Raw genomic sequence first — 56573 nt, forward strand, 5'->3', positions numbered from 1 at the left:
GGGCCCTTCCGGCGGTTCCGACTCTATCAGATCCTTTCGGCGTCTGATTCCCGGTCAGCGGGAGTTGTCTTTCCGGCTGTTGGGCCGTTCCGACGAGTGAGACTTTAGCGGATTCCCCGCCTCCGACGCTAATCGGGGGCCTGCGTCCAAACCTTCGAACGCGGATTCCTCATTTCGCAAAAACGCGCGGAAAGCACGACGGCACGGCAAAGCGCTGTCGGCTTCTGAGGTTCTTGCGGAATGGCTGTCCGGGGCCGACCGGGGTCGGTGCTCACGTCGGACAACTCGGAGAACACTACGGATCCGGTCAGGGCGTGTCAACCCCGGTCCGGGGCCCGGTGGCGGAAGGCGTTCCGGTAGGCGCGGGGGCTGGTGGAGAGGTGGGAGGCGAAGTGCTGGCGCATGGTGACCTCGCTGCCGAAGCCGGCGCGGCGGGCCACCTCGGGGAGGGGGTGGTCGGTGAGCTCCAGGAGCTTCTGGGCCGCTGCGACGCGCTGGGTGATGAGCCAGTGCAGGGGGGTGGTGCCGGTGGTGGCCTGGAAGTGGCGGGCGAAGGAGCGGGGGGACATGCCGGCGACGGCGGCCAGGCTCGCGACCGTGTGGGGTTCGGAGAGTTGGGCCAGGGCGTGGGCGCGTACGGCGGCGAGGGCGTCGGCGTCGCGGTCGGCGCGGGGCGTCGGGTGCTCGATGAACTGGGCCTGGGTGCCCGTGCGGAAGGGGGCCGTGACCATGGAGCGGGCCACGGTCGCCGCCGCTTCGGCGCCGTGGGCCGTACGGACGAGGTGGAGGCAGAGGTCGATGCCCGCCGCGGTGCCGGCCGAGGTCCAGATGCCGGAGTCCTCGACGAAGAGGGCGTCGGGTTCGACCCGTACCGCCGGGTGGCGGGTGGCGAGGGTCCGGGCCAGGTGCCAGTGGGTGACGGCCCGGCGGCCGTCGAGGAGTCCGGCGCGGGCCAGGACGAAGGCGCCCGCGCAGAGGGAGGCGACCGGGACGCCGGCGGAGTGGGCGCGGCGGAGGGCGTCGAGGACCGGGGGCGGGACGTCGGCGTCCGGGTCCTCGACGCCGGGGACGATGACGAGGTCCGTGGGCGTGAGGTCGTCCAGCCAGGTCAGGGGGCGGTCGGGGGTGAGGGTGAGGCCGCCTCGGAGGGGGACGGGGGCGTGCGGGTCGGCGGCCGCCCGGTGGAGTGCGAACCGGGGGACGCCGCGGAGGGTGCGGTCGCTGTCCCAGACCTCGGTGATGACGGAGACGTCGAAGGCGCGGACGCCCGGGAAGGCGAGGAGCGCGATGCGCTGGGGGCGGGTTTCCGGGGGCGGCGCCATGGGTGGCAGTAAACCATCGGTCGGTGACATTCCGCCCTCTGGGACGCGGGGGTCGGTGGCGGAAGGATCGTCGGTATGGAGATCGCGGAGAACGCAGCGCTGGTGGTCGTCGACGTACAGAAGGGCTTCGAGGAGGAGTACTGGGGGAAGCGGAACAATCCGGAGGCCGAGCGGAACATCGCGGTGCTGCTCGATCTGTGGCAGGAGACCGGGCGGCCGGTCGTCTTCGTGCGGCACGACTCGGTGGAGGGGTCGCGTTCGCCGCTGCGGACGGGGCACGTGGGGAACGACTTCAAGGACTTCGTGGAGGAGCGGCGGGGGAAGGGCTCCGGGCCCGAGCTGCTCGTGGTGAAGTCCGTGAACTCCGCCTTCTACGGGGAGCCGTCCCTGGACGCGTGGCTGCGGGGGCGGGGCGTCGGGCAGATCGTGGTCGTCGGGATCCAGACGAACATGTGCAACGAGACGACGGCCCGGATGGGCGGGAACCTCGGGTACGACGTGGTGTTCCCGCTGGACGCGATGCACACCTTCGACCTGGAGGGGCCGTACGGCTGGACGGCGGGCGCGGACGAGCTGACGCGGGCGACGGCGGTCTCCCTGCACGGGGGGCGCTTCGCGGAGGTGGTGGCCACGGAGGACGTGGTGCGCGGGGCCTCCGCGAGGGCCGACGGGGCCGCCGGGGTCCGGTGACCCCGGCGGCGCGGGCCGTCAGCCGTTGCCGGAGGCCAGTTCGCGGCTGCGGTCGCGGGCCGCTTCGAGGGCGGCGATGAGGGCGGCCCGTACGCCGTGGTTCTCCAGCTCGCGGATGGCGCTGATGGTGGTGCCGGCCGGGGAGGTGACGGCCTCGCGGAGCTTGACCGGGTGCTCGCCGCTGTCGCGGAGCATCACGGCGGCGCCGATGGCGGCCTGGACGATGAGGTCGTGGGCCTGGGCGCGGGGCAGGCCGAGGAGGATGCCGGCGTCGGTCATGGCCTCGACGAGGAAGTAGAAGTACGCGGGGCCGGAGCCGGAGAGGGCGGTGGCGGCGTCCTGCTGGGACTCGGGGACGCGGAGGGTCTTGCCGACGCCACCGAAGATCTCCTCGGTGTGGGCGAGGTGGCCGGGGGTGGCGTGGCTGCCGGCCGAGATGACGGACATGCCCTCGTCGACGAGGACGGGGGTGTTCGGCATGACGCGGACGACGGGGGTGCCGGTGGTGAGGCGTTCCTCGATGAAGGAGGTGGGGATGCCAGCCGCCGCGCTGATGACGAGGCGGTCGGCGGCGACGTGCGGGGCGAGCTCGTCGAGGAGGCGGCCCATGTCCTGGGGCTTGACGGCCAGGATGAGGGTGTCGGCGCGCTTGGCGGCCTCGGCGTTGGTGACGGTCTCGACGCCGTAGCGGGTGCGGAGCTCCTCGGCGCGTTCGGCGCGGCGGGCGGTGACCAGGAGGTTCGCGGGGCGCCAGCCGGCGCGGATCATGCCGCTGAGGAGCGCTTCACCGATCTTGCCGGTGCCGAGGACTGCGACGGTCTGGGTCATGGCTCTGTTCACCTCGCCGGAGGGGGGTACGTCGTGCGGTCATCCTCGCACCGGGGCCGTGGTGGTGCGGCGGGTGTCCGAGGGGCGGTCAGGCCGTGCGGCGGCGGAGGGTGGCGGCGCCGAGGGCGAGGACGAGGAGGGCGCTGCCGGCGACGACGAGGACGTCGCGGACGAAGTCGCCGGTCACCTCGGGGTGGCGGAGGACCTCGTTCATGCCGTCGACGGCGTACGACATGGGCAGGACGTTCGAGACGGCTTCGAGGGCGGGGGCCATCCGGTCGCGCGGGGTGAACAGGCCGCAGAGGAGGAGCTGCGGGAAGATCACGGCCGGCATGAACTGGACGGCCTGGAACTCGGACGCGGCGAAGGCGGAGACGAAGAGGCCGAGGGCGGTGCCGAGGAGGGCGTCGAGGAGGGCCACCAGGAGCAGGAGCCAGGGGGAACCGACGACGTCGAGGCCGAGGAACCAGAGGGCGAGGCCGGTGGCCAGGGCGGACTGGACGACGGCGAGGAGTCCGAAGGCGAGGGCGTAGCCGGCGATGAGGTCGCCCTTGCCGAGGGGCAGGGCGAGCAGGCGCTCCAGGGTGCCGGAGGTGCGTTCGCGCAGGGTGGCGATGGAGGTCACCAGGAACATCGTGATGAGCGGGAAGATGCCGAGCAGCGAGGCGCCGATGGTGTCGAAGGTGCCGGGGCTTCCGTCGAAGACGTACCGGAGCAGGAAGAGCATCGCGCACGGCACGAGGAGCATGAGCGCGATCGAGCGCGGGTCGTGGCGCAGCTGGCGCAGGACGCGGGCGGCGGTGGCGAGGGTGCGGGCGCTGCTCATGGCCGGGGCTCCTGGTTCTGGCGGGTGGTGCCGGGCCGCTGCTCTTCCCGGGCCGCCGCGGCGTCCACGAGGCGGAGGAAGGCCTCTTCGACGGTGGGGGCGTCGTTGCGGCGGCGGAGGGCCTCGGGGGTGTCCTCGGCGAGGATCTCGCCCTCGCGCATCAGGAGGAGCCGGTGGCAGCGCTCGGCCTCGTCCATGACGTGGGAGGAGACGAGGAGCGTGGTGCCGCGGTCGGCGGCGATGCGGTGGAAGAGGTCCCACAGGTCGCGGCGGAGGACGGGGTCGAGGCCGACGGTGGGCTCGTCGAGGACGAGGAGTTCGGGGGTGCCGAGGAGGGCGACGGCGAGGGAGACCCGGCTGCGCTGGCCGCCGGAGAGCCGGCCGGCGAGGGCGTCGGCGCGGGAGGTGAGGTCGACGTCGGCGACGGCCCGGTCGACGGCGGCGCGGCGCTCGTGGCGGCGGGCGCGGCCGGGGAGGAGGACGGCGGCGAAGTGGTCGAGGTTCTGGCGGACGGTGAGGTCGTCGTAGACGGAGGGGGCCTGGGTGACGTAGCCGATGCGGGAGCGGAGGGCGGGGTCGCCGGCGGGGCGGCCGAGGACGGTGAGGGCGCCGCCGACCTTGGCCTGGGTGCCGACGATCGCGCGCATGAGGGTGGTCTTGCCGCAGCCGGAGGGGCCGAGGAGGCCGGTGATGCGGCCGGCCGGGAGGGCGAAGTCGAGGCCGCGCAGGACGGTGCGGTCGCCGCGGACGGCGGTGAGGGCGCGGGCGGTGATCGCCGCGGGGGCGGCGGTGCCGCCGGGGTCCCCGTTCCCGTCCGCCGAGTAATTCATCATGTGATGAATAGTGCGCCTGGGGGTGCCGACCGTCAAGCCTCCGGGAGGTGTGGGGGCGCTCGCCGTGTCCGGGCTGTTCAGGGTGCTCGGGTACTCGGGTGCTCGGGTACTCGGGGGGCTTGCCGCGCCTGAGCTGCTCGCCGCGCTCGGGGTGCTCGTTGTGCTCGGGGTGCTCGCCGCGCTCGGGTTACTTGCCGCGCTTGGACCTCTTGCGGGCGGCCGGGTTGCCCGTGCGGGAGCCGCGGCGCTTCTCGTGGCGGACGAGGGCCGTCTCGTACTCGGCGCGGCGCAGCTTCTCGCCGGGTGCCTCGGTCAGGCAGCGGGCGCCGTACGCGAGGAGCGAGCCGATGAAGCCGATCGCCTTGAGGCTGCGCAGGGAGTCCTCGCGGGCCGGGTCGTCCGGGCGGCGCTGGAAGCCCTCCCAGGTCTTGCGGCAGGCGATGGCGCTACAGACCGCGAACATGACGATCACCAGGCCGTTGACGAGGCCGCCGGTCTCCGCGATCTGCAGGCCCTGGAAGGCGAAGCGCAGCACGAAGCAGGCCGCGACGGCGGCGGCGAGCGAACCGACGGCCAGGCCGGCGCGGCGCAGCGCGTAGTGGCCGGTGTGGTCGACCCAGGTCGTGCCGAAGAAACGGATCTCCTCGGGGCGGGGGCCGCCGGTGGTGCCGTCGGCCTTGCCCGCGGCCCTGCCGTCCGCCGTGCCGCCTGCCGTACGCGGGGTCTGCTCGTCGTCGCTCACGAGGTCGATTATCCCCGGGCTACGACGGAGCGGGTCGGGCGCGGGTCAGGCGCAGCGCGGTGCCACGAAGCCGTCGCTGCCCGTGCGCACATAGGAGTCGGAGACGTACTCCCCCGGTCCGATGCTGTCCCAGACCCGGGTGGTGCCGTACGGGCCGGTGACCGACTCGCCGTACTTCTGGCAGGAGATCGCCACCGTGGCGCCCAGGGGCAGGGAGCGGACGATCGGGTACTGGGTGCTCGGGCCCGAGCGCACGTTGAGGCGGTGGCCCGGGGCGACCGGGTAGCGGGTGGTGTTCGCCACCGCCACCGCCGCCCGGCCCTCCGCCGCGATGCCGTTCGCGTCCGGCGTCTCCGTGGTTCGCGTCGTGTCCGTGGTGTCCATCGTGTTCTCCCCCCATGGCGCATAAGCGCTCCGCCGAGACTCACTCTCCGCGACGCGCAGGCTAGCAAGCCCCACCGACATCGGAGGTGCCATCGACTAGGCTCCGTCGGGTCGCGCACGCGGGCGCGAGGTGACGGGGAATCACACGGGGGTGGGCGATGCCACCGTTGCGCGGTACCGGTGCCGACCGGGAGGCGGAGGGGCCCGAGTACGCGGGCGACTACCGCCTCCAGGCATGTCTGGGCGCGGGCGGCATGGGCGTCGTACACCTCGCCTCCTCGGCCTCCGGGCTGCGGCTCGCGGTCAAGGTCGTGCACGCGCGGTACGCGGAGGACCCCGAGTTCAGGGCGCGTTTCCGCCAGGAGGTCGCGGCCGCCCGCCGGGTCAGCGGGGCCTTCACCGCCCCGGTCGTCGACGCCGACCCCGACGCCGTGCGCCCCTGGATGGCGACCCTCTACGTCCCCGGCCCCACCCTCGCCGACCAGGTGAAGCGGAACGGCCCGCTGTCCCCCGCCGAGCTGCGCCGGCTCACCGCCGGGCTCGCGGAGGCGCTGCGGGACATCCACCGCGCCGGGGTCGTGCACCGGGACCTCAAGCCCAGCAACGTCCTGCTGACCGACACCGGCCCCAAGGTCATCGACTTCGGCATCTCCCGGCCCGTCGACAGCGACCTGCACACCGAGACGGGCAAGCTCATCGGCTCGCCGCCGTTCATGGCTCCCGAGCAGTTCCAGCGGCCGCGCGAGGTCGGTCCCGCGGCGGACGTCTTCGCGCTCGGCTCGGTCCTGGTGCACGCGGCGACCGGGCACGGCCCGTTCGACTCCGACAGCCCGTACGTCGTGGCGTACCAGGTCGTCCACGACGAGCCCGACCTGACGGGCGTCCCCGGCGAGCTGGCGCCGCTCGTGGCGCGCTGCCTCGCCAAGGAGCCCGGGGAGCGGCCGACCCCGGCCCAGATCATGCGGGCGCTGCAGCCGCCCTCGTACGCGGCGGAGGCGTTCATACCGGCCCAGCGGCGGCGGCCCGCGCTGCCGGGCGGCGGGGACGACGGCACGGGCGGCGGCGGGTACGGCGGTGCGGGCGGCGGGTACGGCGGTGACGAGCCGGGCCACGCGCCCGCGTGGGACGCGGACACGCCGGTACGGGCTCCCGCGCCGGCCCCGGCCCGCCGGCGTCCCCGCCTCGGCGGACGAAACGGCGGAAGGACCGGTGGACGGGTCGGTGGACGGGTCGGTGGTCGGGTCGGTGGTCGGGTCGGCGGGCGGATCCGGCCGCGTCCGACGATCGCCGTCGTCGCCGCGCTCGCGCTCGCCGGGGCCGGTCTGTACGCGGCCCTCGGCACCGCGCCGGACGGACGGCCGGAGACCGCGCCGCCGCGCCCGGACAAGGTGGCCACCGCCTTCGCGGGCTGGCGCACCGAGCTCCAGAAGCGGGGTCCGGAGGCGGCCCCGGCCTGCACCGCCGGCGGGGACGCGCTGTACTGCGCGGCCCGGGGCGTCGGCCTGGCCCGGCTCGACCCCGTGACGGGGAAGGTCCTGTGGTCGCGGGCCGGGACCGTCGAGGAGGAGGCGCCACGCGCGCCCGTGCCCCTCGGGAACGGCGGGCGCGGTGAGGGAGGCGCGATCGGTGCCGCCGCGCCGACCGGTCCGCTGGGGGCGTACGCGGGCGGGGACGGCGCGCCGCTCTGGACCGCCCGCTCGGGCCTTCCCGAGGTCTACCGGCCGGCCGGTTCCGCCGTCGTCCTGACGGACGGGGTCGGCGGGGTCCGGGCGGTCGACGCGCTCAGCGGCAAGGAGCTGTGGCGGCGCGGCCTGTCCGGCTTCGGGGCGCCGCGCACGGGACCGTACGACGCCTCCTCCGGTCTGCTCGTGGTCTCCGAGATCTCGGCCGACGGGACGCACACGCGCGTGGGCGCGGTCGAGCCCCGGACCGGCCGGGTGGTCCGGCAGCGGAACCTGGCGGGCGACCTCGAACCGCTGGGGCACGCCGGGGACGGGTCGCTGGTCCTCGCCTCCCGGTACGAGGGCGCCCTGACGGACTCGCTCGTCCTGCTCGGCCCCGGCGGCGGGAAGGCCGGTCCCGTGCGCGAGCTGGCCCTGCCGCACCGGTTCGACCTCCGGGGCGCCGTCGTGCACGGCACCGTCGTGTACCTGCTCGACGTGGACGGGCACGTGACCGCCTTCGACACCGCCGCGGAGAAGGGGCGGACGCTGTGGGACCTGGAGACGGCCGCGAAGAACGTCTCCGAGCCGGTCCTCGGCTCCGGCGGCCGGCTCTACTTCTCCGTCCAGGACGGGCGGCTGCTCGCCGTGGACACCGCGCGCGGGGCGCTCGCCGGCCAGACCCGGCCGCGCCTGGCGGACGGGCGGCTCGGGTACGTGCCCCTGGTGCCCGCGCCGGTGGCCGCCGGGGACCGGGTGTTCGGGACGGCGCCGGACGGTTCGGTCTTCGCGGTGGACGCGCGCGACCCGGCGTCCTGGTGAGCCCGTCGCGAAACCCGTACGTACGAGGGGGCCGGGGCTTCGGAAAGCCCCGGCCCCCTCACGTACGTCTCCGGGCTCAGCCCAGCTTCGTCACGTCCCGGACCGCGCCCTTGTCGGCGCTCGTCGCCATCGCCGCGTACGCCCGCAGCGCCGCCGAGACCTTGCGCTCGCGGTTCTTCGGCGCGTACACCCCGCCGAGGGCCTCGCGGCGGGCGGCGAGGACGTCCTCGTCGACGAGGAGGTCGATCGAGCGGTTCGGGATGTCGATGCGGATGCGGTCGCCGTCCTCGACGAGGGCGATGGTGCCGCCCGAGGCCGCCTCCGGGGAGGCGTGGCCGATGGAGAGGCCCGAGGTGCCGCCGGAGAAGCGCCCGTCGGTGACGAGGGCGCAGGTCTTGCCCAGGCCCCGGCCCTTGAGGAAGGAGGTCGGGTAGAGCATCTCCTGCATGCCGGGGCCGCCCTTGGGGCCCTCGTAGCGGATGACGACCACGTCGCCGTCCGTGACCTGCTTGTTGAGGATCTTCTCGACGGCCTCGTCCTGCGACTCGCAGACGACCGCCGGGCCCTCGAAGGTCCAGATGGACTCGTCGACGCCGGCCGTCTTCACGACGCAGCCGTCGGCGGCGAGGTTGCCGTGCAGGACCGCGAGGCCGCCGTCCTTGGAGTACGCGTGCTCCGCGTCGCGGATGCAGCCGTTCGCCGCGTCCGTGTCGAGGGCCTCCCAGCGCTCGGACTGGGAGAAGGCGGTCGCGGAGCGGACGCAGCCGGGGGCCGCGTGCCACAGCTCGACGGACTCCTCGGACGGGGAGCCGCCGCGCACGTCCCAGGTGTCCAGCCACTCCTTGATGGAGCGGGAGTGGACGGAGTGGACGTCCTCGTTGAGCAGGCCGGCGCGGTAGAGCTCGCCGAGGATGGCGGGGATGCCGCCGGCCCGGTGCACGTCCTCCATGTAGTACGTGCGGTCCTTGGCGACGTTCGGGGCGACCTTGGCCAGGCAGGGGACGCGGCGGGAGACCTCGTCCATGTCGGTCAGGCCGTAGTCGAGCTCGGCCTCCTGGGCGGCGGCGAGCAGGTGCAGGATCGTGTTGGTGGAGCCGCCCATGGCGATGTCGAGGGCCATGGCGTTCTCGAAGGCGGCGCGGGTCGCGATCGAGCGGGGCAGGACGGAGGCGTCGTCCTCGTCGTAGTACCGGCGGGTGATGTCGACGACGGTGCGGGCGGCGTTCTCGTACAGCGCCTTGCGGGCGGTGTGGGTGGCGAGGACCGAGCCGTTGCCGGGGAGGGAGAGGCCGATGGCCTCGGTCAGGCAGTTCATCGAGTTGGCGGTGAACATGCCGGAACAGGACCCGCAGGTCGGGCAGGCGTTCTCCTCGATGCGGAGGATGTCCTCGTCGGAGATCTTGGGGTTCACGGCGTCGGAGATCGCGTCGACCAGGTCGAGCGTGCGGACCGTGCCGTCGACGAGGGTGGCGCGGCCGGACTCCATGGGCCCGCCGGAGACGAAGACCGTCGGGATGTTCAGGCGCAGGGCGGCCATCAGCATGCCGGGGGTGATCTTGTCGCAGTTGGAGATGCAGATCAGGGCGTCGGCGCAGTGCGCCTCGACCATGTACTCCACGCTGTCCGCGATCAGGTCGCGGGAGGGCAGGCTGTAGAGCATGCCGCCGTGGCCCATCGCGATGCCGTCGTCGACGGCGATGGTGTTGAACTCGCGGGGGATGGCCCCGGCGGCCGTGATGGCCTCGGAGACGATCCGGCCGACCGGCTGGAGGTGGGTGTGGCCGGGAACGAACTCCGTGAAGGAGTTGGCGACCGCGATGATCGGCTTCCGGCCGATGTCCGCGCCGGGTACACCGGAGGCGCGCATAAGGGCGCGTGCGCCCGCCATGTTGCGGCCGTGGGTGACAGTGCGGGACCTCAGCTCGGGCATCGTCGCTCGCTCCTCGTGACGGGTGTGCTTGCTTTCGAGCGTACGCCGCCGGACCAAGATCTGGACAGCGCGTCCGCATGCCGGACGGGCTGTTCAGCTTTCGGTCAGGTGTCCGGCGGGCTTTCGGCAGGCTTTCGGTCAGATGTCCGGCCGCTCCCCCGGGGTGCCGGGTCCGGTCGGCCCTCGTTCCGGTCAGCTCTCGGTCAGGTAGCGCTGGAGGGACGGGGCCACCTGGGCGACGATCTCCTCCGGGTCGGCGGAGGCCAGCGGCTCGACCCGGATCACGTACCGCAGGATCGCGATCCCGATCATGTGCGAGGCGGCCAGCTCGGCGCGGAACTTCGGGTCCGGCACGTCGAGCTCGGCGGCGATCCGCTCCAGGAGCCGCCGCAGCACGAAGGTGCGGAGGACCGCGGCCGCCGCCTCGTGGGTCAGGGCGGAGCGCACGATCGCGAGGAGCGGGGCGCGGCTGGCCGGGTTCTCCCAAACGCCGATGAAGAAGCGGGCGAGGCGCTCGCCGATGGCGTCGCGGGGGCCGGAGACGATCGCCGGGACGACGGTCGCGGGCTCGAAGGAGACCTCGACGGCGGCGGCGAAGACCTCGTCCTTCGACCCGAAGTAGTGGTGCACGAGGGCCGGGTCCACGCCGGCCGCGCGGGCGATGCCGCGCACCGAGGCCTTGTCGTAGCCGCGCTCGGCGAACTGGTCGCGGGCCGCCTCCAGGATGCGGGCGCGGGCGCCCGGCCCGCTCTCCTCGGCGGCGCGGGAGGGGCGGCCGCGGCGGCGGGGGGCGGGGGCCGGTTCGGCTGCGGGAGCCGGTTCGGCGGCCGGATCCGGCTCCGGTTCCGTCACGGGCGCGGGGTCCGGGAGGGGCGGCCGGCGGCGGAGGCGAGGTGGAGCCGGGTGAAGGCGAGGGCCTCCGCGAGGTCGGCCTCGCGTTCGGCGGCCGACATCGCGCGGCGGGTGTTGACCTCGATGACGACGTGCCCGTCGAAGCCGGTGACCGCCAGCCGCTCCAGGAGCTCGGCGCAGGGCTGGGTGCCGCGCCCCGGGACCAGGTGCTCGTCCTTGGCGGACCCCCGGCCGTCGGCGAGGTGCACGTGGCCGAGCCGGTCGCCCATGCGGTCGATCATGGCGAGGGCGTCGGTGCGGGCGGTCGCGGTGTGCGAGAGGTCGACGGTGAAGTGCCGGTAGTCGTCCTTGGTGACGTCCCACTCGGGGGCGTACGCGAGCATCTCGCGGTCCTTGTACCGCCAGGGGTACATGTTCTCGACGGCGAACCGCACGTCGGTCTCGTCGGCCATCCGCCAGATGCCGCTCACGAAGTCCCGGGCGTACTGGCGCTGCCAGCGGAACGGCGGGTGCACGACGACCGTGGACGCGCCGAGCTTCTCGGCCGCCGCCCGGGCGCGCCGGAGCTTGACCCACGGGTCGGTGGACCAGACGCGCTGGGTGATGAGGAGACAGGGGGCGTGGACGGCCAGGATCGGCACCTGGTGGTGGTCGGAGAGCCGGCGCAGGGCCTCGACGTCCTGGCTGACGGGGTCGGTCCACACCATGACCTCGACGCCGTCGTAGCCGAGGCGCGCGGCGATCTCGAAGGCCGTCGCCGTCGACTCCGGATAGACCGAGGCCGTCGACAGGGCGACCTTCGCATCCGGGACGCGCACCACTTCTGCCACGCAGAACAGGGTACGGGGCGGGCCGGGGGGCCGGAGGGTGGTTCCGGTCACGCCCGTTCCGGTGCCGGGGCGCGGGGGCCGCCCCGGAGCCGTGGAGAGGCCCCGGGCCTCCCCTTGTACGGGCCGCTCGGCTCCCCCCGGACCTCCTCCCCCTGCGCGGGCCCCTCGCCTCCTCCGGCCTACTCCTCCGGCAGGTGGTCCAGACGGCGCAGGATGACGCCCTCGCGCAGGGCCCAGGGGCAGATCTCCAGCTCCTCGACGCCGAGGAGGTCCATCGCGCCCTCGGCGACGAGCGCGCCCGCGAGGAGCTGGGCGGCGCGGCCCTCCGAGACGCCCGGCAGGGCCGCGCGCTCGACGACGGTCATCCCGGCGAGGCGCGGCACCCACTCCTCCAGGGACCTGCGGGTCAGGATCCGCTGGACGTGGAGGCCCTCGCTCGAACCGGGCGCCCCCGCGATCCTGGCCAGCTGCTTGAAGGTCTTGGAGGTGGCGACGACGTGGTCGGGGCGGCCGGAGCGGCTGAACTCGCCGACCATACGGGCGATCTGCGCGCGCACGTGGCGGCGCAGCGCCTTCACGTCGGCGCCGTCGGCCGGGTCGCCCGGCAGCCAGCCGGCGGTCAGTCGGCCCGCGCCGAGCGGCAGGGAGACGGCCGTGTCGGGGTCCTCGTCGATGCCGTACGCGACTTCGAGGGAGCCGCCGCCGATGTCGAGGAGGAGCAGCTTCCCGGCGGACCAGCCGAACCAGCGGCGGGCGGCGAGGAAGGTGAGGCGGGCCTCCTCCTCGCCGGTGAGGACCTGGAGGTCGACGCCGGTCTCGTCCTTGACCCGGGCCAGGACGGCGTCGGCGTTGACGGCCTCGCGCACGGCGGAGGTCGCGAACGGCAGCACCTCCTCGCAGCCCTTGTCCTCGGCGGCGTGGAGCGCGTCCCGGACGGTCGCGACGAGCCGCTCGACGCCGTCGGGGGCGATCGCGCCCCGCGCGTCGAGGAGTTCGGCGAGGCGCAGCTCCGCCTTGTGGGAGTGGGCGGGCTGGGGGCGGGCGCCGGGGTGCGCGTCCACCACCAGGAGGTGCACCGTGTTCGAACCGACGTCGAGGACTCCGAGTCTCATGGGCGGAACGCTACTGCGCGCGCCGCATACGCTTGACAGCGTGCCAAAGACGAAAAAGGCGAAGCAGGACAAAGACAGCGCCCCTGCCGCGGACGTGAGGGACGCCAAGGCGGTCAAGGGCGCCGGGAAGCGGGGCAAGGAGGTGGTGCCGGACGAGAAGGGTCTGGACTTCGCGCGCGCGTGGGTCGAGTTTCCCGATCCGGCCGACGAGGAGCAGGTCTTCCGCTGCGACCTGACCTGGCTGACCTCGCGCTGGACGTGCGTCTTCGGCAGCGGCTGCCAGGGCATCCAGGCGGGCCGGGCCGACGACGGCTGCTGCACGCTGGGCGCGCACTTCTCCGACGAGGACGACGAGAAGCGGGTCGCGGAGCACGTGGCCCGGCTCACACCGGAGCTGTGGCAGTTCCACGACGTCGGTACGGAGACGGGCTGGACGCAGCTCGACGAGGACGGCGACCGGCAGACCCGCCGCTGGGAGGGCTCCTGCATCTTCCAGAACCGTCCCGGGTTCGCGGGCGGCATGGGCTGCTCGCTGCACATCCTGGCCCTGAAGGAGGGCCGGGAGCCGCTGGAGACCAAGCCGGACGTGTGCTGGCAGCTTCCGGTGCGCCGGACGTACGACTGGATCGACCGGCCCGACGACACCCGGGTCCTCCAGGTGTCGATCGGGGAGTACGACCGCCGGGGCTGGGGCCCGGGCGGGCACGACCTGCACTGGTGGTGCACCTCGGCCACCTCGGCGCACGGCGCCGGGGAGCCGGTCTACGTCACGTACCGGCCCGAGCTCACCGAGATGATGGGCGAGGAGGCGTACGGGGTGCTGGCCGGGCTGTGCGAGGCGCGGCTCGCCTCGCAGCTGCCGCTGGTGGCCCCGCACCCGGCGGACCCGCCGGTCCGGTAGCTCAGGAGGACGGGGGCGGTTCCTCCGTCGCCGGCGGCGGGGTCGTGCCCGGGTCCGTGGTCGGCGGCGGGGGCTCCTCCGTCGTCGGCGGAGCGGTCGGCGGTTCCGTCGTGGGCGGGTCCGTGGTCGGCGGCGGGGTCGTGGGCGGCTCCTCCGTCGGCGGCGGAGTGGTCGGCGGCTCGGTCGTCGGCGGGGCCGTGGGCGGGGTGGTCGGGTCCGTCGTGGCCGGCGGGGGCGGCACCGGCTTCGGCGGCCGGGGGACGTCCGGGTCCGGATGGAAGACGCCCCCCGGCCCGGTCCGGTTGATCCCGGCGATGCGCACCACCGCCCCGGAGGGGTCGACCCCGACCCGGGCGCTCCACACGCCCGCGGGTTCGCGCCCGTGGTCGACGCGGACCGCGATCGTGACCTGCTCGCCGGGGCGGAGCGTGCCGGAGGCCCGGCTCACGTAGATCCAGGGCGCGTCCGTCCACAGCGACCACTCGACGGGCGAGTCCCCAGCGGCGGTGAGGGTCAGGAGGGTCAGCTCGCCCTGGCCGCGCGCGGTGACCGTGATCCAGCCGGGGGCGGGCTCGCCGGGTCTGGAGGGCGCTCCGGAGCCGACGGGGCCGCCGGGGCTGACCACCTCGACGGAGACGTCGGGCGCGCGGGCGCTCCGGGGGGAGCGGGGCTCGGGGGTGGCGCGGGCGCTGCCCGCGTTCTCGTACCGGTCGTAGGGGCGCCCGTCCGCGTCCGCCCCGTCGTCCGTCTCGCGCGCGCTGACCCGCCCCCCGTCGTGGGCGGTCGTGTCGGTGGTGCCCCGGTAGGAGGTCCACAGGGCGAGGACGGGGGCGGCGACGACGGCCGCGACGACGGTGGTGGTCACTGCGCGGGACCGCATCCGGTCGCGGCGGGCCGTGTGGTCCTTCGGGTCCACGGGGAAGCCGGTGGGCGCGAAGCGCGGGGCTCCGGCACGCGCGCGGGGCACGTGCAGCATCGCCATGTACGCGGCGGCCCGGGGCGCCTCGACGAGCGGCAGCCGGTCCGGGGGGAGGGTTCCGGCGCCGGGCCAGGGGCCGCCGGCGCCCACGCGCTCGGCGGCGCGGCGGCAGCGGGGGCAGTCGTCGACGTGCCGGACGAGTTCGGCGCGCAGGGCCGCCGAGAGGAGCACCCGGTGATCGCCGGCGAGCCGGGCGACGGTGGGGCAGCTCCCGGTCTCGACGACGGCGAGGGCGGCGCGGGTGCGTTCGACCTCGCAGCCGGCGGTGGCGAGGAGTTCGCGGGCGGCGAGCGGGTCGAGGGAGAGGACGGCGGCCACCTGGCGGTGGTTGAGGCCGTGCCGGACGGCGAGCTCCAGGGCCTCGCGCTGCTCGGGCGTGGTGCCGGCCGCCTCGGGCCAGGCGAGGAGGGCGAGTTCGGCGCGGTGCCGCTCGGCGGTCCCGGCGGAGACCCGGGGCGGCTCGGGCGGGGTGACGGCGGGGCGGCCGGTGTGGGCGCCCCGGCGCTTGCGGCGCTGCTCGCCGAGGCTGCGCAGACAGGCCCAGCGGGCGAGGGCGTACAGCCAGGCCGTGCGCCCGTCCTCGTCGGAGGGGCAGCGCCCCCGGTGGCGCTCGGCCACGGCGAGGACGTCACCGAGGACGGCGGTGGCCGTGTCGTGGTCGCAGAGCACGGAGAGGCAGTACGTGAAGAGGCCGTCGAGGGCGGCCTCGTAGCGGGCGGGGGGCCGGCGGCCGAGCGTGCGCGGTCCCTGGTCCGTGGCGCGGTGCGCCCGGTGTGCGCCGGTGGTGCGTGCGGGGGTTTCCAGCCTGCTGCTCGTCACTGGGCGACCGTAGGCAGGAGCGGGGGCATTCTTCGTACCGGTCGCTCCGTTCTCATCCCTACGGGTGAAGGTATCGCTCGAAAGAGGACGGGAACCCGGCACCCGGTGGACGCGCCGTGCGGGGTCCGGGGGTCCCGGTCGCGGGGCCGGGGCCCGTTGTCGGTGGCGGCGGCTACGGTGGGGCGCATGGCTGCCCGTACGAAATCCGCCAAGGAGCGACCGTCCTACCGCTGCACCGAGTGCGGCTGGCAGACGGCCAAGTGGCTCGGCCGCTGTCCCGAGTGCCAGGCCTGGGGGACGGTGGAGGAGTACGGCGCGCCCGCCGTCCGGACGACCGCCGCGGGCCGGGTCTCCACCGCCGCCCTCCCCATCGGCCAGGTCGACGGCCGGCAGGCGACCGCCCGCTCGACCGGTGTCGACGAGCTGGACCGGGTGCTCGGCGGGGGGCTCGTGCCCGGTGCCGTGGTGCTGCTCGCGGGCGAGCCGGGCGTCGGCAAGTCGACGCTGCTGCTCGACGTGGCGGCGAAGGCGGCGAGCGACGAGCACCGCACGCTGTACGTCACGGGCGAGGAGTCCGCGAGCCAGGTCCGGCTGCGCGCCGACCGGATCGGCGCGATCGACGACCACCTGTACCTGGCGGCGGAGACCGATCTGTCGGCGGTCCTCGGGCACCTCGACGCGGTGAAGCCCTCGCTGCTGATCCTGGACTCGGTGCAGACGATCGCCTCGCCCGAGATCGACGGCGCGCCCGGCGGCATGGCGCAGGTCCGCGAGGTCGCGGGCGCGCTGATCCGGGCCTCCAAGGAGCGCGGGATGTCCACGCTCCTGGTCGGCCACGTCACCAAGGACGGGGCCATCGCGGGCCCCCGGCTCCTGGAGCACCTGGTGGACGTCGTGCTGAGCTTCGAGGGCGACCGGCACGCGCGCCTGCGGCTCGTCCGGGGCGTGAAGAACCGGTACGGGGCGACCGACGAGGTCGGCTGCTTCGAGCTGCACGACGAGGGGATCACGGGTCTCGCCGACCCGTCCGGGCTCTTCCTGACCCGGCGCGACGTGGCCGTGCCCGGCACGTGTCTGACGGTCACCCTGGAGGGCCGCCGGCCGCTCGTGGCCGAGGTCCAGTCGCTGACGGTGGACTCCCAGATCCCCTCCCCGCGCCGGACCGTCTCCGGTCTGGAGACCTCCCGGGTGTCGATGATGCTGGCGGTCCTGGAGCAGCGCGGCCGGATCAGCGCGCTCGGCAAGCGGGACATCTACAGCGCGACCGTGGGCGGCGTGAAGCTCTCCGAGCCGGCCGCCGACCTGGCGATCGCGCTCGCGCTGGCCTCCGCGGCGAGCGACACCCCGCTGCCGAAGAACCTGGTGGCGATCGGGGAGGTCGGGCTCGCGGGCGAGGTCCGGCGGGTGACGGGCGTGCAGCGCCGCCTCGCGGAGGCGCACCGCCTCGGCTTCACGCACGCGCTGGTCCCGACGGACCCGGGGAGGGTCCCGCCGGGCATGCGGGTGACGGAGGTCGCGGACATGGGCGACGCGCTGCGGGTGCTGCCGCGCGGGCGGCGCGCGAAGGCGGACGCGCCGGAGAAGGCGGAGGGGTAGCGGGGGGGCGCGCCCTGAAGGGGCGGAGGGAAGGGGCGGGGAGGGGCGGGGAGGCCTTCGACGGGCGGCGGAAAGACGCCCGGCGAGGGCTCGGCGGGGCTCCGGTGAGGGCCCGGCAAGGCAATCGGCAAGGGCCCGGCAAAGCGTCCGACGAGGGCCCGGCAAAGCGTCCGACGAAAGCCCGGCAAGGCGCCCGGCGAGGCCCCCGGTGGAGCTTCCGGCAAGAGGAAGGGTTGGCTCCGCACCCAGGTGGGGACCCCTTTCGCACCACCCGCGTTCGGTCGGGGGCGGAGGGCGGCGGGGTGGTGTCGCTAGACTTTGCCCTGGTCTCGCCCATCCGTACGAGCCGGAGGAGTGCAGTGGCAGCCAAGGACGGGGCATCGGCTCCTGGGAAGTCCGGCGCGGGCTCCGGCAGTGAAGCGCTGATGCGCGCGGCCCTGAGCGCGGTCGCGCCGGGCACCGCCCTGCGCGACGGTCTGGAGCGGATCCTCCGGGGCAACACGGGCGGGCTCATCGTGCTCGGCCTGGACAAAGCGGTCGATTCGATGTGTACCGGCGGCTTCGTGCTGGACGTCGAGTTCACCGCCACCCGCCTGCGCGAGCTGTGCAAGCTCGACGGCGCGCTCGTCCTCGACAAGGACATCACCAAGATCCACCGGGCGGGCGTGCAGCTGGTCCCGGACGCCTCCATCCCCACCGAGGAGACCGGCACCCGCCACCGCACCGCGGACCGGGTCTCCAAGCAGTGCAACTTCCCGGTCGTCTCCGTCTCCCAGTCGATGCGCCTGATCGCGCTGTACGTGCACGGCGAGCGCCGGGTCCTGGAGGAGTCGGCCGCGATCCTGTCCCGCGCCAACCAGGCGCTCGCGACCCTGGAGCGGTACAAGCTCCGGCTCGACGAGGTGGCGGGCACGCTCTCCGCCCTGGAGATCGAGGACCTGGTCACGGTCCGGGACGTCACCGCCGTCGCGCAGCGCCTGGAGATGGTCCGCCGGATCGCCACCGAGATCGCGGAGTACGTGGTCGAGCTCGGCACCGACGGGCGCCTCCTCTCGCTCCAGCTCGACGAGTTGATCGCGGGCGTGGAGCCGGAGCGCGAGCTGGTGATCCGGGACTACGTGCCGGAGCCGACGGCGAAGCGCTCGCGGACGGTCGCGGAGGCGCTCACCGAGCTGGACGCGCTCACCCACACCGAGCTGCTCGAACTCCCGGTCGTGGCAAGGGCGCTGGGTTACAGCGGCTCGCCCGAGACCCTCGACTCGGCCGTCTCGCCGCGCGGCTACCGGCTCCTCGCGAAGGTGCCGCGGCTGCCCGGCGCGATCATCGAGCGGCTCGTGGAGCACTTCGGCGGGCTGCAGAAGCTCCTCGCGGCCAGCGTCGACGACCTCCAGGCCGTCGACGGCGTCGGCGAGGCCCGCGCCCGCAGCGTCCGCGAGGGCCTGTCCCGGCTCGCGGAGTCCTCGATCCTGGAGCGGTACGTCTAGGGCCTGTCCGGCGGATCAGGGGTCGGACAGGCCGCGGTGGTCCTGGGACAGGCCCCGGGCTTTCCCCGGTCCGGCTGCCCCGCTACCCCACTGTCCCGCTGTCCCGTTCAGTCCTTGGCGAGCGTGAACGGGGCCGGGAGGACCTTCACGCCCGGCATCGCGGCCTCCACCAGATAGGTGCCGGGGCCCGCCTCGCCCGCCGGGGCGGTGGCGCACTTCGGGGCGCTGCGCCCGCGGTCCCACTCCACGGTGTGGACGACGGTCGCCCCCGCGGGGAGGCTCAGCAGGAGCGGGGTGCCGGGGCGCGGGCAGTGGTCGGAGGACCAGACCTCGTCGTCCTTGGCGCCGGTGATCGTCAGGACCGCGTTGCGGGGTCCGAAGTCGGCCTTGCAGTCGACGGACGAGGTGTTCTTCGCGACGAGCTGGAAGCGGGGCCGCTCCCCCGTCTCGTAGGTGACCTTGACGGACTTGAGCGTCAACTGGAGCGATCCGGCGGGGCAGTTGGGGATCGGCGAGTCGGCCGGGAGCTGTCGGCCCGCACCGGTGCCCGCGCCTCCGTCGCCCCCGGCGCCGGTGCCGTCACCGTTCTTGCCGGCGCCGCCGGAACCGGCCGTGTCCGCGCCGCCGGAGCCCGCACCCGCGTCCGTACCCCCGGAGCCCGTGCCGGCGGATCCCGTACCGGCCGAGTCCGCGCCGCCGTCGCCCCCGTTGCCGCCCGAGGTCTCGTCGCCCTCGTCCGACTCGTCGCGCCCGCCCGGCTGTTGGCTGATCGCGGGGCCCGAGCCGGAGGGTCCGGGCGTGATCGAGGGCGGGGTGGGCGACGAGCCGTTGGCGGAGTCGTTCGGCTTCTTCCCGCCCCCGCCGCCGGACGTCACGGCCCACACGGTGAGCAGGGCGAGGAGTGCGATCAGGCACAGCGCCACCGCCCTCCGTCGCCAGTAGATGGTGGAGGGAAGCGGCCCGACCGGATTGCGCAAAGATCCCACGAGCCGAACCTTACGAGAGATCGCGCCCAACTCCCGCCCCACCCGCCGCCCGAGACCTCAAGTTTTGCCGATGATCACATCCTTCTTTCCGGGAACTTTTTCCGGGTCCGCGAGTGAAAACGGGTCCAACCGGAGCGAATCGGCGCCCCCCACTTTCGTCGGGGGTCGTTCTGGCCGATGGGCCGGGGCGGGACGCCCGGGATTCCGGTTAGCGTCGTTCCCCATGGACACCCTCCTCGACCTCTCCGACCGTCTGTATCTCGACGTCGCCGACTTCGCCCACGCCACGCCGCACTGGTTCCAGCTGCTCGCCGAGGTCTGGACCGAGGCCGGACTGCTGCTCTTCGGCGTGCTCTTCCTGGCCGGCTGGTGGCGCACCCGCGACGGTTCGAGCCGGGCGATGGCGCTCGCGCTGCTCGCCCCGCTCGCCACCGCCTTCGGCTACGTGGTGAGCGAGTCGCTGAAGTCGCTGATCGACGAGGAACGTCCGTGCCGCGCGGTCGCAGGAGCGCCCGCCTCGCTGGTCACCTGCCCGCCCTACGGCGACTGGTCCTTCCCCAGCAACCACTCGGCCATCGCGGGCGCCGCCGCCATCGCGCTCGCCCTGTCCTGGCGCGGGATGGGCCGGTTCACCGTGCCGATGGCGCTGCTCATGGCCTTCTCCCGCGTCTTCGTCGGTGTCCACTACCCGCACGACGTGACCACCGGCCTGCTCCTCGGCGCCCTGGTCGCCTTCCTGGTGCTGCGGTTCGCCGAGCGGCCGGTGCGGTCCCTGGTGGAGACGGCCCGGTCGAGCCGGAACACGCTGGTCGTGTGGTGCGCCGGTCAGGGGCCCCGTACGGCCGCTCCCGCCGCCGCTCCCTCCTCCTCGCTGTTCGAGCCCGCCCCCGCGCAGGGCTCCGCCCCGGCGTACGGCGCCCCCGCCCCTTCGTACGACGCCCCCGCTCCCTCGTACGAGAACCCCGCCCCCGCGTACGGCGCACCCACCGCGTACGGCTCCGCTCCCTCGTACGACCCTTCCGCCCCGTACGGCTCCGCGCCCGCCCACGACCCCTCCGCCCCGTACGGCTCCGCCGCCCCGCAGGGTTCCGCTTACCCGTACGGCTCGGCCGCCCCGTACGGGAACCCCGCCTCCCCCTACGGGGACCCCGCCCCCTCGTACGAGAACCCCGCCGCCCCGTACGAGGCCCCCGCTCCCCCGTACTCCACCGACCCCGGCGCCCCGCCCTCCGGGCAGGGTCGGCGCGCTCCGTACGACGCGCGCTGAAACCCCCGGAGTCGTGTCAGGATCGGAGGTGCCATGACTTCCATCGACACGCCCTCCGCCTCCGGGATCCCCGGGGTCCCCGCCGTCCCCGCCGAACTGCACCGGCCCGTCCTCGCCTGGTTCGACCGGCACGCCCGCGACCTGCCCTGGCGCCGCCCCGAGGCCGGCGCCTGGGGGGTCATGGTGAGCGAGTTCATGCTCCAGCAGACCCCGGTCGTCCGCGTCCTGCCCGTGTACGAGCAGTGGCTCGCGCGCTGGCCCCGCCCGGCCGACCTGGCCGCCGAGGCCCCCGGCGAGGCGGTCCGCGCCTGGGGCCGGCTCGGCTACCCGCGCCGGGCGCTGCGGCTGCACGCGGCCGCCACGGCCATAGCCGAGCGGCACGGCGGGGAGGTGCCCAGCGACCACGGGCAGCTCCTCGCGCTGCCCGGCATCGGGGAGTACACGGCCGCCGCGGTGGCCTCCTTCGCCCACGGACAGCGGCACGCCGTCCTGGACACCAACGTGCGCCGGGTCTTCGCGCGGGCGGCGACCGGCGTCCAGTACCCGCCGAACGCGACCACGGCCGCCGAGCGGCGGCTCGCCCGCGCCCTGCTGCCGGAGGACGAGACGACGGCCGCCCGCTGGGCCGCCGCCTCCATGGAGCTGGGCGCGCTCGTGTGCACGGCGAAGAACGAGGACTGCGGGCGCTGCCCGATCTCCGGGCAGTGCGCCTGGCGGCTCGCGGGCAAGCCGGCGCACGACGGCCCGCCGCGGCGCGGCCAGACGTACGCCGGGACCGACCGGCAGGTCCGGGGGCGGCTCCTCGCCGTCCTGCGGGACTCGACGGACCCGGTGGCGCGCGAGGCCCTGGACGCGGTCTGGGACGAACCGGTGCAGCGGGCCAGGGCGCTCGACGGCCTGGTCGCCGACGGCCTCGTCGAGCCGCTGGACGACGGCTTCTACCGCCTGCCGCTGGCCTGAGGCCCCGCCGCCCGCCGCTCCTCCGGGGCCCCGCCGCCCTCCGGGGCCTCACCGTCCGCCGTCCTCCGGGGCCTCATCGTCCGGCGCTCTCCCGGGGCCCCGCCTCCGAAACCCCTCCCTCCCCCGCTGTTACACAACCGATGGGTAGCCGTGCGCCCACCGACGGCTGCCCCGCACAGCCCCGTGACAACCGCTCCGTAGCGTCGTCCACGACACGAGGGAACAAGCAGGTCACGGGGATGGAGGCGGTTCGGATGAGGCACGGTGAGGTGCTCGACTTCGAGGAGTACGTACGCACGCGGCAGGACGCCCTGCTGCGCAGCGCGCGCCGTCTCGTGGCCGACCCCGTCGACGCCCAGGACCTCCTCCAGACGGCCCTGGCCCGGACGTACGGGCGCTGGGACGGCATCGCCGACAAGTCCCTCGCCGACGCCTACCTGCGCCGGGTCATGATCAACACCCGGACCGAGTGGTGGCGCTCCCGCCGGCTCGAAGAGGTGCCGACCGAGCAGCTCCCGGACGCGAGCGTGGCCGACGCGACCGAGCAGCACGCCGACCGGGCCCTCCTGATGGACGTCCTGAAGGTGCTCGCGCCGAAGCAGCGCAGCGTCGTCGTCCTGCGCCACTGGGAACAGATGAGCACGGAGGAGACGGCGGCGGCGCTCGGCATGTCGACCGGTACGGTGAAGTCCACGCTCCACCGCGCGCTCGCCCGGCTCCGGCAGGAGCTGGAGAGCCGCGACCTCGACGCCCGCGCCCTGGGGCGGACCGGGGAGCGGACGACCGTGCGAGGCGACGAAGGGGGGCGCGAGCGGTGCGCGGCATAGACGGCGGACCCGACGGCGAGGCCGACGGCGAAAGACGCGGTGGCGTCCCCGCCGACGGCTCCGGCGGTTCCGGAGGCCTTTACGGAGGCCTCCCCGGGGATCTTCCCGAGGACTTCGGCAGGGGCTTCGGCCCCGACGGCGGCGGCGAACGGCTCACGGCCGGGCGCCGCCGCTCTCGGCGTACCGTCCGGGCGGCGGGCGCCACGGCGACGGCCGGGCTCGTCGCCGTCGGCCTCTCCCTGGCCGCCTGCTCCACCGGCGGCACGGGCTCCCGCGACGAGGGCGCGGCCCGGACCGACGAGGTCGCCTCGGCCGCCTCTCCCACCCCCTCCCCGTCGGCCACCACGGGCCCCCAGTCGGCGGAGCGGGTGGATCCGATCGAGCTGCTCAAGGCCGATCCGAAGCTCAGCGAGCGGGTCAAGGCCGATCTGAAGCCGTGCGCCGCGGACTCGTACCCGGTGGACGCCTCCTACGGCAACCTCACGAACGCCCCCGCGCCCGACGTCGTCGTCAACGTGATGACCTGCGGGGACGGCATCGGCATCGGCACGTACGTCTACCGGAACCTGAGCGACGGGTACGAGAACGTCTTCGCGGCCGAGGACGGGGCGGTGTACGCCACGATCGACCGGGGCGACCTGGTCGTCACCAAGCAGGTGTACGCGAAGGGCGACCCGGTCGCGTACCCCTCGGGCGAGGACGTGATCACGTACCGCTGGACGGGCGGCGGATTCACCCAGCACGACTGGGTCCACAACGACTACAGCCGGTCGGTCGGCGAGGGCCAGGGCCTGGAGCCCGCGCCGAGCCAGTCCCCCGCCGGCTGAGCCGCACCCGAAGAGACCCGGAAAGCGCACGATCCCGAAGGAACCCCACGATGGCCGAAACCCATGTCCTGTTCGTCGAGGACGACGACGTCATCCGTGAGGCCACCCAGCTCGCCCTGGAGCGGGACGGCTTCCGGGTCACGGCCGTGCCCGACGGCCTCTCCGGCCTGGACTCCTTCCGGGCGCGGCGGCCGGACATCGCCCTGCTCGACGTGATGCTGCCGGGCATGGACGGCGTCAGCCTCTGCCGCCGCATCCGCGACGAGTCGACGGTCCCGGTGATCATGCTGTCGGCGCGCGCCGACTCCATCGACGTCGTCCTCGGCCTGGAGGCCGGGGCGGACGACTACGTCACCAAGCCCTTCGACGGCTCGGTCCTGATGGCCCGCATCCGGGCCGTGCTGCGCCGCTTCGGGCACGCCGGCGGCGGCGAGGCCGGGGACGGGCCGGGGGACGGCGGGCTGCTCGTCTTCGGGGACCTGGAGGTCGACACCGAGGGCATGGAGGTCAGGAGGGGCGGGGCGCCGGTGGCGCTGACCCCGACCGAGATGCGGCTGCTCCTGGAGTTCTCGTCCGCGCCCGGCACCGTGCTGTCCCGGGACAAGCTCCTGGAGCGGGTCTGGGACTACGGCTGGGGCGGCGACACCCGGGTCGTGGACGTCCACGTGCAGCGGCTGCGGGCCAAGATCGGCCAGGACAGGATCGAGACCGTCCGCGGCTTCGGCTACAAGCTCCGGGGCCAGGGCGGGTGAGGCCGTTCCCCCTGCGCACCGGGATCCGCTGGAAGATCGCCGTCGCCATCGCGGCGGTCGGCGCCCTCATCGCGGTCGTCCTGAGCGTGGTCGTGCACAACGCCGCCCGCATCTCGATGCTCGACAACGCGCGCGAGGTGCAGATGGAGCGGCTGCTCTTCGCGCAGCGGCTGTACGAGACGTCGAAGCCCAAGGAGCCCCGCTTCGGCACCAAGATCAACGACCCGGCGCTGCCGCACCAGCTCGACCGGCTGATGCGGGACAACCGGCGCGGCACGTACGTGCAGGAGCACCGGCACGGCGGTCCGCCCGACGTGTGGGCGGCCGTGCCGCTCGCCAACGGCGACGTCCTCTCGCTGCACATCCCCTTCGCCGACCGCAGCGCGAAGATCATGAGCGATCTGGACCGGGCGCTCGTCATCGGCTCGGTCTCGGTGGTCTTCGGCGGCTGCGCGCTCGGCGTGCTCATCGGCGGCCGGCTCTCGCGGCGGCTGCGGAAGGCGGCCGTCGCGGCCGGCCGGGTCGCCCAGGGCAACACGGACGTACGGGTGCGGGAGGCCGTCGGCGGGGTCGTACGGGACGAGACGGACGACCTGGCGTGGGCGGTCGACGCCCTGACCGACGCCCTGAACGAGCGGATCGAGGCCGAGCGGCGGGTCACCGCGGACATCGCGCACGAGCTGCGGACCCCCGTCACGGGGCTGCTCACGGCGGCCGAGCTGCTGCCGCCGGGGCGTCCGACGGAGCTGGTGCGGGACCGGGCGCAGGCGATGCGGACGCTGGTCGAGGACGTCCTGGAGGTGGCCCGGCTCGACAGCGCGTCGGAGCGGGCCGAGCTCCAGGAGATCGCGCTCGGGGAGTTCGTGGAGCGGCGGGTGCGGGCCCTGGACCCGGAGGTCGTCGTCCGGGTCGTGCACGACTCCTGGGTGAACACCGACCCGCGCCGGCTCGAACGGGTCCTGGGCAACCTCCTCGCCAACGCGGCCAAGCACGGGAGGCCGCCGGTGGAGGTGACGGTCGAGGGCCGGGTGGTGCGCGTCCGCGACCACGGTCCGGGCTTCCCGGAGTCCCTCCTCAGGGAGGGCCCGAGCCGGTTCCGCACGGGGTCGAGCGACCGCGCGGGCCAGGGCCACGGCCTGGGCCTGACGATCGCGTCGGGCCAGGCCCGGGTCCTCGGCGCCCGGCTGACCTTCCGGAACGTGGCCTCCGAGGCGGCGCCGAACGGGGTGGGCGGGGCCATCGCGGTCCTGTGGCTCCCGGACCACGCGCCGACGAACACGGGCAGCTTCCCGATCCTGCGGCTGCCGGGGCAGTAGGGCCGGCCGGTACGGCGGTGGGGCCGGCCCCTCTTCGAAGGGCCGCCCGGTACGGCGATGGGGCCGGCCCCTCTCCCGAGGGCCGCCCGGGTACGGCGATGGGGCCGGATTCCTCTTCCGAGGGCCGGCCCCATCGTCGTACGCGCGTGTCTCAGACCTTCTCGGACACCTTCGCCGCACCGCCGTCGGCGGGCTCCTTCGCGGGGTCCGGGCCCGCGCCGCGGAGCGCCACCTCCTTGACGAAGAAGGCGAGGACGAAGGAGAGGACGGCGACCGCGGCGGCGAGCAGGAAGGCGCCGTGGGTGCCGGCGGCGACCGCGTGCTGGTAGGCCTCGCGGAGCTGGGCCGGGAGCTTGGCGAGGCTGGCCGCGTCGAGCTGGGCGGTCCGCGCCGTCAGCTCCGACCCGCCCCGGGCCGCCATCTCGTCCTGGACGCGGGTGGTGAAGAGCGCGCCCATGATGGCGACGCCGAAGGAGGAGCCGAGCGTCCGGAAGAGGGTGGTGGAGGAGGAGGCGACGCCCATGTCCTTCATCTCCACGCTGTTCTGGGCGACCAGCATGGTGATCTGCATGAGGAAGCCCATGCCGGCGCCGAGGACGGCCATCCAGACCCCGGAGACGAGGCGCGAGGTGCCGGTGTCCATCGTGGAGAGCAGGAAGAGGCCGGCCGTCATGAGGGCCCCGCCCGCGATGGGGAAGGCCTTGTACTTGCCGGTGCTGGTGGTGACCCGGCCCGCGACCAGCGAGACGACCATCATCGAGAGCAACATCGGCAGGAGCAGCAGTCCGGAGTTGGTGGCGGAGGCGCCCTGGACGGACTGCTGGAAGAGCGGCAGGTAGAGGACCGCGCCGAACATCACGAAGCCGGCGATGAAGCCGATCAGGGACATCAGGGTGAAGTTGCGGCTGCGGAAGATGTGCAGCGGCACGATCGGGTCGCTCGCCCGGGTCTCCACCCACAGGAAGGCGAGGAGAGCGACGACGCCGCCGACCGCGAGGCCGACGATGGTGGCCGAGCCCCAGGCGTACTCGGTGCCGCCCCAGGTGGTGACCAGGACGATCGCGGTGATGCCGGCGGTCAGCAGCGCGGCTCCGGCGAAGTCGATCCGGGTGTCCGTGCTCCGCGGCTTCTTCGGCAGGTGCAGGACGGTGGTGACCATGGCGAGGGCGACGGCGCCGAGCGGCAGGTTGATGTAGAAGGACCAGCGCCAGCCCCAGTGGTCGGTGATGGTGCCGCCGACGAGGGGGCCGCCGATCATGGCGAGGGCCATCACGCCGGCCATCATGCCCTGGTACCGGCCGCGCTCGCGGGGCGGGATGAGGTCGCCGATGATCGCCATCACGCCGACCATGAGGCCGCCGGCGCCGAGGCCCTGGACCGCGCGGAAGCCGATGAGCTGGCCCATGTCCTGGGCCATGCCGCTGAGCGCCGAGCCGATCAGGAAGATCACGATCGAGGTGAGGAAGACGCCCTTGCGGCCGAACATGTCGCCGAGCTTGCCCCAGAGCGGGGTGGAGGCGGCGGTGGCCAGGGTGTAGGCCGTGACGACCCAGGAGAGGTGCTCCAGGCCGCCGAGCTCGCCGACGATCGTCGGCATCGCGGTGCCGATGATCATGTTGTCCAGCATCGCGAGGAGCATCGCGATCATGAGGGCGAGCAGGACGACACGGACGCTGCGTGCCGGCGGTGCTTCTCCCTCTGCCGTTTGAACGTTCTGTTGCGTCGCCATGCCATTCCCTTACTTGCCGCCCGGCTAGTTACTACACTGGGGAAGGTAGACCTGTAACTAGCCGGTCGTCAAGTAAGTTCTTTGGAAAGTGGAGGGCACCCCATGGCCCGAGGCAACACCCGTCAGCGCATCCAGGACGTGGCCCTCGAACTCTTCGCGGAGCAGGGCTACGAGAAGACCTCCCTGCGCGAGATCGCGGAACGCCTCGACGTGACCAAGGCGGCGCTCTACTACCACTTCAAGACCAAGGAGGACATCCTGGTCGGGATCTTCGAGGACCTGACCAGGCCGATGGACGAGCTGATCGCGTGGGCCCGGGAGCAGCCCCGCACGGTCGAGACCAAGCGGGAGGTCGTGCGCCGCTACCAGGTGGCGCTGCGCGCGGCGGCGCCGCTCTACCGCTTCATGCAGGAGAACCAGGCCACCGTGCGCGAGCTGAGCGTAGGGCTCACCTTCAAGGAGCGCATGATCACGCTGACCGGCCTGCTGTACGACGACGACTTCCCCGTCAAGGAGAAGGTCCGCTGCATCAGCGCGGTCTTCACGCTCCACGCGGGCACGTTCTTCATGCAGAACGTCGAGGGCGACCCCGAGGACAAGCACGAAGCGGTCCTCGAGGTCGCCCTCGATCTCATCGACGAGGCCCACCGGGCCTCATAGGTTCACAGCGGGTTCGGCGGATCAGATGCCGACGCCGTGGGCGCGCAGGAAGGCGGCCGGGTTCACGGCGGAGCCGTAGTTCGGGGTGGTGCGGATCTCGAAGTGCAGGTGGGGGCCGGAGGAGTTGCCGGTGTTGCCCGAGAGGGCGATGCGCTGGCCGGCGCCGACCTTCTGGCCGATCTTGACCTGGATCTTCGACAGGTGGGCGTACTGCGAGTACTTGCCGTTGGCGTGCTTGACCACGATGGCGTTGCCGTACGCGGGGCCGTCGCCGCCGCCGTACGGGCCGGCCTTCACGACGGTGCCGGCGGCGGCGGCCTTGACCGGGGTGCCGACCGGAACGGCGAAGTCCTGGCCGGAGTGCTTGTGGGCCCACATGGCGCCGCCCTGGTTGAAGCTGGCGCTGAGGGTGTAGGAGCCGACCGGCTTCACCCAGGCCGGAGCCTTCTTGGCGGCGGCGGCCTTCTTGGTGGCGGTCGCCTTCACGGCGGTCGCCTTGACGGTGACGGTCTTCGCGGCGGCGGCCTTCACCTGGGCGGCGAGGTGCGCCTGGGTCTCGGCCTGGGCGGCGACTGCGGCGGACGCGGTCGCGGCGGTCGGGACGACGGCCTTGCCCTCGGCGGCGAAGGCGGACCCTGCTCCGGCCACCAGCGACGCCCCCAGGCCGGCGGTGGCGAGAGCGACGGCGGCAACACGGGTGGCGGGGTTCATAACGCGCTTCGACATACGGGGGAAAACCTCCGGGGAGTACGGGACCCGACGCGCTTTCGCTGCGGCGTCGGGCTTGCTCATCCTTGGTAACCCGGCCCCCCGGCCAACCCAAAACACCCCATCTACGACATGGCGTCGTAGCGATCACGGTGGAAGTTCAGGTCTTGACGACCGGAGGCAGGGGCTTCGAAATCGGACATATCGGCCCAAGAAAACCGGTTTAACCGCATGTCTCGGAGGCTCGGACCGCCCAGGAGGCCGGTCCGGGCCCGGCCCGTGACCCGATGGGACCTCCGACCCGCCACTTCGTACCCGTACGTCCGAAATAAACGCCAATGTTCACCACTATTCCGGTTAGTACCCCTCGAAACCCCTGTGCGCCTTGTCACCAGCGGCCCCTTCCGGATGGGATCTGGGTCACGCGAAAAGGCATTCCGGATGGGACCTGGGTCACGTGACGGGGGCCACTGAAAGGGGTTCCGGGCCCGCGAAAAGGCCCCGGAAAGCGGCCCGGGTCACACCTCAGGACCCCGCCCCGGCCCCTCCCCCACTACGCTGACCGCTTCGGGGAGACACAGGGGGTCACCATGGAACCGGCACTCATCGGCACGCGCCTCGCCTCGGCCGCGATCGGCCCGCTCCTGAAGAGGCTGCTCGCGAGCGAGGGCCCCGGGGCGGGGCTCGTCCGCAAGGACGCCGAGGTCCGGCTCTCCGGCCTCGTCTCCTTCCGGGGCGAGAAGCGCACCCTCACCGAGAAGGACGTCCGCGGGCTCGCGGCCACCCTGGTCGAACGCTCCCGGCAGGGGGCCGGGGAGCCGCCGTTCCCCGCCGACGAGACCGGGGCCGTCACCGACGCCCTCGCCGCGAACCTGCTGGCCCTCGGCGACCTCGACATGGACGACGTCCAGGCCGTCCGCCTCGGCCACCGCGACCTCGCCCGCCGGCTGCGGGCCGCCGCCCCGCCCCCCGACGGCCTCTCCACCGACTCGGTCCTCTACCTGGAGACCATGACCGAGTGGGCCTGCCTCCACATCCTGGAGTTCTTCACCCGGCGCTCCACCTTCATCGCCCGCAGCCTCGTCGAGCAGACCCGCGCCCAGGCCGAGCTCCTCGCAAAGGTCGACGCCGTCCTGACCCGGCTCCCGGCGGCCGAGAGCCGGGACGCGGCCTTCGAACGCCGCTACCTGGCCCACCTCGCGAAGAAGCACGGCCGCCTGACGATCTACGGCGTCGACCTGCACCACTCGCCCGACGAGTGGCCGCTGGACATGGCGTACCTGTCCCTGGAGGCGACGGGCGGAGAGGGCGCGCCCGAGGCGCCCGGCCGGCAGCGGGAACAGGCCTCCGTCCGCGCCGACCTCGCCCTCGCCCGCCACGAGAAGGTCCTGCTGCGCGGCCTGGCGGGCTCCGGCAAGACCACGCTCGTCCAGTGGCTGACGGTCTCGGCGGCGGCGACCGAGAACCGCCCCGAGGGCATGGCGTACCTACGGGGCCGCGTCCCCTTCGTCCTGCCCCTGCGCGCCCTCACCCGCCACGGCGAGCGGCTCCCCTCCCCCGACCGCTTCCTGTCCGCCGCCGACTGCCCGCTCACCCCGCCCGACGGCTGGACCGACCGGGTCCTCGCGGCCGGCCGGGGCCTGGTCCTGGTCGACGGCATCGACGAGATCCCCGAGGCCGAGCGCGGCCGGGCCCGGGACTGGCTGCGCGACCTCCTCGGCGCGTACGAGGGCAACCGCTGGCTCGTCACCTCGCGCCCCACCGCCGTACGGGACGACTGGCTGGCCCCGGAAGGCTTCGCCGAACTCTCCCTCGCACCCATGGCCCGCACGGAGGTCACCACCTTCGTACGCCGCTGGCACAAGGCCGCCGGACCGGACGCGGCGGTCTACGAGCAGCCGCTCCTGGACGCGCTGCGCACCGCCGAGCACGTGGCCCAGCTCGCCACCAACCCCCTGATGTGCGGTCTGATCTGCGCCCTCCACCGGGACCGGCGCGGCTTCCTGCCCCGGGGCCGCAAGGCGCTCTACGAGGCGGCCCTGTCCATGCTCCTGTCCCGGCGGGACCGCGAGCGGGACATGGGCGCCCCGACCGGCCTCGTCCTCGACGAGGCCCCGCAGATCCAGCTGATCCAGCGCCTGGCGTACTGGCTGACGCTGAACGGGCGCACACAGCTGGACCGCGCGCACGCCGCGTCGATCGTCGCCGAGGCCGTCCCGGCGGTCCCGGACGCCTCGGCGTACCCCCCGGACCGGGTCTTCACCCACCTCCTCCACCGCAGCGGCCTCCTGCGCGAGCCCACGGCGGACACCGTCGAGTTCGTCCACCGCACCTTCCAGGACCACCTGGCCGCGAAGGCCCTCGTGGACCACTGGGACATCGGCGTCCTCGTCCGCCACGCGGCCGACGACCAGTGGGAGGACGTGATCCGCATGGCGGTGGGCCACGCGAGGCCGCGCGAGTGCGCGGAGATCCTGCGGGAGCTGCTGTCGGCGGCGGACGCGGCCGGAGACCGCCGGGTGCGGTTGCGGTTGACGCTGCTGGCGGCGACGGCCCTTGACCACGCGACGGAGCTGTCGCCGGAGATCCGGGGGGAGGTGCTGCGGCGGACGGGGGAGGTGATCCCGCCGCGGACGGCCGAGGAGGCCCGGCAGCTGGCACAGGTCGGTCCGCTGGTGCTCGAACTGCTGGGCGCGCCGGAGGAGCTGACCGATGAGGAAGCGGTCCACTCGGTGACCACCGCGTCGCACGTCACGACCGACGCGGCCCTCCTCTACCTGGCCCGCTTCGTACGGCATCCCTCTCTGGAGGTCCGTTCACAGCTCATGTGGTCGTGGTTCCGCTTCGATCCGCGCTCCTACGCCGAGGAGATCGTGGCGCGCCTCGATCCGAGCGACCTGATCTTCACCGTCGGCGGCGACGAGCAGGCCGCCGAACTCGTCCGCCTCGGTCTGACCCCCCTGCGGCTGAGCATCGAAAGCCCGGTCTCCGAAGACCTGAAGGCCAGGCTCCTGTCCCTGTGCGACCCGGTCCGACTCCAGCTGAAGCAGGTCGGCGGGGTGGCCAAGCTCCCGCCGCTGCCCCCGTCCTCCCGGCTGAGCCGTCTCGAACTGTTCCAGTTCAACCCCGCGACGACCATGGACCTGGCACCGCTCGGCGCCTTGGCCCACCTGAAGAGGGTGGAGGTGTACGGCCCCGGTTCGGTCACCGGCGTCGAGTCCCTGCCGCCCCGCATCCACGTCGACATCCGCCGCTCCTCCATCCTCTGAAAAACGAAGGGGCGGCCCCGGAACCATCAGGTTCCGGGGCCGCCCCTTCGTTCGCGCTACAGGCTCAGCGCAGCGTCACGCGTCCTTGGACAGGTTCGGCCCGGGGCCGCCCGCCGCCTCGATCGGCGGGGCGTCCGGCAGGGCCGACTTCTCCTCGCCGCGGAAGGTGAACTTGCGCTCCTCGCCCTCGCCCTCCGTGTCCACGACCACGATGTGACCGGGGCGCAGCTCGCCGAAGAGGATCTTCTCCGAGAGCGTGTCCTCGATCTCGCGCTGGATCGTCCGGCGCAGCGGCCGGGCGCCCATCACCGGGTCGTAACCCTTCTTGGCGAGCAGCTCCTTCGCGGACTGGGAGAGCTCGATGCCCATGTCCCGGTCCTTCAGGCGCTCGTCCACGCGGCCGACCATCAGGTCGACGATCTGGAGGATGTCGTCCTGGGTCAGCTGCGGGAAGACGATGATGTCGTCCACACGGTTGAGGAACTCCGGGCGGAAGTGCTGCTTCAGCTCGTCGCTGACCTTCGCCTTCATCCGCTCGTAGTTGGACTTCGTGTCGCCCTGGGCCGCGAAGCCCAGGTTGAAGCCCTTCGAGATGTCCCTGGTCCCGAGGTTGGTCGTCATGATGATGACCGTGTTCTTGAAGTCCACGACCCGGCCCTGGGAGTCGGTCAGGCGACCGTCCTCCAGGATCTGGAGAAGGGAATTGAAGATATCGGGGTGGGCCTTCTCGACCTCGTCGAAGAGGACGACGGAGAACGGCTTGCGGCGCACCTTCTCGGTGAGCTGGCCGCCCTCTTCGTAGCCGACGTAGCCGGGCGGCGAACCGAAGAGACGGGAAACCGTGTGCTTCTCGCTGAACTCCGACATGTCGAGGGAGATCATCGCGTCCTCGTCGCCGAAGAGGAATTCGGCGAGGGCCTTCGACAGCTCGGTCTTACCGACACCGGACGGACCGGCGAAGATGAACGAGCCACCGGGGCGCTTCGGGTCCTTCAGACCGGCCCGCGTACGGCGGATCGCCCGCGAAAGACCGATGACGGCGTCCTTCTGGCCGATGACGCGCTTGTGGAGCTCGTCCTCCATGCGCAGCAGACGCGAGGACTCCTCCTCGGTCAGCTTGAAGACCGGAATGCCGGTGGCGGTCGCGAGGACCTCGGCGATCAGCTCGCCGTCGACCTCGGCGACGACGTCCATGTCGCCGGCCTTCCACTCCTTCTCGCGCTTGGTCTTCGCGGCGAGGAGCTGCTTCTCCTTGTCGCGCAGGGACGCGGCCTTCTCGAAGTCCTGCGAGTCGATCGCGGACTCCTTGTCGCGGCGGACGCCGGCGATCTTCTCGTCGAACTCGCGGAGGTCCGGCGGCGCGGTCATCCGGCGGATGCGCATCCGGGAGCCGGCCTCGTCGATCAGGTCGATCGCCTTGTCCGGGAGGAAGCGGTCCGAGATGTACCGGTCGGCCAGGGTCGCGGCCTGGACGAGGGCCTCGTCGGTGATGGAGACCCGGTGGTGGGCCTCGTACCGGTCGCGCAGACCCTTGAGGATCTCGATGGTGTGCGGCAGCGACGGCTCGGCGACCTGGATGGGCTGGAAGCGGCGCTCCAGGGCCGCGTCCTTCTCCAGGTACTTCCGGTACTCGTCGAGCGTGGTGGCGCCGATGGTCTGGAGCTCACCGCGGGCCAGCATCGGCTTGAGGATGCTGGCGGCGTCGATCGCGCCCTCGGCGGCGCCCGCACCCACGAGGGTGTGGAGCTCGTCGATGAACAGGATGATGTCGCCGCGGGTGCGGATCTCCTTGAGGACCTTCTTCAGGCGCTCCTCGAAGTCACCGCGGTAGCGGGATCCGGCGACGAGCGCGCCGAGGTCCAGGGTGTAGAGGTGCTTGTCCTTGAGGGTCTCGGGCACCTCGCCCTTGACGATGGCCTGGGCCAGGCCCTCGACGACGGCGGTCTTGCCGACGCCGGGCTCGCCGATGAGCACCGGGTTGTTCTTGGTGCGGCGGGACAGCACCTGCATGACCCGCTCGATCTCCTTCTCGCGCCCGATGACCGGGTCGAGCTTGGATTCGCGGGCCGCCTGGGTGAGGTTGCGGCCGAACTGGTCGAGGACCAGGGACGTCGAGGGGGTGCCCTCGGCAGGACCGCCGGCCGTGGCGGCTTCCTTGCCCTGGTAGCCGGAGAGCAGCTGGATGACCTGCTGCCGGACCCGGTTGAGATCGGCGCCCAGCTTCACGAGGACCTGGGCGGCGACGCCCTCGCCCTCGCGGATCAGGCCGAGCAGGATGTGCTCGGTGCCGATGTAGTTGTGGCCGAGCTGGAGGGCCTCCCGGAGCGACAGCTCCAGGACCTTCTTGGCACGAGGGGTGAAGGGGATGTGCCCGGACGGGGCCTGCTGGCCCTGGCCGATGATCTCCTCCACCTGCTGGCGGACCGCCTCGAGCGAAATCCCGAGGCTCTCCAGGGCCTTAGCGGCGACACCCTCACCCTCGTGGATAAGGCCCAGAAGGATGTGCTCGGTGCCGATGTAGTTGTGGTTGAGCATCCGGGCTTCTTCCTGAGCCAGGACGACAACCCGCCGCGCGCGGTCGGTGAACCTCTCGAACATCGTTAATCGCTCCTCAGAGCGGTCAGTCAGTTAGGGGTCGATCCCCTCCCTGTCCTTCCGCAGCTTAGTCCCGCAAGCGGGGACCGCTCATTCCAACTGCCGACATCCGTCCGGATCACCCCCTTGTCCGTGGGGAGACCTGCTGCCGAACAACCGACAAATGCTCCAACCCGATGGTGCGAGACGATGTTCCCGCAGGCCAAGTAGTTAGCCGCGCCTTCAGTACGCCGATGGCGAACGTGAGACGCCGAAGCCCGCGGGGTCACCCCTCTCCACTAGGAATGTCTTACCCGTGGGCACCGACACTCCATGCCGCGCACCCCGGTTCCCTCCGCTACCAGCGAACACCCTTGCGCGCTCGAATGCACCCGTACACCTCATCCCGGACACTTCACGCGTCCGGCGGGGGACCGAGCGTCACCGCGCGGCGGGTGCGGGACCGCTCCGGGGGCGTAACCAAGAGGCCCCCGCGGGAGTTCCCCGGGCATGGCCCCCTTCCTGCCGTCCCCCCGCGCGCCGCTCGACGACGGTCCGGCGCGGTGGTACGAGGACGAGCTCGGCTGGGCGACGGTGGCCGGCCCGCCGGTGGCGCTGGTCACGGGGCGGCGCTTCGACGTCCTGGAGCTGCCCGCCGAGGCCGGCCGGGGCGTCCTGCGCCGGGTCGGTGCGGCGACCGGCCCCGTGGCCCTGGCGGGGCCCCGGATGCGGCTGCTCGTGGCTGCGGGGAGCGCGGAGGAGCTGCCGGGACTGCTCGACTGGCTGGAATGGGGCGGGATTGCCCTGGACCTCGCGGTGCTCGGCACCGACGGCCGGATGACCGCGCCCCTCTTGCCGGGGCGGGGCGGCTCCGGCGCGCCGGACGCCGCGGTGTGGCTGCGCGCGCCCGTGCCGGGCCGCGAGGTCGAGTCCTCGCTCCCGGCCCTGCGGGCCGCGCCGTGGGGCGGAGGGGGTGCCCCCTGCCTGGTGCGGCTCGTGTCCGCCGCCGCCGCCGAGTGTCACCGGTTGCGGCTGCTGAGCGCCCGGGCCCGCGGGCCGGCTGCTCAGCGGCGGTCGCCTCAGCGGTTCGCGTCCTCGTAGGCCGCCTTCACCGTGGCGGGCACGCGGCCGCGGTCGTTGACGTCGTAGCCGTTCTCCTTGGCCCACGCGCGGATCTTCGCGGTGTCGGGGCTGCCCGCCGCCACGGCGCGGCCCTTGCCGCGGCCACCGGTGGTGCGGCCACCGGTGCGCCGGCCGCTCTTGGTGTAGGGCTCCAGCAGACCGCGGAGCTTTTCCGCGTTGGCGGTGGTGAGGTCGATCTCGTAGGTCTTGCCGTCCAGCGCGAACGTCACGGTCTCGTCCGCCTCGATGCCGTCGAGGTCGTCGACAAGAAGGACCTGAACCTTCTGTGCCACCGGATTTCCTTTCATCGAAAATGCAGTACGCGGAAAGGAAACCGCTTTTCCCGGGAAAACACAAACCCCTGGGAGAGGTTCAGAACCCCGACGGCGCGGGAAACGTGCGCGATTCGGACATAGGGTTCCGGGTGGGGTTCCCTTCGCGGTTCCCTTCGGGGTTCCGTACGGGTTCGGGCGTCGTTCCGGGACCGGTTCGGGATCGCTTCGTACCGGTTCCGGGTCAGAGGTGCAGAAGCATCCGGCTGTTGCCCAAGGTGTTCGGCTTCACTCGTTCGAGACCGAGGAACTCCGCGACTCCCTCGTCATAGGAACGCAGGAGCTCGCTGTAGACATCTCCGTCGACCGGGGTCTCGCCGATCTCGACGAAGCCGTGCTTCGTGAAGAAGTCGACTTCGAAGGTCAGGCAGAATACCCGCCGCACCCCGAGCCATCGGGCGGTGTGCAACAACTTGTCGAGCACCTGATGTCCGACGCCGGCTCCCCTGAACTCGGGATCGACGGCGAGGGTGCGCACTTCGGCGAGGTCTTCCCACATCACGTGGAGCGCGCCGCAGCCGACGACGGCGGCGTCCTCGTCGCGTTCCGCGACCCAGAACTCCTGGATGGACTCGTAAAGCGTCACGGTCGCCTTGTCGAGCAGGATGCCGCGCCGGACGAAAGGATCGACGAGACGGCGGACGGCGGCGACGTCACCGGTGCGGGCCCTGCGTACGGTGACGGCTTTGGCGGGGGCCGGGTGGACGGCCGGGGAGTCAGACGGCGGCATGGGGGGACGCTATCGCTCCCCGGGCCCGGTTTCCCCGGCGCCCTCCTCGGGCGGGGCGGGCAGGGATGCGGGGAGCGGGGTGTCCCGCTGGACGATCCGAATGGCGTCGTCGAGGGCTTCCCGCTGGTCCGACGACATCATGCCGAAGAAGGCGACGAGGGCGGCGGCGGGATTGTCGCTCCGGCTCCAGGCCTCGTTCATGAGCGCGGCCGCGTAGGCGGCGCGGGTGGAGACCGCCGTATAGCGATAGGCGCGGCCTTCGACTTCCCTGCGGACCCAGCCCTTCTGGTGGAGATTGTCCATGACGGTCATGACGGTGGTGTAGGCGATGGACCGTTCCTGCTGGAGGTCTTCCAGGACTTCCCGGACGGTCACCGGACGGTTCCATTGCCACACGCGCGTCATGACGGCGTCTTCGAGCTCTCCCAAAGGACGGGGCACAGCGCCACCATAGTGCGCAAAACGTCGATAAGGGTCTATTGACGTCATCCGACGCCGGAAACCCGAGGGGAATCGAACGCGACTCGGGCAGAGACGGGCGGAGTCGAACCGAAAAGGACGCACGACCCCGTGGGGCCGTGCGTCCCCGGTGGTGCGGAACCCCGGCGGGGTCAGGAGGCGGCGGAACCGTCCGGCTGGCGGGCCGCCTCGGCGCGGGCGAGGGCGGCGTCGACGGCCGCGTCCTCCTTGGCCTTGTTCGGGCCGCCCTGGCTCTTGACGATCGTGACGACGAGGGCGATGAAGAACGCGGCCATCACGACGGGCGGCAGGAGCGCGGATACGTATTCCATGGCGACCAGGGTAGCTATCCGGCGGCCCGCTCCTCGGGCGGGGGCGGCGGAACGGGCCGCCGGCGCGGCGGGAAGACCTCGGAGGGCTTGGGCACCGGGCGCTCCGCGGGGGCGGGCGAGTTCGGCTTGGGCTCGTCGGCCGCCGCGCGTCCGCCGGGCAGGGCGAGCAGCCGGGCCCTGGGGGCGCGGTCGGCCGCGGGGGCGGTGGCCTGGACGACCCGGGCCAGGCGCGCGCGTACGGAGCGCTCGGCGAGGCCCTGGCAGCGGGCGAGCAGCTCGGCGGCGGCGGGGTTGCGGCGCAGCGCCCGCAGGGCGGCGAGGTCGTCGGCCCCGGGGTCGTACCCGGCGGCCAGCGCGTCCCGGAGGAGCTCCAGGTAGCCGCCGAGGGAGCCCGGCAGGGCCTCGCGGTAGCGGGCCAGGTCGGCGAGGAGGAAGGCGCGCAGCCGACCGGCCTCGCGGACCGCCTCGTCCACGGATTCGGCCAGGCGCAGGCAGTCCTGGACGTCCTCGTCCTGAAGGGGGGCGGGGTGAAGGGCGATGGCGAGGGCGCGACGGAGCACACGCAGCTCGTCCGCGCCGAACGCCATGCCGCCACGGGATCCGTATGGCGTGGGCATGGGCCGACGGTACGCGCTAATCGGACAATTTTCGCTTAGGGATCATTACGGCGCGCCGGGCGGCAGCCGTTCGGCCGCCCCCCGGAGGGCGGCCGCGCGGACCGGGCCCTGATCCGCCGGACGGGCCCCTACATGCGGGAGACGTTCCGCTCGTACACCAGGCGCAGGCCGATCAGGGTCAGCCAGGGCTCGTGCTCGTCGATCTCCTTCGACTCGCCGAGGACCATCGGGGCCAGGCCGCCCGTCGCGATCACGGTCACGTCGTCCGGGTCGCCCTTGGGGCCGACGAGCTCGCGCTTCATCCGGGCCACCACGCCGTCCACCTGGCCCGCGTAGCCGTAGATGATGCCGGACTGCATCGCCTCGACCGTGTTCTTGCCGATCACGTTCCGCGGGCGGGCCAGCTCGATCTTGCGGAGCATCGCCCCGCGCACGCCGAGCGCCTCCACCGAGATCTCGATGCCCGGCGCGATCGCCCCGCCCGCGTACTCGCCGCGCGCGGTGACCGCGTCGTACGTCGTCGCCGTGCCGAAGTCCACGACGATCGCCGGGCCGCCGTACAGCTCGACCGCCGCGGCCGCGTTGATGACGCGGTCCGCGCCGACCTCCTTCGGGTTGTCGGTGATGACCGGGACGCCCGTCTTGACGCCCGGCTCCACCAGGACCGCCGGCACGTCCCCGTAGTACCGGCGGGTGACCTCGCGCAGTTCGTGCAGCACCGAGGGGACCGTCGCGCAGATCGCGATGCCCTCGATGCCGTCGCTCAGCTCGACGCCGAGCAGCGGGTGCATGCCCATCAGGCCCTGGAGCAGGACCGCCATCTCGTCGGCGGTCCGGCGCGGATCCGTGGAGATCCGCCAGTGCTCGACGATCTCGTCCCCGTCGAAGAGGCCGAGGACCGTGTGCGTGTTGCCGACGTCGATGGTGAGCAGCATCAGGCCCGCACCTCGCGCAGGTCGAGGCCGATGTCGAGGATCGGGGAGGAGTGGGTGAGGCCGCCGACCGCCAGGTAGTCGACGCCGGTCGCCGCGTACGCCGCCGCGTTCTCCAGGGTGAGGCGGCCCGAGGACTCCAGGACGGCGCGGCCCGCGACCAGCGCCACGGCCTCCTCGGTCTCGCCCGGGGTGAAGTTGTCGAGCAGGATCAGGTCGGCGCCCGCGTCCAGGACCTCGCGGACCTGGTGCATCGTGTCGACCTCGACCTCGATCGGCACGTCCGGGAACAGCTCGCGCACGGCCTTGAAGGCCTCGGCCACGCCGCCGGCCGCCACCACGTGGTTGTCCTTCACCAGGGCCGCGTCGGACAGCGACATGCGGTGGTTGACGCCGCCGCCGCAGCGGACCGCGTACTTCTCCAGGGCGCGCAGGCCCGGCGTCGTCTTGCGGGTGTCGCGGACCTTGGCCCCCGTGCCCTCCAGGGCGTCCGCCCACGCGCGCGTGGCGGTGGCGATGCCGGAGAGGCGGCACAGGATGTTGAGCGCGCTGCGCTCGCCGGTGAGCAGGTCGCGGGTGCGGGCGGTGACGCTCAGGAGCTTCTGCCCGGCCTCGACGCGCTCGCCGTCCTCGACGTGCCGCTCGACCTCGAACTCGTCGGTGCAGACGATCGACAGGACCGCCTCCGCGACCCGCAGGCCGGCCACCACGCCGGCCTCGCGGGCGGTGAAGTCGGCGGTGGCCACGGCCTCCTCGGGGACGGTCGCCACGGTCGTCACGTCGACCCCGCCGTCGAGGTCCTCCGCGATCGCCAGGTGCGCGACGTCCTCCACCTGGACCGGGTCGAGACCGGCGTCGGCGAGCAGCTCGGCGAGCGCCGGGTCGAGCCCGCACTCGAACTCCTCGCCGCCGCCGCAGCCGCAGCCGTCGCCGCAGCCGCCGGCCTCCTCGGCGTCCCCGGGGGCCGACTCGAAGGCGCTGATCTGGATGAGGGGGACGTCCACGGGCTCGGGACGGGATTCCTCGGGCGTGCTCACTTTCGGCTCCCTGGGGGCATCGACGGTGGGGGGAAGGAAGGTCGGGCGGTGACGGCGGGGGTCAGACGGTGGGCGGCAGGTCGTGCGTGGCGGTCGTGCGGACGTCGAGCTCCCGCTCCGGCGTCAGGCGTACGACGAGGTGCCGGCGCCAGTGCGCGTCGTCGCGCTCCGGGCGGTCCTCGCGCCAGTGGCAGCCGCGGGTCTCCTCGCGGCGGCGGGCGGCGGCGACCAGGACCCGGGCGACGCACAGCAGGTTGGTGGTCTCCCAGGAGTCCACGCCGGGCTCGGCGGCCTTGCTGTCGTCGGTGCCGCCCGCCACGGCCTCCTCGTGCAGCGCGTCGAGCGCGTCGGCGGCCTCCCGCAGGCTGGCCTCCGAGCGCAGCACCCCGGCGCCGCTCGTCATGATCCGCTGGATGCGGGTCCGGGCGTCCGTCGCGGGCAGCGGCAGGACCACCGGGACCGGGTGCGGCACCGGGGCGCCCGCCGCGCGCGGGGCCGCCGCCACGATGTCCTCCACGATCCGCTCGGCGAAGACCAGGCCCTCCAGGAGCGAGTTCGAGGCGAGCCGGTTGGCGCCGTGGACGCCCGTGCAGGCCACCTCCCCGCACGCGTACAGACCGGGGACGGTGGTCCGGCCCCGCAGGTCCGTGCGGACGCCGCCGGAGGCGTAGTGGGCGGCCGGGGCCACCGGGATCGGCTCGGTCACCGGGTCGATGCCGTGGGCGCGGCAGGCGGCCAGGATCGTCGGGAAGCGCCGCTCCCACATCTCCGCCCCGAAGTGCCGGGCGTCGAGGTACATGTGCTCGGTGCCGCGCTCCAGCATCCGGCGCGTGATCGCCTTGGCGACGATGTCCCGGGGCGCCAGCTCGGCCAGCTCGTGCTGCCCCAGCATGAAGCGGACCCCGTCCGCGTCGACCAGGTGCGCGCCCTCGCCCCGCACCGCCTCGGAGACCAGCGGCTGCTGGCCCTCGGCGCCCGCGCCCAGGAAGAGCACGGTCGGGTGGAACTGGACGAACTCCAGGTCGGAGACCTCGGCCCCGGCCCGCAGCGCCAGCGCCACGCCGTCGCCGGTCGAGACCGCCGGGTTGGTGGTGGCCGAGAAGACCTGGCCCATGCCGCCGGTGGCGAGGACCACCGCGGGCGCGTGGACCGCGCCGACGCCGTCGTGCCGGCCCTCGCCCATGACGTGCAGGGTCACGCCCGCCGTGCGCCCCTCGGCGTCCGTGAGGAGGTCCAGGACGAGGGCGTGCTCGATCGTGCGCACGCCCCGGTCGCGTATCGCCTCGACGAGGGCGCGGGAGATCTCGGCGCCGGTCGCGTCGCCGCCCGCGTGGGCGATCCGACGCCGGTGGTGGCCGCCCTCGCGGGTCAGCGCGATCTCGCCCTCGGAGGTCTTGTCGAAGTCGGCGCCGGTCTCGATCAGGCGGCGGACGGCGTCGGGGCCCTCGGTGACGAGGGTCCGCACGGCCCGCTCGTCGCAGAGCCCGGCGCCCGCGACGAGGGTGTCGTCGAGGTGCTGCTCGGGGGTGTCGCCCTCGCCGAGCGCGGCGGCGATGCCGCCCTGCGCCCAGCGGGTGGAGCCGTCGTCGAGCCGGGCCTTGGTGACCACGACCGTACGGAGCCCGGCGGCGGTGCAGCGCAGGGCGGCGGTGAGGCCGGCGACACCGGAGCCGACCACCACGACGTCGGCGTCGATGGCCCAGCCCGGCTCGGGGGCGTGCAGCCGTATTCCGGTCACTTGGTGGCTCCGAGGGTCGGGGTTTCGGGGCTCGGGGGCCCGAAGCTCAGGGGGACGTTGTCGATGAGGCGCGTGGTCCCCACGCGCGCGGCGACGGCGAGGACCGCCTCCCCGTCGTGGTCGTCGGTGACCTCGGTGAAGTCCGCCGGGTCGACCAGGGCCAGGTAGTCGAGGGTGAGCGGCGGCCCGGCGGCGGCCGCCTCGTCCAGGACGGCGCGGGCGGCGGCGCGCACGGCGGCGGCGCAGCCCGTCTCGGCGGCCTGCGCGACCGCGTGGGCGTCGGCGGCGGCCCGCGCCTCGCCGAGCCGGGAGAGGGCCTCGGCCCGGTTCTCGGCCCGGTCCCGCCCGTTCGGCAGGGCGTCGGCCCGCGCGCGCAGCGCCTCCTGGGCGGCGAGCCGCTCCCGGCCGGCGAACAGCGCGCGGGACAGCGCGAGGGCGGTGCGGCGCTCCTCGGCCGACAGGTAGCGGTTGCGGCTGGAGAGGGCCAGGCCGTCGTCCTCGCGGACGGTCTCCACGCCGACGACCTCGACCGGGAAGTTCAGGTCGCGGACCATGCGCCGGATCAGGGCGAGCTGCTGGGCGTCCTTCTGGCCGAAGAGGGCCAGGTCGGGGGCGGTGAGGTGGAGCAGCTTGGCGACGACGGTCAGCATGCCGTCGAAGTGGCCGGGCCGGGAGGCGCCTTCGAGCCGCTCCCCCATGGGGCCGGCGGTGATCCGGACCTGCGGCTCACCGCCCGGGTAGACCTCGTCCACGGAGGGCGCGAAGACGACGCTCGCGCCCGCGTCGAGGGCCAGCTCCAGGTCGGCGTCCAGGGTGCGCGGGTAGCGGTCGAGGTCCTCGCCCGCGCCGAACTGGAGCGGGTTGACGAAGACGGTGACGACGACGAAGCCGTCCTCCCCCACGCGCGCGCGTGCGGCGCGGATCAGGGTGGCGTGGCCCTCGTGGAGGGCGCCCATGGTCATGACCACGGCGTTGCGGCCGGGAGCGCCGTGACGCGCCGCGGCGGCGCGGAGCTCCCGGGCGGTGGGGACCGGCTCGGCCTGCCGGTGCCGGGCGGGCCGGTCGGTGTCGGCGCGGCCGGGGGCGGGGGCCTGGTCGGGAGCGGAGGCCCGCGCACGGGCGGAGGCCTCGTCGGAAGCCGAGGCCTGCGGACGGGCGGGGGCCTGCGGATGGGTGGAGGCCTGGTCGGAAGCCGAGGCCTGCGGACGGGCGGAGGCCTCGTCGGAAGCCGAAGCCCGCGGACGGGCGGAGGCCTCGTCGGAAGCCGAAGCCCGCGCACGGGCGGAGGCCTCGTCGGAGGCCGGGGCCCGGTCCCGGGCCGGGTCGTGCTCGCGGGCGGACGGGCTGCTCATCGGTCGTCTCCTTGCGGCCCGTCGGCGGACCCGGTGGTGCCGGTCGGGCCGGTCGCGCCCGCCGGGGTCTCGGCGAGCACCCCCAGCAGGTCCTCGGCCAGCTCGGGCTTGAGCAGGCCGTGCGCGAGCGCCCGGTCGGCGGTCGTACGGGCCATCGCCAGGTACCCGGTGACGGTACCGGGCGCGTGCTTGCGCAGCTCGGCGACGTGGGCGGCGACCGTGCCGGCGTCACCGCGCGCGACGGGGCCGGTCAGGGCCGCGTCGCCGGACCGCAGGGCGTTGTCGAGGGCGGCGCCCAGGAGGGGGCCGAGCATCCGGTCGGGGGCGGCGACCCCGGCCTTGTGGAGCAGCTCCATCGACTGGGCCACCAGGGTGACCAGGTGGTTCGCCCCGAGGGCGAGGGCCGCGTGGTAGAGCGGGCGGGCCTCCTCGGCGATCCACTCGGGCTCGCCGCCCATCTCGATCACCAGGGCCTCGGCGGCGAGCCGCAGCTCCTCGGGAGCCGTCACCCCGAAGGAGCACCCGGCGAGCCGCTGCACGTCCACGGCGGTGCCGGTGAAGGTCATGGCGGGGTGCAGGGCGAGCGGCAGGGCGCCGGCCCGGCGGGCGGGGTCGAGCACCCCCGCCCCGTACCGCCCGGAGGTGTGCACGATCAGCTGTCCCGGCCGTACGGCCCCGGTGTCCGCGAGGCCCTCGACCAGGCCGGGCAGGGCGTCGTCGGGGACGGTGAGCAGCACCAGGTCGGCGAGGGCGAGGACGCGCGCGGGCTCCACGACCGGCACGTCCGGCAGGAGTTCGGCGGCGCGGCGGCGCGAGGCGTCGGAGACCGCGGAGACGGCGACGGGGCGGTGTCCCGCGAGCCGGAGGGAGGCGGCGAGGGCGGGACCCACCCGGCCTGCGCCGACGACTCCGACGGTGAGCCGGGCGGGTCGATCCTCGGCTCGGGGCTCTGGCGCTGCTGGTGCGTTCACGGTGGGGACGGCCTTCCGTTCCAGTCCTCGGCGGGTACCGGACGATTTCTGGTCATGCTACGCCAGCGGCGGGGCCCGTCCGCGGCTGTCCACAGGGTGTGGGCGGTGGTGTGATGATCGACCCATGGAACCTGTGGAAACCGCCGGCACGACGCGTCCCGGGGACATCGCGGACGAGGAGGCCGCCCGGCTGTACCGGGCGGAGGTCTGGGGCGGGGCCGCGCGGAAGCTGTGGCGCTCCCCCGCGGACGGCACGGTCGGGGAGCGGCTGCGCGAGCTGGCCGGATGGGCGGAGGACGCCGGGTACGGCGGGGCCGCGCCCGACGCGTACGGCGACGGCCCGGTGGAGGTCCTGGAGCGGCGGGTCGCCGAGGAGCTGGGCCTGCCCGCCGCCGTCTTCTTCCCGACCGGCACCATGGCCCAGCAGGTGGCGCTGCGCTGCTGGGCCGGGCGCACCGGCAGCCCCGTCGTCGCCCTCCACCCGCTCGCCCACCCGGAGGTGCACGAGGGCGGGGCGCTCGGGGCCGTCTCCGGGCTCCGCACCACGCACCCCACCGACGCGCCCCGGCTGCCGACGGCCGAGGAGGTGCGGGACCACCCGGAGCCGTTCGGGACGCTGATGCTGGAACTGCCGCTGCGGGACGCCGGCTTCGTGCTGCCCTCCTGGGAGGAGCTGACCGGGGTCGTGGAGGCGGCCCGGGAGCGGGACGCGGTCGTCCACTTCGACGGGGCGCGCCTGTGGGAGTGCCCGCCGCGCCTCGGCCGGGGGCTCGCGGAGATCGCGGGGCTCGCCGACAGCGTGTACGTGTCCTTCTACAAGTCCCTCGGCGGCCAGTCGGGGGCCGCGCTCGCCGGGCCCGAGGACGTCGTGGAGGAGGCCAGGGTCTGGCGGCACCGGTACGGAGGACAGGTCTTCCAGCAGTACCCGGCGGCGCTCTCCGCCCTCCGGGGCCTGGACGTCGAGCTGCCCCGGCTGCCCTCGTACACGGCCCACGCGCGCGTGGTGGCCGCCGCGGTCCGGGAGGCGCTCGCGGAGGCGGGCACGGGCTGGTTCCGGGTGCACCCCGAGGTCCCGCACACCCACCAGTTCCAGGTCTGGCTGCCGTACTCCCCCGAGGCCCTGACCGCCGCGGCCCTCGCCCAGACGGAGGCCACCGGCACCGTCCTCTTCCGCCGCTGGTCCGCCCCGGGCGCGGGCGGCCCGCCGGGGGTCGCCCTGACGGAGCTGACGGTGGCGGGACCGGGCCTGGAGTGGACGGCGGAGGACGTGAAGGAGGCGGTGCGGGACTTCCTGTCACGGGTGGAGGGCTGAGGGGCACGGAGGACTGACGGGCCTGGAGGACGGACGGGCCTGGAGGACTGACGGAGGCGGAAAACCGACGAACACGGAGGACCGACGGACGCGAAGGACCGACGGGCGCCCCTGACAGGCCCTACACCGCCCCGCCGCCCCCCGCCCGCACCAGGCCCGACTCGTACGCCAGCACCACGACCTGGACCCGGTCGCGCAGGCCCAGCTTGGTCAGGATGCGGCCCACGTGCGTCTTCACCGTCGCCTCGGAGAGGACGAGCCGGGCGGCGATCTCGCCGTTCGACAGACCCTGCGCGACCAGCATCATCACCTCACGCTCCCGGTCCGTCAGGCGCCCCAGTTCCTTGCGCTCGGGCTCCTTGCCCGTGGACGGCAGCATGGGCGAGAAGCGGTCGAGGAGGCGGCGGGTGGTCGAGGGCGCGACCACCGCGTCCCCGCTGTGCACCGAGCGGATCGCGCCCAGCAGCTCCGCCGGCGGCACGTCCTTCAGCATGAAGCCGCTGGCCCCCGCCTTGAGGCCGGAGAACGCGTACTCGTCGAGGTCGAAGGTGGTCAGGATCAGCACCTTCGGCGGGTCCGGCTGAGCGCAGATCCGCCGGGTCGCCTCCACCCCGTCGAGGCGCGGCATGCGCACGTCCATCAGGACGACGTCGACCGCCGTGGACCGCAGCACCTCCAGGGCCTCGGCGCCGTCGCCCGCCTCCGCCACGACCTCCATGTCCGGCTGGGCGGCGAGCACCATGCGGAAACCGGTGCGCAGCAGCACCTGGTCGTCGACGAGCATCACGCGAATGGCCATGGGGTTGTTCCTTAGGGGTCGTCAGTGGGCGGGCTTGAGGGGGAGCAGGGCGCTGATCCGGAAGCCTCCGCCCGGACGCGGGCCCGCGTCCAGGGTGCCGCCGACCATGCCGACCCGCTCCCGCATGCCGATCAGACCGTGGCCCCGCCCGTCGGCGCCCCCGTCCTCGTACATCTCCTGCGGCGCTCCCCGGCCGTCGTCCTCGACGAGCAGCCCGAGGCCGTCGTCGAAGTAGACCAGGCGGACGCTGGCGCCCGCGTCGGGCCCGCCGTGCTTGCGGGTGTTGGTGAGGGCCTCCTGCACGATCCGGTACGCGGTGAGCTCGACGCCGCTGGGCAGCGGGCGGGGGCTCCCCTCGATCGCGAAGTCGACGGTGAGGCCGGCGCCCCGGACCTGCTCGACGAGGTCCTCGATCTGGCCCACGTCGGGCTGCGGCACGTACTCCCCGGCCTCCTGGTGCTCGCCGGTGCGCAGGATGCCGAGGAGCCTGCGCATCTCGGCGAGCGCCTGCCGGCCGGTGCCGGAGATGGTCTCCAGGGCCTGCTTCGCGGTCTCCGGGGAGGAGTCCATGACGTAGGCGGCGCCGTCGGCCTGGACCACCATCACCGACACGTTGTGCGCGACGACGTCGTGCAGCTCGCGGGCGATCCTGGCCCGCTCGGCGGCGACCGCGACCTTGGCCTGGGCCTCGCGCTCCTGCTCCAGGCGGGAGGCGCGCTCCTCCAGCTGCGCGAAGTAGGCGCGGCGGGTGCGGAGGGAGTCGCCGAGGACCCAGGCGAGGGCGAACGGCACGGTCATGATGATCGTGAAGAAGATCCGGGCGGCGCCGGAGGAGGGCTCCTCCACCGGCCATCTGAGCTGGGAGAGCGTGGCGGCGCTCAGTCCGCCGGCGAGGGCGAGCCGGGACGCCCAGCGCGGTCCGTCGTGCGCCGCGACCGTGTAGACGATCACGAACATGGCGAAGTCGGCCAGGAACGGTTCCAGGCCGAGGGCGAGCTGGGCCAGGCCGAGGGCGACGGTGAGCAGCAGCATCTTCTCGGGGACCCGCCGGCGCAGCGCCAGGACCAGGGAGAAGAGCGCGGCGACGACTCCGTACGCGACGGGGTGGTCGACTCCGGGGTGGGTCGAGCCCACCCACAGCAGGGAGAACCCGAGGAGGACGAGGGCCCAGAAGCCGTCGACGCCCGTCGGGTGTCTGCGGAGGAAGTCGTAGAGGCGCTGCACGTCACCCAGCGTAGGGAAGGGGAAAGGTTCAGGGATCAACCGTGGGGTCGATCCTCGGCACGGGGACCGTACTCCCCGAGGTGGACACTATGGCCTGTGACGGATGAGACGCGGCGGTGGCGGGGGTGGCGGGAGGCCACGGAGCGGGCGCTGTACGGCCCCGGGGGCTTCTATCTGCGGCCCGAGGGCCCCGCGGGGCACTTCCGCACCTCGGTGCACGCCTCACCGCTCTTCGCGGGGGCCGTGGCCCGGCTCCTGGGCGAGGTCGCGGAGGAGCTGGGGACGGACGGGGTCGACCTCGTGGACGTGGGCGCGGGGCGCGGGGAGCTGCTGGCGGGGGTGCTCGCGGCGACCGCGGGGAGCGGTCTCGCGGTACGGGCGTACGCGGTCGAGCGCGCCGCGCGCCCGGACGGGCTCGATCCCCGGGTGGAGTGGACGGACCGGCCGCCGCGCGGGGTGCGGGGGCTGCTCTTCGCGAACGAGTGGCTGGACAACGTGCCGGTGGACGTGGCCGAGGCGGACGCGGCGGGCACGGCCCGGTACGTGGAGGTGTCCCCGGAGGGCGCGGAGCGGCTCGGCGCGCCCGTGTCCGGCGCGGACGCGGAGTGGCTGGAGCGCTGGTGGCCGCTGCGGGAGCCCGGCGCGCGGGCCGAGATCGGGCGGCCCCGCGACGAGGCCTGGGCGGCGGCGGTGTCCTGTCTGGCGGCGGGCCGGGCGGTGGCCGTGGACTACGCGCACGTACGGGGCTCCCGGCCGCCCTTCGGCTCGCTGACCGGCTTCCGCGCGGGCCGCGAGGTCCCGCCGGTGCCGGACGGCTCCCGCGACCTGACGTCCCACGTGGCGCTCGACGCGTGCGCGGCGGCCTGCGGAGGGGCGCCCTCCGGAGGGGCGGACACCGAGCTGGTCACGCAGCGGGAGGCGCTGCGGCGGCTCGGGGTGACCGGGGACCGGCCGCCCCTCGCGCTCGCCTCGGCCGACCCCGCCGGGTACGTCAGGGCCCTCTCCTCGGCCGGCGAGGCGGCCGAGCTGACCGCCCGCGGCGGCCTCGGCGACTTCCTCTGGCTGACCCGGCGGGTGCCGGCCGTCCCCTCGGCCTGACGCCCCGGCGGGTGCCGGGGACCCGCCCGGCGGGGGCCCGGCGGTCCGTCCGGCCGACTCGGCGGGCCCCGGGGCGGGCGGGGCCGCAGGGGCGGTGCCCGTACGGGAGATAATGGCCGCATGACGGAGACGACGGTCGGAATCGGCGGCGCGGCGGAGAGCACCGACATGGTGCTGAACATCGGGCCGCAGCACCCCTCGACCCACGGCGTGCTCCGGCTGCGGCTCGTCCTGGACGGCGAGGTGATCCGGTCGGCCGAGCCGGTGGTCGGCTACATGCACCGGGGGGCCGAGAAGCTCTTCGAGGCGCGGGACTACCGGCAGATCGTCATGCTGGCCAACCGCCACGACTGGCTGTCCGCCTTCTCCAGCGAGCTGGGCGTGGTGATGGCCGTCGAGCGGATGCTGGGCATGGAGGTCCCGGAGCGCGCGGTGTGGGCCCGTACGCTCCTCGCCGAGCTGAACCGGGTCCTCAACCACCTCATGTTCCTCGGCTCGTACCCGCTCGAACTCGGCGGGATCACCCCGGTCTTCCACGCCTTCCGGGAGCGCGAGGAGCTCCAGGCGGTGATGGAGGAGGCGTCCGGCGGCCGGATGCACTACATGTTCAACCGGGTCGGCGGCCTCAAGGAGGACCTGCCCGCCGGGTGGACGGGCCGGGTGCGGCAGGCCGTCGCGGACGTGCGCTCGCGGATGGACGTGTACGACCGGCTCGTCCTCGGCAACGAGATCTTCCGGGGCCGTACGCGCGGGATCGGGGTCCTGTCGCGGGAGGCGGTCCACGCGTACGGGGTGTCGGGGCCGATCGCCCGCGCCTCGGGCGTCGACTTCGACCTGCGCCGCGACGAGCCGTACCTCGCGTACGGAGAGCTGGCGGACGTCCTGCGGGTGGCGGTGCGGGAGGAAGGCGACTGCCTCGCCCGGTTCGAGTGCCTGCTCGACCAGACGCACAACTCCCTGGACCTGGCGGACGCCTGCCTGGACCGGATGGAGGAGCTGCCGCCGGGGCCGGTCAACCAGCGGCTGCCGAAGGTCCTCAAGGCGCCGGAGGGCCACACGTACGCGTGGACCGAGAACCCGCTCGGCGTGAACGGCTACTACCTGGTGTCGAAGGGCGAGAAGACCCCGTACCGGCTGAAGCTGCGCTCGGCCTCCTTCAACAACATCCAGGCCCTCGCCGAGCTGCTGCCGGGGACGCTGGTCGCCGACATGGTGGCGATCCTGGGCTCGCTCTTCTTCGTCGTGGGCGACATCGACAAGTAGGAACCGCCGCTGTCCGTGTCGACGGGCGGAACCTGCCGCTACCCGTATCGACGAGTAGAGCCCGCCGCTGTCCGTATCGACGAACAGAACCCGCCGCTGCCCGTATCGACCGGCAGGACCCGCCGCTATCCGTCCTCGCGGCGCATCACCGCGTACGCGCGCCCCGACGTGCCGGGCGTGCGCCGGTCGTACACGGTCCAGCCCCAGCCCTCGTACCGCTTGGTCAACTCCGGTACGTCGAGGGTCATCAGAAGGCGTGACCCCGGGGCCAGGTCGGCGAGGAGCGCGTCGTGGAGGGCGCGGCCGAGGCCGAGGCCCTGGTGGGCGGGGGCGACGACGAGTTCGGCGAGTTCGAAGGCGGGCTCCCGGCCGGTCAGGACGGTGTCGGTCCAGCCGGCCGTGAAGCCCAGGAGTTCGTCGTCGGGGCCGAGGGCGGCGACGGCCCGGAAGTCGGGCCGCCCGGCCGCCGAGCCGAGCAGCCGCTCCACGGTCCGTACGGCGCCGAGCGGCGGCTCGTGCCAGGGCGCGCCGCAGAAGGCCTGGGCGCACAGGGCGAGCAGTTCGTCCCGGCGGCGGGCGGCCTCACCGGCGGGGAGGGCGGCGAGGCGGTGCGTCACGAGTTCACGGCCCCGCGCAGCTCCGCCACGTCGAGCTGTTCCGTCTCGTCGTGCGCGGTCAGGTCGATGACCTGGCCGATCGCCCGCGGCGGCACGGGGATGCCGATGCCGGTGGCGGGGCCGTCGGCCGGGGTGGGGGCCGGGGCGCCGAGCGCGGCCCCGGCGGCCAGGACCTCCTCGCCCACGACGTCGGCGAGGTCGGTGTTCTGCACGGCCTCGATGGCGTCCGCCGTCTTCTGCGCGCCGAAGAAGTCGAAGCCGCCCTCGGGGCGCGGGACGGGCCTGCGGGAGGCGTACGGGACGATCACGGCGGCCACCGGCACGGGGGCGGCGGCGGGCGGGAGCCCGAGGGCGGCCGGCCGGGTGTGCTGCTCGGTCCCGGCGGCCGCCGCGTGCTTCCCCTGCGGCTCCTCCGTCTCCCGGGCGCGCTCGGCGAGGTCGCGGGCGCGGGCGGCCTCGGCGGTGCGGCGGGCCTGCTGGGCGGCGGCGTTGCGCGGGAGGTCGCGCAGGGCCAGGGCGGCGCGGCGGAAGGCCTCCGGGGTGAGGACGGAGCCGCCGGCCGGAAGGGCCTTGGCGTCGCCGTGGCCCGCGTTCTCCAGGGCGAGGACGCGGCGGCCCTCCAGGGCGCTGGCGCGCTCGGTCTCGGCGGTGGCGTAGCGGCGGAGCAGGTCGGCGTGCTCGCCGCGCAGCCCGGCGAGCTCCACGCGCTTGGCGCGGAGCTTGGCGTCGAGCCGGGCGCGCAGGGCGCGGGACTCGTCGAGGTCGGACTCCAGTTCGGCGACCCGCTCCTCGGACTTCCACTGGTCGGCGGCGCGCGCCCGCTCGGTCTCGGCGACCCGCAGCCCGGCGCTCCGGTCCCAACTGCGCATGAGGACGGCGCCGGTGACGGCCGCGGCCGCCGCGGCGGCGGTCAGCAGCCGCACGACCACCAGGTCTGCGGGCAGCCAGGCGGCCGCGGCGCACACGACCGCGGCGCCGGCGACCGCGGAGGGCGGCAGCAGCTTGTGCAGAGGCGGGGAATGGCGGTGGCGTCCACGTGGCATGGCCTGAAATTTACCGTGCGTAGGCGCCATGTGGGGGGTCGGCCCGGCAATCTCTTGGCCACTTCTCGCCACCGGAAGTGGATATCAACCGTTCCGGTTCCGTTTCGGGCCGACTCCCCCCGTCCCGCGCCTACTTCTTGAGCAGCCCCTTCGTCGTCAGATACTCCTTGGCGACGTCCTCCGGCTTCGCCCGCTCGGCATCCACCTTGCGGTTGAGTTCGGCGAGATCCGCTGTGGTCAGCACCTTGGTGATCCTGTCGAGGGCGGCGGCTATCTCGGGAGAACCGGCGTCCTTGGCGTTGACCACGGGCAGCACGTTGTCGGCGTTCTGCAGCTTCTTGTCGTCGGCGAGGAAGACGAGGCCGTAGTTCTCGATCGTGGCGTCCGTGGTGGTGGTCAGGACGAGCTGGTCCACCCCGTCCTTGACGGCCTGCTTGGCCTGCGGGGTACCGACGCCCTTCGGGTCGATCCCGGCCACGTCGATCCCGTACGTCTTCTTCAGACCGGGGGCGCAGAAGGGGCGCACGGCGCATTCGTCACCGGCGGCGATCTTCACCTTGATCTTGGACGCGCCGAGATCGGAAAGCGTCTTCAGCTTGTTCTTCTCGGCGAATTCCTTCGACACCGCGAAGGCGTTCTGGTCGACCGCCTCTCCGACCGCGAGCACCTTCAGACCGCGCGGCTCGGCGAGCTTCCGCAGCGCCTCGACCGTGGCCGCCGCGTCACCGGAGGCGACCGGCTTCTCCTCGGGCGCCTTCGGCCCGTTCGCCTTCGCGTTGAGGAATTCCGCGATCGTCGCCGCGTATTCCGGGACGACGTCGATCTCGCCGCTCTCCAGGGAGGGCTCGTACAGCTCGCGATTCTTCACCGTCGTGATGGAGACGGAGTATCCGGCGTCCTTCAGCGACTGCGCGTACAGCTCGGCGAGGACCTTGGCCTCGGTGAAGGCGGCCGCGCCGACCACCAGCGAGCCCTTCGACCCGCCGGAGCTCCCGGAGCCCTTCCTGCCGTCCTCCAGGCTGTCACCGCCGCACGCCCCGAGGGTGGCGGTCAGCGCCGCCGCACCCAGCAACGCGCCCGCGATACGCGAGACCCTGTTCACGAGATCACCCATCCAAGTCAGCTTCGTCGAGTCGTTCGGTCGTTCGTCCCGCGCGCGTGCCCCGGCCCCGACAGGAGCCGGTCCGCGCCGACGAGCACGCCCTCCACCAGGAGGGCGAGCAGGGCCACGAGCACGGCGCCCGCGACCACCTGCCCCGTGTCGTACGTGGCGAACCCGGCCGTGATGATCCGGCCGAGGCCGCCCTGGCCCACCATCGCCGCGACCGTGGCCGTGGCGACCACCTGCACCGCGGCCGAGCGGATACCGGTCGTCACCACCGGCCGGGCGAGCGGCAGTTCGACCCGGAGGAAGACCTGCCCGCCCGTCATCCCCATGCCCCGCGCGGCCCGCACCGCGGCCCGGTCCACCTCCCGCACCCCCACGTAGGCGTTGGTGAGGAGCGGGGGCACCGCGAACAGCACCAGGGCCACCACGGTCGGCACGTATCCGGCGTTCCGCAGCGGCGACACCATGAACAGGGCGAGGACCGCGAAGACGGGGACCGCCCGCCCCACGTTCGACACGTTCACCGCGAGCGCGCCGCCCCGGCCCAGGTGGCCCAGCCACAGGCCGAGCGGCAGCGCGAGCGCCGAGGCGACCAGGAGCGCGAGCCCGCTCACGTACACGTGCTCGGCGAGCCGCTGCCCGATGCCGCCGTCGCCCGTCCAGTGCGCGCCGGTGGTGAGCCAGCCCCAGGCGTCCGTCACGACCCCCACCTCACCCACCTCCCGGCGCGGTCCGTATGCGGGCCCAGGGCGTGAGGAGCCGCTGGAGGCCCAGGAGCAGCAGGTCGGCGACGACGGCGAGCAGCACGCAAAGGACCGAGGCGGCGAGCACCTGCGCCTTGAAGAAGGTCGGCAGCGCGTCCTCGATGAGGTTGCCGAGGCCGCCGCGCCCGACGACCGAACCGATCGTCGTCAGCGCGATCGTGGACACCGTCGCCATCCGCACGCCGGCCATCAGGACCGGCAGCGCGAGCGGCAGTTCGACCGACCACAGCATCCGCAGCGAGCCGTACCCCATGCCCCGGGCCGCCTCCCGCGTCTCGGCCGGAACGGCGGCGAGGCCCGCCAGCGCGTTCCGCACGAGGATCGTCAGGGCGTACAGCACGAGGCCGGTCACCACGAGCGCCGCCGAGAGCCCGAAGAACGGAAGGAGCAGCGAGAACATCGCCAGCGACGGGACCGTGTAGAGCAGGGTGGTCAGTCCGAGCACCGGCCCGGCGAACCGGGGCCTGGCCCGCACGAGCAGCGCCAGCGGCACCGCGACGACGAGCGCGATCAGCACCGAGGCGGCCGTGATTCCCACATGCTGGAGCAGCGCGTCGGTCAGCTCCCCGCTGCGCGTGCGGAGGTACTCCCCGCAGATCCAGTCGTTCGTGACCAGACAGTTCGGCGCGCTCATCGTCCCTCCCCCCGGGCTCTCCACCCACCCGAACGCATGTGTGGACGACCCTAACCCCCGCCACCGACAATCCCCGAGAGTCGCCACAATGCGGCAACACGCCCTTCACACACCCCCGCCGCCCAGGGGCCAGAATGGGGAACCATGATCCGGTTCGAGCACGTGACCAAGCGGTACGACGACGGCACCACCGCCGTGGACGACCTCTCCTTCGAGGTCGCCGAGGGCGAACTCGTCACCCTGGTCGGCCCGTCCGGCTGCGGCAAGACGACCACGATGATGATGGTCAACCGGCTCGTCGAGCCGACCTCCGGGCGCGTCCTCGTCGACGGCAAGGACGTCGCGGACGTCGACCCGGTCGCCCTGCGCCGCAAGATCGGCTACGTCATCCAGCAGGTCGGCCTCTTCCCCCACCGCACCGTCCTCGACAACACCGCGACCGTCCCGTCCCTCCTGGGGTGGAAGAAATCGGCGGCACGCGCGCGTGCCGCCGAACTCCTCGACCTCGTCGGCCTCGACCCCGCCACCTACGGCCCCCGCTACCCCGCCCAGCTCTCCGGCGGCCAGCGCCAGCGCGTCGGCGTCGCCCGCGCCCTCGCCGCCGACCCGCCCGTCCTCCTCATGGACGAGCCCTTCGGCGCCGTCGACCCCGTCGTCCGCGAACGCCTCCAGAACGAGTTCCTCGCCCTCCAGGCCACCGTCCGCAAGACCGTCCTCCTCGTCACCCACGACATCGAGGAGGCCGTCCGCATGGGCGACCGCATGGCCGTCTACGGACAGGGCCGCATCGAGCAGTTCGACACCCCCGCCACCGTCCTCGCCGCCCCCGCCACCCCGTACGTCGCCGACTTCGTCGGCAGCGACCGCGGCCTCAAGCGGCTCGCCGTCACCCCCGTCACGGAGGCCGACCTCGACCCCGTGCCGGCCGGGGGCCCCGGGAGCGCGGACGGCACCCCCGTACCCCTCGGCACCTCCCTCAAGGAGGCGCTCGCCGTGCTCCTCCAGCACGACACCGGCCGCCTCACCGTCACCGGCGCCGACGGCGAACCCCTCGGCGTCCTCACCCCGGCCGGCGTCCACCGCGCCCTGCGCCGGGCCACGGCCGCGTGACGGCCGCGCCCCCCGGGCTCACCTCGCGCTGAGCTTCCCGCCCATCCACACGAGCCCCGACGGGATCTCCCGGTTCCACGTGTTGAAGTTGTGGCCGCCGCTCTCCAGCGTGATCGACGAGACCTCCGCCGGGCTCTTCACCTTCCGCACGAACTCCCGCGTCCCCTTGAGGTTGTCCTCGCCCTTCAGCGACGTCGTCACCAGGAACGACGACCTCCCCTGCGGCAAGTGGTCCAGGCTCCACAGCAGGTCCGCCCGCTTGCGCAGCCGGTCGTCACCCCGGAAGAGGTCACCGGTCGTCACGTCCTCCGCCGCCCGGTAGTACGCCGAGAAGCCCGCCCCCGCCGCGAACCGGTCCGGATGGTGCAGCGCGATCTTCAGCGCGCAGTACGCCCCCGTCGAGTTCCCCATGAAGCCCCAGTTCCGCGGCTCCTTCCCCACCCGGTACGCCTCCGAGACCGCCTTCGGCAGGTCCCGCGCGAAGAAGGTCTCCGTCTGCGGGCCCCCCGGCACGTCCACGCACTCGGTGTCCCTGGGCGGCGCCACCGTCGGACGCAGCATCACCAGGACCATCGGCTGCATCCGGCCCCGCTTCGCCTGCTCGTACGCCGTCCTCGGGTACTTCAGGCCCTTGATCAGGTTCTCCGCCGTCCCCGGATACCCCGTGAGCACCACCGACGCCGGGAACGTCCGCCCCGCGTGCTCCTTCTGGAAGTACTCCGGCGGCAGGTACACGTAGGCCGGCGAGACGATCCCCGACCGCTCCCCCGCCACCACGACCTTCTGGATCTGCCCGCCGACCTCCGGACGCCCGCCGCCCGGCACGTCCACCGCCTGCTCCCCCACCACCCGCAGGTCCTTCGAACCCGACCCGTGGTCGACGACCACGCCCATGTCCTGCTCCTGCCCGAACAGGTCCGCCCACGAGCCGTAGAAGAGGAACGACCGGTTCGCCGCCAGGCCCACCGCGGCGAACAGCGTCACCTGCGTCACGAGCAGCAGACCCACCCGCCCCACGACCGACCGCCACCCGCCGCGCGCGAGCCGCGGCCACAACAGGACCGTGGCCAGGAACAGCACCACGGCCGCCACGACCGCCAGCACGAGGACCTTGGTACTGGTGAGACCCATGAGTCGACCGAGCCTTCTTTCCGAGAATTTCCTGTGAACCGATGAACCCGGCCCCGTACGGCGCCGTCCTAGAAGGCGCACCAGCCGGAACGGCCCGCCGAACGCGCCGCAGGGCCCGACCGGAGTCAAAGACCCTGCGCAGGACCACGGGAAGTACGGGAAGCCATGTCTGTCACGGTAGATGGGGACAAAAAGGGATTGGTTCCGGTTCGAGTACGCCGGATTCTCCGCGGCCCCGCGCCCGAGAAGGTGCCCTCCCTCGTCGGCACCGCCTGCACCCTCGTCGGACTCCTCGACATCGCCGCCGGAGTCTTCCCCCGCTTCCGCGCCAGCCGCGTCCACGCCGTCGCCGAAGTCCTCCC

The 56573-nt window shown here is 73.7% G+C and carries 51 protein-coding genes and 1 pseudogene (1 of these 52 running past the window's edge); 19 read left to right on the forward strand and 33 right to left on the reverse strand.

Annotated elements, in window-relative coordinates; translation table 11 throughout:
* Positions 1-317: 317 nt before the first annotated feature.
* A complete protein-coding gene (locus ACWGSR_RS31390) occupies positions 318-1322 on the reverse strand; it encodes a GlxA family transcriptional regulator (RefSeq protein WP_453571571.1) in 1005 nt (334 codons plus the stop codon).
* A gap of 75 nt (positions 1323-1397) precedes the next feature.
* On the opposite strand from ACWGSR_RS31390, the gene ACWGSR_RS31395 reads away from it, so the two are divergent.
* The gene (locus ACWGSR_RS31395) at positions 1398-2012 is read left to right on the forward strand and encodes a cysteine hydrolase family protein (protein ID WP_453571574.1); all 615 of its coding nucleotides are present in this window, start codon (positions 1398-1400) and stop codon (positions 2010-2012) included.
* An 18-nt stretch (positions 2013-2030) separates the two neighbouring features.
* Here the strand turns inward: ACWGSR_RS31395 and proC are convergent, their stop codons facing one another.
* From proC to ACWGSR_RS31420, 5 genes are all read right to left on the reverse strand, one after another.
* Positions 2031-2840: a pyrroline-5-carboxylate reductase gene (gene proC, locus ACWGSR_RS31400; RefSeq protein ID WP_453571576.1), complete on the reverse strand. Its 810-nt coding sequence runs from the start codon at positions 2838-2840 to the stop codon at positions 2031-2033.
* Positions 2841-2928: 88 nt separating this feature from the next.
* Positions 2929-3666 (reverse strand): ABC transporter permease, encoded by a 738-nt coding sequence (locus ACWGSR_RS31405; protein ID WP_376242756.1) that lies wholly within the window; start codon positions 3664-3666, stop codon positions 2929-2931.
* Positions 3663-4499, reverse strand: a complete 837-nt coding sequence (locus ACWGSR_RS31410) for an ABC transporter ATP-binding protein (RefSeq protein ID WP_453571579.1) — start codon at positions 4497-4499, stop codon at positions 3663-3665. Before ACWGSR_RS31410 ends, ACWGSR_RS31405 begins: the two co-directional genes overlap by 4 nt.
* A 187-nt stretch (positions 4500-4686) precedes the next feature.
* Entirely contained in the window at positions 4687-5139 is a 453-nt protein-coding gene (locus ACWGSR_RS31415) for a hypothetical protein (protein ID WP_453571667.1), read from the reverse strand.
* A gap of 147 nt (positions 5140-5286) precedes the next feature.
* A complete protein-coding gene (locus tag ACWGSR_RS31420; RefSeq protein WP_453571582.1) occupies positions 5287-5625 on the reverse strand; it encodes an SH3 domain-containing protein in 339 nt (112 codons plus the stop codon).
* Positions 5626-5783: 158 nt separating this feature from the next.
* On the opposite strand from ACWGSR_RS31420, the gene ACWGSR_RS31425 reads away from it, so the two are divergent.
* Entirely contained in the window at positions 5784-8108 is a 2325-nt protein-coding gene (locus ACWGSR_RS31425; RefSeq protein ID WP_453571585.1) for a protein kinase domain-containing protein, read from the forward strand.
* A gap of 76 nt (positions 8109-8184) precedes the next feature.
* On the opposite strand, the gene ilvD is transcribed toward ACWGSR_RS31425, so the two are convergent.
* The 4 genes from ilvD to ACWGSR_RS31445 form a co-directional block, all read right to left on the reverse strand.
* Complete coding sequence (gene ilvD / locus ACWGSR_RS31430; protein ID WP_453571588.1) at positions 8185-10038, reverse strand: dihydroxy-acid dehydratase; 1854 nt, start codon at positions 10036-10038, stop codon at positions 8185-8187.
* A gap of 192 nt (positions 10039-10230) precedes the next feature.
* Complete coding sequence (locus ACWGSR_RS31435; protein WP_453571590.1) at positions 10231-10890, reverse strand: TetR/AcrR family transcriptional regulator; 660 nt, start codon at positions 10888-10890, stop codon at positions 10231-10233.
* Entirely contained in the window at positions 10887-11720 is an 834-nt protein-coding gene (locus ACWGSR_RS31440; RefSeq protein WP_453571593.1) for a sugar phosphate isomerase/epimerase family protein, read from the reverse strand. Before ACWGSR_RS31440 ends, ACWGSR_RS31435 begins: the two co-directional genes overlap by 4 nt.
* 179 nt (positions 11721-11899) lie before the next feature.
* Complete coding sequence (locus ACWGSR_RS31445; RefSeq protein WP_453571596.1) at positions 11900-12832, reverse strand: Ppx/GppA phosphatase family protein; 933 nt, start codon at positions 12830-12832, stop codon at positions 11900-11902.
* 40 nt (positions 12833-12872) lie between these two features.
* On the opposite strand from ACWGSR_RS31445, the gene ACWGSR_RS31450 reads away from it, so the two are divergent.
* Positions 12873-13733 (forward strand): hypothetical protein, encoded by an 861-nt coding sequence (locus ACWGSR_RS31450; RefSeq protein WP_376242740.1) that lies wholly within the window; start codon positions 12873-12875, stop codon positions 13731-13733.
* Position 13734: 1 nt separating this feature from the next.
* Here ACWGSR_RS31450 and ACWGSR_RS31455 read toward each other — a convergent pair whose 3' ends face one another.
* Positions 13735-15531 (reverse strand): BACON domain-containing protein, encoded by a 1797-nt coding sequence (locus ACWGSR_RS31455; protein WP_453571599.1) that lies wholly within the window; start codon positions 15529-15531, stop codon positions 13735-13737.
* Between the two features lie 186 nt (positions 15532-15717).
* Between ACWGSR_RS31455 and radA the strand changes: the two genes are divergently transcribed.
* Both radA and disA read left to right on the forward strand, forming a co-directional pair.
* Entirely contained in the window at positions 15718-17127 is a 1410-nt protein-coding gene (radA, locus tag ACWGSR_RS31460) for a DNA repair protein RadA (protein ID WP_376242736.1), read from the forward strand.
* A gap of 359 nt (positions 17128-17486) precedes the next feature.
* Positions 17487-18611, forward strand: coding sequence for a DNA integrity scanning diadenylate cyclase DisA (gene disA / locus ACWGSR_RS31465; protein ID WP_376242734.1), 1125 nt, complete (start codon positions 17487-17489; stop codon positions 18609-18611).
* Positions 18612-18718: 107 nt separating this feature from the next.
* Here disA and ACWGSR_RS31470 read toward each other — a convergent pair whose 3' ends face one another.
* On the reverse strand, positions 18719-19597 hold the full coding sequence (locus tag ACWGSR_RS31470; RefSeq protein WP_453571603.1) for a hypothetical protein: 879 nt from the start codon (positions 19595-19597) through the stop codon (positions 18719-18721).
* Between the two features lie 223 nt (positions 19598-19820).
* Between ACWGSR_RS31470 and ACWGSR_RS31475 the strand changes: the two are divergent.
* The 6 genes and pseudogenes from ACWGSR_RS31475 to cseC all read left to right on the forward strand — a co-directional run.
* Positions 19821-20444 (forward strand): annotated as a pseudogene (locus ACWGSR_RS31475) (phosphatase PAP2 family protein); the annotation flags it as partial.
* A gap of 453 nt (positions 20445-20897) precedes the next feature.
* Positions 20898-21824 (forward strand): HhH-GPD family protein, encoded by a 927-nt coding sequence (locus tag ACWGSR_RS31480; RefSeq protein ID WP_376242730.1) that lies wholly within the window; start codon positions 20898-20900, stop codon positions 21822-21824.
* A 254-nt stretch (positions 21825-22078) separates the two neighbouring features.
* Positions 22079-22651 (forward strand): SigE family RNA polymerase sigma factor, encoded by a 573-nt coding sequence (locus ACWGSR_RS31485; RefSeq protein ID WP_376242728.1) that lies wholly within the window; start codon positions 22079-22081, stop codon positions 22649-22651.
* Positions 22639-23478: a hypothetical protein gene (locus ACWGSR_RS31490; RefSeq protein ID WP_453571607.1), complete on the forward strand. Its 840-nt coding sequence runs from the start codon at positions 22639-22641 to the stop codon at positions 23476-23478. The genes ACWGSR_RS31485 and ACWGSR_RS31490 overlap by 13 nt, the downstream gene beginning before the upstream one ends.
* Positions 23479-23528: 50 nt before the next feature.
* Entirely contained in the window at positions 23529-24230 is a 702-nt protein-coding gene (gene cseB / locus ACWGSR_RS31495) for a two-component system response regulator CseB (RefSeq protein ID WP_383328836.1), read from the forward strand.
* Positions 24227-25546, forward strand: coding sequence for a two-component system sensor histidine kinase CseC (gene cseC / locus ACWGSR_RS31500; RefSeq protein ID WP_453571609.1), 1320 nt, complete (start codon positions 24227-24229; stop codon positions 25544-25546). Before cseB ends, cseC begins: the two co-directional genes overlap by 4 nt.
* 151 nt (positions 25547-25697) lie before the next feature.
* Here cseC and ACWGSR_RS31505 read toward each other — a convergent pair whose 3' ends face one another.
* On the reverse strand, positions 25698-27275 hold the full coding sequence (locus ACWGSR_RS31505; protein WP_376242724.1) for an MDR family MFS transporter: 1578 nt from the start codon (positions 27273-27275) through the stop codon (positions 25698-25700).
* A gap of 102 nt (positions 27276-27377) precedes the next feature.
* On the opposite strand from ACWGSR_RS31505, the gene ACWGSR_RS31510 reads away from it, so the two are divergent.
* Entirely contained in the window at positions 27378-27935 is a 558-nt protein-coding gene (locus tag ACWGSR_RS31510) for a TetR/AcrR family transcriptional regulator (RefSeq protein WP_376242722.1), read from the forward strand.
* Positions 27936-27956: 21 nt separating this feature from the next.
* Here ACWGSR_RS31510 and ACWGSR_RS31515 read toward each other — a convergent pair whose 3' ends face one another.
* Complete coding sequence (locus tag ACWGSR_RS31515; protein WP_366379034.1) at positions 27957-28661, reverse strand: M23 family metallopeptidase; 705 nt, start codon at positions 28659-28661, stop codon at positions 27957-27959.
* Positions 28662-29233: 572 nt separating this feature from the next.
* Here ACWGSR_RS31515 and ACWGSR_RS31520 point away from each other — a divergent pair.
* Positions 29234-31912: an NACHT domain-containing protein gene (locus ACWGSR_RS31520; protein WP_453571614.1), complete on the forward strand. Its 2679-nt coding sequence runs from the start codon at positions 29234-29236 to the stop codon at positions 31910-31912.
* A 75-nt stretch (positions 31913-31987) separates the two neighbouring features.
* On the opposite strand, the gene ACWGSR_RS31525 is transcribed toward ACWGSR_RS31520, so the two are convergent.
* The gene (locus ACWGSR_RS31525; RefSeq protein ID WP_376233736.1) at positions 31988-34510 is read right to left on the reverse strand and encodes an ATP-dependent Clp protease ATP-binding subunit; all 2523 of its coding nucleotides are present in this window, start codon (positions 34508-34510) and stop codon (positions 31988-31990) included.
* Between the two features lie 486 nt (positions 34511-34996).
* On the opposite strand from ACWGSR_RS31525, the gene ACWGSR_RS31530 reads away from it, so the two are divergent.
* Complete coding sequence (locus ACWGSR_RS31530; RefSeq protein WP_453571616.1) at positions 34997-35587, forward strand: SCO3374 family protein; 591 nt, start codon at positions 34997-34999, stop codon at positions 35585-35587.
* Here ACWGSR_RS31530 and ACWGSR_RS31535 read toward each other — a convergent pair.
* The 10 genes from ACWGSR_RS31535 to ACWGSR_RS31580 form a co-directional block, all read right to left on the reverse strand.
* Positions 35566-35901 (reverse strand): histone-like nucleoid-structuring protein Lsr2, encoded by a 336-nt coding sequence (locus tag ACWGSR_RS31535; protein WP_376233731.1) that lies wholly within the window; start codon positions 35899-35901, stop codon positions 35566-35568. The two genes, ACWGSR_RS31530 and ACWGSR_RS31535, sit on opposite strands and share 22 nt — an antisense overlap.
* A gap of 223 nt (positions 35902-36124) precedes the next feature.
* Positions 36125-36670, reverse strand: a complete 546-nt coding sequence (locus ACWGSR_RS31540) for an amino-acid N-acetyltransferase (RefSeq protein ID WP_376233729.1) — start codon at positions 36668-36670, stop codon at positions 36125-36127.
* Between the two features lie 9 nt (positions 36671-36679).
* On the reverse strand, positions 36680-37111 hold the full coding sequence (locus ACWGSR_RS31545; protein WP_376233726.1) for a BlaI/MecI/CopY family transcriptional regulator: 432 nt from the start codon (positions 37109-37111) through the stop codon (positions 36680-36682).
* Between the two features lie 170 nt (positions 37112-37281).
* The gene (locus ACWGSR_RS31550) at positions 37282-37461 is read right to left on the reverse strand and encodes a hypothetical protein (protein WP_062754418.1); all 180 of its coding nucleotides are present in this window, start codon (positions 37459-37461) and stop codon (positions 37282-37284) included.
* Positions 37462-37475: 14 nt separating this feature from the next.
* On the reverse strand, positions 37476-38048 hold the full coding sequence (locus tag ACWGSR_RS31555; protein WP_453571670.1) for a hypothetical protein: 573 nt from the start codon (positions 38046-38048) through the stop codon (positions 37476-37478).
* A gap of 158 nt (positions 38049-38206) precedes the next feature.
* On the reverse strand, positions 38207-39013 hold the full coding sequence (locus ACWGSR_RS31560) for a type III pantothenate kinase (RefSeq protein WP_366379041.1): 807 nt from the start codon (positions 39011-39013) through the stop codon (positions 38207-38209).
* Complete coding sequence (gene nadC / locus ACWGSR_RS31565; protein WP_366379042.1) at positions 39013-40047, reverse strand: carboxylating nicotinate-nucleotide diphosphorylase; 1035 nt, start codon at positions 40045-40047, stop codon at positions 39013-39015. Before nadC ends, ACWGSR_RS31560 begins: the two co-directional genes overlap by 1 nt.
* Before the next feature lie 61 nt (positions 40048-40108).
* A complete protein-coding gene (locus ACWGSR_RS31570) occupies positions 40109-41785 on the reverse strand; it encodes an L-aspartate oxidase (RefSeq protein ID WP_376233722.1) in 1677 nt (558 codons plus the stop codon).
* On the reverse strand, positions 41782-42753 hold the full coding sequence (gene panC / locus ACWGSR_RS31575) for a pantoate--beta-alanine ligase (RefSeq protein WP_453571673.1): 972 nt from the start codon (positions 42751-42753) through the stop codon (positions 41782-41784). The genes ACWGSR_RS31570 and panC overlap by 4 nt, the downstream gene beginning before the upstream one ends.
* Before the next feature lie 380 nt (positions 42754-43133).
* Positions 43134-44108 (reverse strand): Rossmann-like and DUF2520 domain-containing protein, encoded by a 975-nt coding sequence (locus ACWGSR_RS31580; RefSeq protein WP_376233719.1) that lies wholly within the window; start codon positions 44106-44108, stop codon positions 43134-43136.
* 124 nt (positions 44109-44232) lie between these two features.
* Here ACWGSR_RS31580 and ACWGSR_RS31585 point away from each other — a divergent pair, with 124 nt between their 5' ends.
* A complete protein-coding gene (locus tag ACWGSR_RS31585) occupies positions 44233-45420 on the forward strand; it encodes a threonine aldolase family protein (protein ID WP_453571625.1) in 1188 nt (395 codons plus the stop codon).
* Between the two features lie 121 nt (positions 45421-45541).
* On the opposite strand, the gene ACWGSR_RS31590 is transcribed toward ACWGSR_RS31585, so the two are convergent.
* Both ACWGSR_RS31590 and ACWGSR_RS31595 read right to left on the reverse strand, forming a co-directional pair.
* Positions 45542-46219: a response regulator gene (locus tag ACWGSR_RS31590; protein WP_432085111.1), complete on the reverse strand. Its 678-nt coding sequence runs from the start codon at positions 46217-46219 to the stop codon at positions 45542-45544.
* A gap of 21 nt (positions 46220-46240) precedes the next feature.
* On the reverse strand, positions 46241-47443 hold the full coding sequence (locus ACWGSR_RS31595; RefSeq protein WP_376233712.1) for a sensor histidine kinase: 1203 nt from the start codon (positions 47441-47443) through the stop codon (positions 46241-46243).
* Positions 47444-47539: 96 nt separating this feature from the next.
* On the opposite strand from ACWGSR_RS31595, the gene ACWGSR_RS31600 reads away from it, so the two are divergent.
* Positions 47540-48541 (forward strand): SAM-dependent methyltransferase, encoded by a 1002-nt coding sequence (locus ACWGSR_RS31600; protein WP_453571630.1) that lies wholly within the window; start codon positions 47540-47542, stop codon positions 48539-48541.
* Between the two features lie 120 nt (positions 48542-48661).
* Positions 48662-49804, forward strand: coding sequence for an NADH-quinone oxidoreductase subunit D (locus ACWGSR_RS31605; RefSeq protein ID WP_376233708.1), 1143 nt, complete (start codon positions 48662-48664; stop codon positions 49802-49804).
* A 125-nt stretch (positions 49805-49929) separates the two neighbouring features.
* On the opposite strand, the gene ACWGSR_RS31610 is transcribed toward ACWGSR_RS31605, so the two are convergent.
* The 5 genes from ACWGSR_RS31610 to ACWGSR_RS31630 all read right to left on the reverse strand — a co-directional run bounded on the left by ACWGSR_RS31610 (position 49930) and on the right by ACWGSR_RS31630 (position 53970).
* Entirely contained in the window at positions 49930-50421 is a 492-nt protein-coding gene (locus tag ACWGSR_RS31610; protein WP_376233705.1) for a GNAT family N-acetyltransferase, read from the reverse strand.
* Positions 50418-51464 (reverse strand): hypothetical protein, encoded by a 1047-nt coding sequence (locus tag ACWGSR_RS31615; RefSeq protein WP_453571633.1) that lies wholly within the window; start codon positions 51462-51464, stop codon positions 50418-50420. Before ACWGSR_RS31615 ends, ACWGSR_RS31610 begins: the two co-directional genes overlap by 4 nt.
* Positions 51465-51594: 130 nt before the next feature.
* The gene (locus ACWGSR_RS31620) at positions 51595-52578 is read right to left on the reverse strand and encodes an ABC transporter substrate-binding protein (RefSeq protein WP_453571636.1); all 984 of its coding nucleotides are present in this window, start codon (positions 52576-52578) and stop codon (positions 51595-51597) included.
* A gap of 5 nt (positions 52579-52583) precedes the next feature.
* The gene (locus ACWGSR_RS31625) at positions 52584-53282 is read right to left on the reverse strand and encodes an ABC transporter permease (protein ID WP_453571639.1); all 699 of its coding nucleotides are present in this window, start codon (positions 53280-53282) and stop codon (positions 52584-52586) included.
* Position 53283: 1 nt separating this feature from the next.
* Positions 53284-53970: an ABC transporter permease gene (locus ACWGSR_RS31630; RefSeq protein ID WP_453571642.1), complete on the reverse strand. Its 687-nt coding sequence runs from the start codon at positions 53968-53970 to the stop codon at positions 53284-53286.
* A 144-nt stretch (positions 53971-54114) separates the two neighbouring features.
* On the opposite strand from ACWGSR_RS31630, the gene ACWGSR_RS31635 reads away from it, so the two are divergent.
* Positions 54115-55080, forward strand: a complete 966-nt coding sequence (locus ACWGSR_RS31635) for an ABC transporter ATP-binding protein (RefSeq protein WP_376233693.1) — start codon at positions 54115-54117, stop codon at positions 55078-55080.
* A gap of 18 nt (positions 55081-55098) precedes the next feature.
* Here the strand turns inward: ACWGSR_RS31635 and ACWGSR_RS31640 are convergent, their stop codons facing one another.
* Positions 55099-56211 carry an alpha/beta hydrolase gene (locus tag ACWGSR_RS31640; protein ID WP_453571645.1) on the reverse strand — a complete coding sequence of 371 codons (1113 nt, stop codon included), beginning with the start codon at positions 56209-56211 and terminating at the stop codon, positions 55099-55101.
* A 165-nt stretch (positions 56212-56376) separates the two neighbouring features.
* Between ACWGSR_RS31640 and ACWGSR_RS31645 the strand changes: the two genes are divergently transcribed.
* On the forward strand, positions 56377-56573 hold the 5' end (the start) of the coding sequence (locus ACWGSR_RS31645) for a phosphatidylglycerol lysyltransferase domain-containing protein (RefSeq protein ID WP_453571648.1). The gene runs 1651 nt beyond the window's last position; only the first 197 of its 1848 coding nucleotides appear in the window; it begins with the start codon at positions 56377-56379; its stop codon lies off the right edge, out of view.

This window comes from Streptomyces sp. NPDC055632, from assembly GCF_053618675.1.

What these genes read in the sequence shown, in the direction of transcription:
- ACWGSR_RS31390 (WP_453571571.1), bottom strand. Translation starts at nt 1,322, where the DNA reads ATGGCGCCGCCCCCGGAAACCCGCCCCCAGCGCATCGCGCTCCTCGCC.
- ACWGSR_RS31395 (WP_453571574.1), top strand. Translation starts at nt 1,398, where the DNA reads ATGGAGATCGCGGAGAACGCAGCGCTGGTGGTCGTCGACGTACAGAAG.
- proC (WP_453571576.1), bottom strand. Translation starts at nt 2,840, where the DNA reads ATGACCCAGACCGTCGCAGTCCTCGGCACCGGCAAGATCGGTGAAGCG.
- ACWGSR_RS31405 (WP_376242756.1), bottom strand. Translation starts at nt 3,666, where the DNA reads ATGAGCAGCGCCCGCACCCTCGCCACCGCCGCCCGCGTCCTGCGCCAG.
- ACWGSR_RS31410 (WP_453571579.1), bottom strand. Translation starts at nt 4,499, where the DNA reads ATGATGAATTACTCGGCGGACGGGAACGGGGACCCCGGCGGCACCGCC.
- ACWGSR_RS31420 (WP_453571582.1), bottom strand. Translation starts at nt 5,625, where the DNA reads ATGGACACCACGGACACGACGCGAACCACGGAGACGCCGGACGCGAAC.
- ACWGSR_RS31425 (WP_453571585.1), top strand. Translation starts at nt 5,784, where the DNA reads ATGCCACCGTTGCGCGGTACCGGTGCCGACCGGGAGGCGGAGGGGCCC.
- ilvD (WP_453571588.1), bottom strand. Translation starts at nt 10,038, where the DNA reads ATGCCCGAGCTGAGGTCCCGCACTGTCACCCACGGCCGCAACATGGCG.
- ACWGSR_RS31445 (WP_453571596.1), bottom strand. Translation starts at nt 12,832, where the DNA reads ATGAGACTCGGAGTCCTCGACGTCGGTTCGAACACGGTGCACCTCCTG.
- radA (WP_376242736.1), top strand. Translation starts at nt 15,718, where the DNA reads ATGGCTGCCCGTACGAAATCCGCCAAGGAGCGACCGTCCTACCGCTGC.
- ACWGSR_RS31480 (WP_376242730.1), top strand. Translation starts at nt 20,898, where the DNA reads ATGACTTCCATCGACACGCCCTCCGCCTCCGGGATCCCCGGGGTCCCC.
- ACWGSR_RS31485 (WP_376242728.1), top strand. Translation starts at nt 22,079, where the DNA reads ATGAGGCACGGTGAGGTGCTCGACTTCGAGGAGTACGTACGCACGCGG.
- cseB (WP_383328836.1), top strand. Translation starts at nt 23,529, where the DNA reads ATGGCCGAAACCCATGTCCTGTTCGTCGAGGACGACGACGTCATCCGT.
- ACWGSR_RS31505 (WP_376242724.1), bottom strand. Translation starts at nt 27,275, where the DNA reads ATGGCGACGCAACAGAACGTTCAAACGGCAGAGGGAGAAGCACCGCCG.
- ACWGSR_RS31510 (WP_376242722.1), top strand. Translation starts at nt 27,378, where the DNA reads ATGGCCCGAGGCAACACCCGTCAGCGCATCCAGGACGTGGCCCTCGAA.
- ACWGSR_RS31515 (WP_366379034.1), bottom strand. Translation starts at nt 28,661, where the DNA reads ATGTCGAAGCGCGTTATGAACCCCGCCACCCGTGTTGCCGCCGTCGCT.
- ACWGSR_RS31520 (WP_453571614.1), top strand. Translation starts at nt 29,234, where the DNA reads ATGGAACCGGCACTCATCGGCACGCGCCTCGCCTCGGCCGCGATCGGC.
- ACWGSR_RS31525 (WP_376233736.1), bottom strand. Translation starts at nt 34,510, where the DNA reads ATGTTCGAGAGGTTCACCGACCGCGCGCGGCGGGTTGTCGTCCTGGCT.
- ACWGSR_RS31530 (WP_453571616.1), top strand. Translation starts at nt 34,997, where the DNA reads ATGGCCCCCTTCCTGCCGTCCCCCCGCGCGCCGCTCGACGACGGTCCG.
- ACWGSR_RS31540 (WP_376233729.1), bottom strand. Translation starts at nt 36,670, where the DNA reads ATGCCGCCGTCTGACTCCCCGGCCGTCCACCCGGCCCCCGCCAAAGCC.
- ACWGSR_RS31550 (WP_062754418.1), bottom strand. Translation starts at nt 37,461, where the DNA reads ATGGAATACGTATCCGCGCTCCTGCCGCCCGTCGTGATGGCCGCGTTC.
- ACWGSR_RS31555 (WP_453571670.1), bottom strand. Translation starts at nt 38,048, where the DNA reads ATGGCGTTCGGCGCGGACGAGCTGCGTGTGCTCCGTCGCGCCCTCGCC.
- ACWGSR_RS31560 (WP_366379041.1), bottom strand. Translation starts at nt 39,013, where the DNA reads ATGCTGCTCACCATCGACGTCGGCAACACGCACACGGTCCTCGGCCTC.
- ACWGSR_RS31585 (WP_453571625.1), top strand. Translation starts at nt 44,233, where the DNA reads ATGGAACCTGTGGAAACCGCCGGCACGACGCGTCCCGGGGACATCGCG.
- ACWGSR_RS31590 (WP_432085111.1), bottom strand. Translation starts at nt 46,219, where the DNA reads ATGGCCATTCGCGTGATGCTCGTCGACGACCAGGTGCTGCTGCGCACC.
- ACWGSR_RS31605 (WP_376233708.1), top strand. Translation starts at nt 48,662, where the DNA reads ATGACGGAGACGACGGTCGGAATCGGCGGCGCGGCGGAGAGCACCGAC.
- ACWGSR_RS31615 (WP_453571633.1), bottom strand. Translation starts at nt 51,464, where the DNA reads ATGCCACGTGGACGCCACCGCCATTCCCCGCCTCTGCACAAGCTGCTG.
- ACWGSR_RS31620 (WP_453571636.1), bottom strand. Translation starts at nt 52,578, where the DNA reads ATGGGTGATCTCGTGAACAGGGTCTCGCGTATCGCGGGCGCGTTGCTG.
- ACWGSR_RS31630 (WP_453571642.1), bottom strand. Translation starts at nt 53,970, where the DNA reads ATGAGCGCGCCGAACTGTCTGGTCACGAACGACTGGATCTGCGGGGAG.
- ACWGSR_RS31635 (WP_376233693.1), top strand. Translation starts at nt 54,115, where the DNA reads ATGATCCGGTTCGAGCACGTGACCAAGCGGTACGACGACGGCACCACC.
- ACWGSR_RS31640 (WP_453571645.1), bottom strand. Translation starts at nt 56,211, where the DNA reads ATGGGTCTCACCAGTACCAAGGTCCTCGTGCTGGCGGTCGTGGCGGCC.